The following is a 54,211-nucleotide window of genomic DNA, read 5'->3' as shown; positions in this document are numbered from 1 at the left end:
GCAGGCTCAGGCCGAGCACCGCCCCCATGCCGAGCCAGAAGGTGAAGCCCGCCACGATGGTGAGGGCCGCGATCCGCCCCGGGCTGAGGCCCTGGCCGGAATAGATCCAGTAGCGGATGGTGCCGGCGGTGAGCAGCGGGAAGCCCAGGTTGAAGCTCACCGCGTAGCTCGTGAACGAGGCGAGCGCCGTGGTCCGGTAGGGCACCCGGATGGCGAGCTGGCGCAGCGCCAGCGCATCGTAGCAGGTGAGGAACAGGTAGCTGACGCAGACGAGCAGGATCGCGAGGCTGACCTGCTCGACCGTTGCCGCCGTGAAGGCGGAGCGCAGCTCCGACCACGTCACCGTCGAGACGAGTTCGTACAGGACCCCCAGCGAGATCAGGAAGAGCACCGCGCTCGCCGCGGTGCCGATCCAGGCGTAGCGCCGCCGGCGGCGGCCGGACCTGTCGCCGGGCTCGGCGCCGACGGGCGGATCGCCCGGATCCTGTCCGGCCGGATCGGCGTCGCGCGGCGGCGCGGTCGGCGCGGCCCGGGCGAGATGCTTGTCCTGCGTGGCGAAATTCATGTCGTCGGCGTCCGACTCCGCTGGCCGCCGGCCGCGCTCCCGTCGAGGACGGTGTGCGCCGCCGGCACCTTCGGCGGCACTCCGACCGAGCCCCGCTTGAGACCGCCATTTAGGCGCTCCCGGACGCGATGGCCAGACGGACGGGAGGGCAAGGCGCCGCGGCGAGGCGGCGGGCGGCCTCGGTGAGGCCGGCGCGGATACGCGCGGGCACGGTCGGACTGGTGCAGACGTAGGTCGGGCTCGGATGCGGCACGCCGATGACGGCCACGCGCGGGCGCGCGGCAGCCAGCACCGGCGCGAGCGTCTGCGCGACGCGGCCGGCGAGCACCGCGACGGCGAGGTGCGGCATCAGGTCGAGGAGCGGGACGAGGTAGGGGACGGCCTGCCGGATCTCGCCGGGGCGCGGCGCGCGGTTGCGGGCGCCGGGGGCGTGGATGACCCAGGGCACCGCGTTCCAGATCAGCGTCTCGGCGCGCGCGATGCCGGCCTCGGCGAGGAAGCCGAAGAGGTTGGCGGCGGTGCCGGTGGGATTGTCGCGGGAGACGAAGGCCGTGCGGGCGATGCCGGGGCCGGGGGTTTCGAGGAGCAGCAGCAGCCGCGCCGCAATGCCCCCGTCGAGGGGATCGGGCTCGGGGACCGGCGCCTCGCGCTCGGCCCGGATGCGCTCGGCCAGGGCGCGCAAGGGGGCGAGGTGGGGCGCTTCGAGGAGCGCGCGGCGCGCCGCGACGGCCGCCGGATCGGCGAGGGCTTTGGGGCGGGCGGGCGGATCGGTGCCGACGAGCGGCGGGAGGGCGGCCGGCTCACGCATGGGCCGGTGCTGCGCCGCGCCCGCGCTTCTCCTCGATCGGTCCGCGCCCCTTCGCCCGCCTGCCGGTCATCGCGCCCTCCCGCGCCGAACCGGGCCAACGGCCGCGCACCGGCCCCGGTTTCACCGCGAGCGTGTCAGGGCGAGAACCGCGCCCCCAGGCTGTAGGCGTCGCCCCGGAAAGTCTGGCGCACGTAGGTGAGGGTCTCCGGACCCCGCCAGGTGCGACGCTCGACCGACAGGCAGGCGCCGCCGGCGGGAAGGCCGAGGGCGCGGGCGAGGCGCGGGGCGGCGTTGACGGCGGTGATGCGGTGCTCGGCCTGGGTCCAGGGCACGTGCTGCAGCAGCCACGTGCCGGGCGGCACCGCCGTGAAATCCGCCTGCGCGGCGGCGGGCACGGCCGCGAGGCTGATCAGCCTCTCCTCGTAGGCGAAGGGGCGCCCGTCCGCGAGGTGGCGGCAGGTGAGGTCGAGAAGGGCGAGGCCCGGCATCAGCCCCGCGGCCGGGGGCTCGTGGGCGCCGGATTCCCGCGTGCGCCGGTCGATCAGCTCGAACGCATAGGCCTCGCCGCGGCCCTGGATCTCAGCCGGAATGTCGGGGATGCGCAGCACCGCCGATTGCAGCGCGGGCTGGGCCACGAAGGAGCCCGCGCGGCGGCGGCGCTCGATCAGTCCCGCCTCGGCGAGACCGGCCAGCACCTTGTTCACGGTCATGCGCGAGCAGCCGTAGAGGGCCGACAGCTCGGATTCGAAGGGGATGCGGTGCCCCGGCGGCCACTCGCCGGAGAGGATCCGGGTCTCGATCTCGCCGCGGATGCGCTCGCCCAGCGTCGCGGCCCGGCTCATGCGGCGAGCCTCGCGAGCGTCGCCCGGAAGCGCGCCGCCACCGCCTCGCGGGCCACGTGGCGCCCGTCCGCGACCACGCGGCGCCCCGCGCGCCAGACCTGCTCCACCCCTCCCTCGCGCGCGGCGAAGATCCAGCCGTCGAGCCACGCATCCCGGCTGCGCGCCGCGAGCGCCGGATGGTCCGGGTCGAGGGCGATGATGTCGGCGGAGTGCCCGACGGCGAGGCCGCCCGGCGCGCCGAGCGCCTGGCCCCCGCCCGCGAGGCAGGCCTCGATCAGCGCCCGCCCGGTCGACGGATGCGCGGGCGTCGCCGCGACCGCGCGGGCCTGCCCGGTGAGGCGCTGGGCGTATTCGAGGAGCCGCAGTTCCGCGGCGGCCGAGATCAGCACGTTCGAGTCGCTGCCGATCCCAACCAATCCCCCCTCCCCCGCGAAGGCGGCGAGCGGAAACACGCCGTCGCCGAGATTGGCCTCGGTGATCGGGCAGAGACCCGCCACCGCCCCGCTCGCCGCGAACCGGCGCCGCTCCGCCGCCGTCATGTGCGTGGCGTGGATCAGGCACCAGCGCCGGTCGACGCCGGCCCGGTCGAGCAGCAGCTCCACCGGGCGGGCGCCGGTCGCGGCCAGGCATTCCTCGACCTCCCGCACCTGCTCGGCCGCGTGGATGTGGACCGGTCCGCCCTCGGCCAGCGGCAGGATCGCCGCGATGTCGTCCAGGGTCGCGGCGCGCAGGCTGTGGGGGGCGATCCCCACCACCGCATCGGGAAGCTCCGCCACCGCCCGGCGGCTGTCGCGCATCAGCGCGGCGAACCCGTCGCGGTCCGACAGGAAGCGGCGCTGGCCGGGGCTCGGCGGGGCGGGCGGGGCGCCCCGCCCCGGCCCGAAGCCGCCATGGGCGTAGAACACCGGCAGCAGGGTGAGGCCGATCCCGGTGGATTGCGCGGCGGCGGCGATCCGGGCGGCCATCTCGGCGCGATCGGCATAGGGCGCCCCGGCCGGATCGTGGTGCAGGTAGTGGAACTCGCCGACACGGGTGAAGCCCGCCTCCAGCATCTCGACATAGGCCTGGGCGGCGATGGCCTCGGCATCGTCCGGGTCCATGCGGTCGACGAAGCGGTACATCACCTCGCGCCAGGTCCAGAACGAATCCGGGCCCGGACCCCGGGTCTCGGCGAGGCCCGCCATGCCGCGCTGGAAGGCGTGGCTGTGCAGGTTGGTCAAGCCCGGCAGGCCGATCTCTGCCCTCTCGTCGCCCGCCGCCGCCGGCACGCCGCGCGCGACGGCGGCGATGCGCCCGTCCGCGATGGCGAGGGCGACCCCCTCGGCCCACCCGTCGGGGAGCAGGGCGGAGCGGAACCAGAGCCGTGCCATCGATCGCCCTCCGGTGCGCGCTGGACAAGGCTTCGCGCGGCCGATTATGTCTATACATACTCGACGCACGAAGCCACCGGGCCGAAGGGGTGACCCCATGCAGTGCGACCGCATCTGGCGCGGAGCCCGTCTGGCGACCCTGGCGGCGGACCGGCCCGGCCTCGGGATCGTCGAGGACGGGGTGGTGGCGGCCCGCGACGGCCGCATCCTCTATGCCGGGCCGGCCGCGGAGGCCCCGCCGCTCGATGCCCCCGAGATCGTGGCCTGCGAGGGCCGCTGGATCACGCCGGGCCTGATCGACTGCCACACCCATCTGGTGTTCGGGGGCGACCGGGCGCAGGAATTCGAGGCGCGGCTCGCGGGGGCGACCTACGAGGAGATCGCGCGGGCGGGCGGGGGCATCGTCTCGACGGTGCGGGCGACCCGCGCGGCGGCGCCCGCCGATCTCGTGGGAAGCGCGCTGCCGCGCCTCGACGCGCTCCTCGCCGAGGGCGTGACGACGGTCGAGATCAAGTCGGGCTACGGGCTGTCGCAGGAGGCGGAGGCCGCGAGCCTGCGGGCGGCGCGCGCGCTGGGCGAGGCCCGCCCCGTCGCGGTGACGACGACGTTCCTCGGCGCCCACGCGCTGCCGCCGGAGGAGGGCGACAAGGACCGCTACATCGCACGCGTCTGCGACGCGATGCTGCCCGCGATGGCGCGGGACGGGCTCGCCGACGCGGTGGACGCCTTCTGCGAGGGCATCGCCTTCTCGCCCGAGCAGACGGCCCGGGTGTTCACGGCGGCGCAGGCGCTGGGGCTGCCGGTGAAGCTCCACGCCGACCAGCTCTCGAACCTCGGCGGCGCGGCGCTCGCGGCCCGGTTCGGGGCGCTCTCGGCCGACCATCTCGAATACGCGGACGAGGCGGGCGCCGCCGCGATGGCCCGCGCCGGCACGGTGGCGGTGCTCCTGCCGGGCGCCTTCTACTTCATCCGCGAGACCAAGGTGCCGCCGGTCGACCTCTTCCGCCGCCACGGCACCCGGATGGCGCTCGCCACCGACTGCAACCCCGGCACCTCGCCGCTGACCTCGCTGCTCCTCGTCCTCAACATGGGCGCGACGCTGTTTCGTCTCACGGTCGAGGAATGCCTCGCGGGCGTCACCCGCGAGGCGGCGCGCGCGCTGGGGCGCCTGCCCGAGACCGGCACGCTGGAGGCCGGCAAGTGGTGCGACCTCGCGATCTGGGACATCGCGCGGCCGGCCGAGCTCGTCTACCGGATGGGCTTCAACCCGCTGCACGCCCGCGTGTGGAGGGGCCGGTGAGCGCGGTCGTCCTCACCCCCGGCGCGGTGCCGCTCGCCGCCTGGCGGGCGATCCTGGCGGGCGCTCCGCTGCGGCTCGACCCGGCCTGCGCGCCGGTGATCGCGCGCGGCGCCGAGGCCGTGGCGGCGATCGTCGCGCGGGGCGAACCCGTCTACGGGATCAACACCGGCTTCGGGAAGCTCGCCAGCGTGCGGATCGCGGCGGGCGACCTCGCCACGCTCCAGCGCAACATCGTGCTCTCCCACGCCGCCGGGGTCGGCGCGCCGATGCCGGTGCCGGTGGCCCGGCTGATGATGGCGCTCAAGCTCGCGAGCCTCGCCCAGGGCGCCTCCGGGGTGTCGCCCGACACCGTCGCGCTCCTCGACGCGATGCTGGCGCGGGGCGTGACGCCGATCGTGCCGGAGCAGGGGTCGGTCGGCGCCTCGGGCGACCTCGCGCCCCTCGCCCACATGACCGCCGCGATGATCGGGGTCGGCGAATGCGAGCACGAGGGCGTGCGCCTCCCGGCCGGCGAGGCGCTGGCGCGGGCGGGCCTCGCGCCCGCCGAGCTCGGGCCGAAGGAGGGGCTCGCCCTCCTCAACGGCACGCAGTTCTCCACCGCCTACGCGCTCGCGGGCCTGTTCGGGGCGGAGGACCTGCTGCGCGCCGCGCTGGTGGCGGGGGCTCTCTCGGTCGACGCGGCGCGGGGGTCGGACACGCCGTTCGATCCGCGCATCCATGCCCTGCGCCGCCATCGCGGGCAGATCGAGGCGGCGGCCGCCCTGCGCAGCCTGCTCGCCGGCTCGCCCATCCGTGCCTCCCATCTCGTCGGCGACGAGCGGGTGCAGGACCCGTACTGCCTGCGCTGCCAGCCGCAGGTGATGGGCGCCGCCCTCGACCTGCTGCGGCAGGCGGCCGCCACCCTGGAGACGGAGGCCAACGGGGTCTCGGACAACCCGCTGATCTTCCCCGAGACGGGCGAGGCCCTGTCGGGCGGCAACTTCCACGCCGAGCCCGTGGCCTTCGCGGCCGACATGATCGCGCTCGCCGTGTGCGAGATCGGCTCGCTCTCGGAGCGGCGCATCGCGCTCCTCGTCGATCCGGCCCTCTCCTCCGGGCTGCCGGCCTTCCTCACCCCCCGGCCCGGCCTGAACTCCGGCTTCATGATCCCGCAGGTGACGGCGGCCGCCCTCGTCTCCGAGAACAAGCAGCGCGCCCATCCGGCGAGCGTCGACTCGATCCCGACCTCGGCGAACCAGGAGGACCACGTCTCTATGGCCGCGCACGGGGCGCGGCGCCTGCTGCCGATGGTCGAGAACGCCGTCGCGGTGGTGGGGATCGAGCTGCTCGCCGCCGCGCAGGGCTGCGACTTCCTCGCCCCGCTGACGTCGAGCGCGGCCCTGGAGCGGGTGCGCGCGCTGGTGCGGCGGGCCGTGCCGCATCTCGACGAGGACCGCTACGTCCATCCCGACATCGCGGCGGCGGCCGACCTCGTGCGCAGCGGCGCGGTGGCGAGAGCGGCGGGGGGTGGGCTGCCGACGGTCGGCCTGGGATCGAGCGCATGACACCCCCCTGGCTCACCCTCCGGCAGGGCACGGCGCCCCTCGTCGTCAGCCTGCCCCATACCGGCACCGAGATCCCGGCGGAGATCGAAGCCGGCCTCGTCTCGCCCTGGCTCGCCCGCAAGGACGCCGACTGGTTCGTCGACCGGCTCTATGATTTCGCCGACGATCTCGACGCCACGATCGTCCGCACGGCGATCTCCCGCACGGTCATCGACGTGAACCGGGACCCGTCCGGGGCCTCGCTCTATCCGGGGCAGGCGACGACGGAGCTGTGTCCGACCACCACCTTCGACGGCGAGGCGCTGTACCGGGACGGGCAGGCGCCAGAGGCCGGCCGGCGGCGCGCGACGTGGTTCGACCCCTACCATGCGGCGCTCCAGGCCGAGATCGCCCGGCTGCGGCGGATGCACCCCCGCATCGTCCTGTACGACGCGCACTCGATCCGCTCGGAGATCCCGCGGCTGTTCCCGGGCCTGCTGCCCCATTTCAACATCGGCACCAACGGCGGCGCGAGCTGCGATCCCGGGCTGCAGGCCGGGATCGAGGCGATCTGCGACGCGACCGGCCTGTCGTGGGTAAGCAACGGGCGCTTCCGCGGCGGCTACATCACCCGCGCCTACGGCCGGCCCGGCGACGGGGTGCACGCGGTGCAGATGGAACTCGCCTGCCGGGCCTACCTCGCCGAGCCGGTGGGACCGGTCGGCCCCGGGACGTGGCCGCCCGCCTACGATCCCGCCTACGCCGCGCCGGTCGCGGCGGCCCTGGCACGCGTCCTCTCCGCCTGCCTCGCCTTCGGAGCCCGCGCGCCATGAGCCCCAGCGACACGCCCCGCATCGACAACGCCCGCATCGTCCGCGCCCCCCGCGGGACCGACCTCAGCGCCAGGAGCTGGCTCACCGAGGCTCCGCTGCGGATGCTGATGAACAACCTCGATCCGGACGTGGCCGAGCGCCCGGGTGACCTCGTGGTCTATGGCGGGATCGGCCGGGCGGCCCGGGACTGGGCGAGCTTCGACCGGATCGTCGCGGCCCTGCGCGACCTCCACGAGGACCAGACGCTGCTGGTGCAGTCGGGCAAGCCGGTGGGCGTCTTCCGCACCCATCCGGACGCCCCGCGGGTGCTGATCGCCAATTCCAACCTCGTGCCGCACTGGGCGACCTGGGAGCATTTCCACGAGCTCGATCGCAAGGGCCTGATGATGTACGGCCAGATGACGGCCGGCTCCTGGATCTACATCGGCAGCCAGGGCATCGTGCAGGGCACCTACGAGACCTTCGTGGAGATGGGCCGGCGCCATTACGGCGGCGACCTCGGCGGACGCTGGATCCTGACCGCAGGTCTGGGCGGCATGGGCGGCGCGCAGCCGCTCGCCGCCACGATGGCCGGCGCCTCCTGCCTCGCCGTCGAGTGCCGGGCCTCCAGCATCGAGTTCCGCCTGCGCACCGGCTACGTGGACGTGCAGGCCTGCGACCTCGACGAGGCGCTGGCGCTGGTGGCCGAGTCCGCCCAGGCGCGCACCCCGCGCTCGGTGGCGCTGCTGGGCAACGCCGCCGAGGTCTTCGCCGAGATCCGGCGCCGGGGCGTGCGGCCGGATTGCGTCACCGACCAGACCTCGGCGCACGACCCCGTCAACGGCTACCTTCCGGCGGGCTGGAGCGTGGCCGAATGGGAGGCGCGGCGCGAGAGCGACCCCGCCGGCGTCGCGGCCGCCGCCAGGCGCTCGATGGCCGAGCAGGTGCGGGTGATGCTCGGCTTCCACCGGGACGGCGTGCCCACCGTCGATTACGGCAACAACATCCGCCAGATGGCCCTGGAGGAGGGCGTCGCCGACGCCTTCGCCTTCCCGGGCTTCGTGCCGGCCTACATCCGCCCGCTCTTCTGCCGCGGCATCGGGCCGTTCCGCTGGTGCGCGCTCTCGGGCGACCCGGAGGACATCTATCGCACCGACGCCAAGGTGAAGGAGCTGATGCCGGACGACGCGCATCTCCACCGCTGGCTCGACATGGCCCGGGACAAGATCCGGTTCCAGGGCCTGCCGGCCCGGATCTGCTGGGTCGGCCTCGGCGACCGGCACCGGCTCGGCCTCGCCTTCAACGCGATGGTGCGGAGCGGCGAGCTGAAGGCGCCGATCGTCATCGGTCGCGATCATCTCGATTCCGGCTCCGTCGCCTCGCCGAACCGCGAGACCGAAGCCATGCGGGACGGCTCCGACGCCGTCTCGGACTGGCCGCTCCTGAACGCCCTGCTCAACACCGCCTCGGGGGCGACCTGGGTGTCGCTGCATCACGGCGGCGGCGTCGGCATGGGCTTCTCGCAGCATGCCGGCATGGTGATCGTCTGCGACGGCAGCGAGGCCGCCGACCGCCGCCTGGAACGGGTGCTCTGGAACGACCCGGCCACCGGCGTGATGCGCCACGCCGATGCGGGCTACGAGGAGGCCCGGGATTGCGCCCGCGCGCACGGGCTCGCGCTGCCGAGCCTCGGCTGAGGCAGCGGCGGACGCAAAGGCCGACGCCCGGGCCGGGAGGAGCACCGGACCTGCGCCGGTCGGCGTGCGGCATGGCGGGCGTGCGAGGATCGCGCCTGATCGTCATCCGCCCGCCGCGGTCCGATGGGCGGCCTGACTTCGGTAAGGACGATTCGCCCGGAGCCTCCGGGGTCGGCGTCCGGCGCCCTCGACGTGCGTCAATTGCGCCTGCCTCACCCAAGGGTTTCGACTTTAGCGAGCCGATCCACACGCGATACGGCGTCAGAGTTTCTGAGTTATGCGAGTGTTAACTTGGCTTGTGCCAGAACTTCTCTCCCCGACCCTTCGTCAGGCGGCCCGACCAGCCATGAAATTTGGTATCCGCTCCCACCTCTATGCCGGCTTCGGCTGCCTCTCATTGATCACGGCGGGCCTCGGCGGCTTCGCGCATCATCAGCTCGGCTCCGTCGCCGACCAGTACACGGAGCGAAGCCGCCTCGAAGGCATCGCGCGCGATATCCTGGCGATCAACGGGCTGGCTGCCCGCCTCGCCGCACAGGCCGAGGAGTATCGCGCCACCACCAAGCCCGCCGGGCTCGCGGCGCTCGGCGAGACGCGGCAAGCGATCGAGACCCTCGCCGATCGCCTCGTCCGTGAGGCCGTGTCCCCAGAGCGGCGCACCCTCTACGAGCGCCTGCGCGGCACGGCCGCGGAGCTGAAGGGCGATGTGCAGCGCCTCGGAGCCGCCGGGACGGCGAGCGTCGAGTGGCGGGAGAAGCTGGTGAAGGGCGGCGAAGCGCTGACGCAGGCGACGAACGCGCTCCTCGCCGAGGTGCGCCAGCGGGGCAACGACGCGCAGGAGGTCCAGGCGGCGACCCTGGAGAACACGATGCTGCTCGTACGCATCTCCAACTGGCGCTTCCTCGCCACGCGCGATCCGTCGGGACCGGCGGCCTTCAAGACCAACGTAGCCCGCGCCGAGGCTGAGCTCGGGACGATGCGCAGCCTCGATTCTAGAAACTTCTTCGGGCCGAGCCTGACGGCCGTCGAGCAGGCGCTCGCGGCCTACGTCGTCGCTTTCCAAGCCACCGACCGCGCCATGAGCGAGAGCCGGTCGATCGACGACACGGCCATCAAGCCGCGGGCCGCGGCGGTCGAGCAGGAGGTGTCGGCCGTGCGCGCCCATATCGAGGCGGCCGTCGCGGAGATCATCGCCCGGACCACCGCGGAGGTCGAGCGTGCCCGCGGGATCCAGCTCGGGCTGATCGGCGCCCTGCTCCTGCTCGGCGTGGGGCTCGCCGCCGTGATCGCCCGCAGCATCCTGCGACCCATCGCCGGCATGACCATCGCGATGAAGCGCCTCGCCGAAGGCGACACCGCCGTGGCCGTGCCCTCGCGGGAGGCGCGGGACGAGATCGGCGAGATGGCTCAGGCCGTCGAGGTGTTCCGTCAGAACGCGATCGCCCGCCTCGACCTCGAAGCCGCGCAGGCCGCCGAGCAATCGGCCCGCCAGCGCCGCGCCGACCGCGTGGACGCGCTCGTGCGGAGCTTCCAGCAGAGCGTCGCCGCCTCCCTCGAGGTCGTGACCTCGGCGGCGACCGAACTCGACGCCACCGCCCGCAGCATGACGGCGGTGGCCGACGGCACCAGCCGGCAGGCCCTCGCCTCCAGCACCGCGGCCGAGGAGACGGCGGTCAACGTGCAGACGGTGGCCGCCTCCGCCGAGGAGATGGTGGCTTCGCTCCAGGAGATCGAGCGGCAGGTGCTGCGCTCGAACGAGGTGGCGGGCGACGCCGCCCGGGAGGCACAGGCCACCGACGCGGCGATGGCAGGGCTCGGCGAGGCCGCCGAGCGGATCGGCGCGGCGGTGACGATGATCTCGTCCATCGCCGGCCAGACGAATCTGCTGGCGCTCAACGCCACGATCGAGGCGGCGCGGGCCGGGGAGGCCGGCCGCGGCTTCGCGGTGGTGGCCGCCGAGGTCAAGGAACTCGCCACCCAGACCGCGCGCGCCACGGAGGAGATCGGCGGCCAGATCGCCGCGATCCAGGCGGCCACCGGTCAGGCGGCGGGCGCGATCCGGCAGATCGGGCGCACCATCCTGTCGATCAACAAAATCACCGGCACGATCGCCTCCACGGTGGTCGAGCAGACGGCCGCCACGAACGAGATCTCGCGCAGCGCCACGCAGGCGGCGCAATGCACCCAGGCCGTCTCGGCCACCATGGCCAAGGTGCTGGCCGCCTCGGACGAGACCGGCAGCGCCGCCGGGCAGGTGCTGTCGGCAGCGGCGGACCTCGCGACGCAGTCGCTCGCGGTGAAGCGGGAGGTCGACCGCTTCCTCGGGGCCATCCAGGCGGCGTGAGCGCGGCCCGAAGGCCGGGTGTCCCGGGCGGCCGCGCCGTCCGGGGTCAGTCCCTCTTCGGCTTCGCGCCGGCCACCGCGGCCTGCGGCTTCGCGTCCGCCTTGGGCTGCGGCTTGGCGGGCCTGCCCGCCGCGGCCTTGGGGCCGGCCGGCTTCTGGGCCGCCGCCTTGGGTGCAGGCGCCTTGGATTCAGGCGCCCTGGGAGCGGCGGTCCTCGCAGCAATGGGCTTGGCGGCCGGCGTCTTCCTGGCTTCGGCGATGACCTGGCTGTGCGGCGCCGCCGCGTAGGCGGAGGCCGGCGCGGGCGGCGTGGGGCGGGTGCGGGCGAGGAGCTTCGGCTGGGGCACCGTGGCGCCGGTGGCCGCGATGGCGCGGCTCGGGGCGGGCTTGAGCTTGGCGGCCTTGGCACGCGGCGCCCGGGCGGGGGTCTCGGTGTCGGGCTCGTCGGTGGCCGCGACCGCGCTCTCCGCCGGATCGCGGCCGGTCCAGACCAGCACCGGCTGGAGGGGAGCCCGGGGCGGCAGCGCCCGGCCGCGCAGCTGGGCGCTGTTCATGGTGGCGAAGGCGAGCGCCGCGGCCGGCGGCGAACTCGCGGCCATGAGCTGGGCGTTGGCGTTGTCGCCGGCCGTGCCGGCGGTGAGCGCCGAGGAATCGGCGTCCGTCGGCATCGGCTTGCTCTTGTCGCAGATGTAGGGCCGCATGTCGGGCGGCGCGGCGGCCTGGGAGGGCGGCAGGTCGGTGAGGCCCGGGCCGCCCCAGCCGCTCTGGCCGAAGCCGTAATCGAACAGATCGGCGGCCTTCAGGTCGCGCTCCCGGGCCTTCGGCTGTCCCATCACGACCGTGATGATACGCCGCCCGTTGCGGGTCGCGCTCGCCACCACGTTGAAGCCGCTCGAACAGATGAAGCCGGTCTTCATGCCGTCGACGCCCGCGTAGCGTCCGAGCAACCCGTTGTGGTTGGCCATCACCCGCCGGCCGAACTGGATCGCCGAGATCGAGAACAGCTCGCGGTGCTCGGGAAAGTCGCGCAGGAGCGCCCGCCCGAGAATCGCCATGTCGCGGGCGCTGGTCCATTGCCGGGGATCCGGCAGGCCGTTCGGGTTGAACCAGCGGCTCTCGCGCATGCCGAGCCGCTGCGAGGCCTCGTTCATCAGGGCGGCGAAGCCCTCGACCGAGCCGGCCAGCCCCTCGGCGATCGCCCAGGACACGTCGTTGGCCGACTTGACCATGATGATCTTGAGGGCGTTGTCGAGGGTGATCTGCGTGCCGGGCTTGAAGCCCATCTTGGAGGGCGGCTCGGCGGCGGCCTCGGGCGTGACGGTCAGGAGCTGGTCCATCGAGGCCCGGCGCTGGCGCACGAGGTCGAGGGCCACGTAGGCCGTCATCAGCTTGGTGACCGAGGCCGGGTACCACGGGTCCGTGCCGGCCTGGTTGTAGATCACCTTGCCGGTCTCGACATCGACCACGAGCATCGGCTGGGTCACGGCCCCGGCCGCTCCCGCGGCCAGGAGGCCGGCGAGCCCGAGCAAGGACCCGAGCAAGGGCCCGGTCAGCCGCGCGAGCGGGGCAGGTTTCGTCATGCGTCGCATCCCCGTCGGGCTCCGGTTCCACACGGCGCCCGGCGCGCTCCGGCCCGTCGGGCTCCGGATTGCGCGCCGCCACGGCGGCACCGTACGGCCGTCCGACCGCAAGTGTAGGGCAATGGCGACGCTTTTGACAGCATCGCCGCACCACGCTTCAACGCGCGATCCGTGGCGGGAGCATGGCGGCGTGCCGCCGCGCACCTGCGCCGCACACAGGCCGCGGCGGGATGCGGTTGCGCGCGAGGCTCCCCATCTGGCAGGGCAGGACGTTCCCGGATCAGGCCCCGGGCCGGAGACCCGATGAGCTACGCCGTCAAGGAGATCTTCCACACCCTGCAGGGCGAGGGCGCCCAGGCGGGCCGATCCGCCGTGTTCTGCCGCTTTACCGGCTGCAACCTGTGGAGCGGGCGCGAAGCTGACCGGGCCGAGGCGGTCTGCCGCTTCTGCGACACCGATTTCGTGGGCACCGACGGCCCCGGCGGCGGCCGCTTCGCGCAGGCCGAGGCGCTGGCAGAGGCCATCGCGGCGGCCTGGGGCGGCGGCGCGAGCGGGCGCTACGTGGTGTTCACCGGGGGCGAGCCGCTGCTGCAGCTCGACGCCCCCCTGCTCGCCGCGGTGCGCGCGCGCGGGTTCGAGACCGCCGTCGAGACCAACGGCACCCAGGAGGCGCCCGAGGGCATCGACTGGATCTGCGTCAGCCCCAAGGCGGGCGCTCCCTTGCGGCTCACCCGCGGGCACGAGCTGAAGCTCGTCTACCCCCAGGCCGGGCTCTCGCCCGAGGACGTGGCGGGGCTCGACTTCCGGCATTTCTGGCTCCAGCCGATGGACGGGCCGGACCGGGCCGCGCACACCCGGGCCGCGGTCGCCCATTGCCTGCGCGACGCCCGCTGGCGGCTGAGCCTCCAGACCCACAAGATGATCGGCATTCCCTGAGCGCGGTTTCGGCCGGCGCGGGGGTGATGCTATGGGGCTCCCGACCGCGCGGGGACCGCGCCCCACCGACGACATCGGCCCATGAAGATCACCCAGGCCTTCACGTTCGAGGCCGCCCACCGGCTGCCGAACGTGCCCGAGACCCACCGCTGCCACCGGATGCACGGCCATTCCTACCGGGTGGAGCTGCAGCTCGACGGGCCGGTCGACCCGCACACCGGCTGGGTGGTCGACTTCTTCGACGTCGAGAGCGCCTTCGCGCCGCTCCTCGCCCGGCTCGACCACCATTGCCTCAACGAGGTGCCGGGGCTGGAGAATCCCACGGCCGAGCACATCGCCATCTGGATCTGGGACCGCGCCCGCCCTGCCCTGCCGGCGCTGTCCTCCGTCAAGGTGTTCGAGACGCCGATGTCGTGGGCGGAGTATACCGGGGCGTGAGGCCGAAGCGGCCGGCATCCGGCTTGCTGGACGAGGGGATCCGGCCGGCGCCGCCGTGACGGACCCTGCGAGCCGCCGCGCCGGGAGCCCGGGCCGAACCCCCGTGTCGGGAGAGGGACGATGGACGACACCGAGGGCGCGCTGGTGCTCTTCTCCGGCGGGCAGGATTCGGCGACCTGCCTCGCCTGGGCGCTCGACCGCTTCGCGCGCGTCGAGACGCTCGGCTTCGATTACGGCCAGCGCCACCGGATCGAACTCGACTGCCGGGAGCGGCTGCGGGCGGGGCTTGCCGATCTCGATCCGGATTGGGCGGCGCGGCTCGGGCCGGACCATACCCTGCCGCTCGGGGTGCTGGGCGACATCTCCGAGACCGCGCTCACCCGCGACGGCGCCATCGCGTTCGCGGTGAACGGGCTGCCCAACACCTTCGTGCCCGGCCGCAACCTCGTCTTCCTCACCTTCGCGGCGGCGCTCGCCTACCGGCGGGGCCTGCGGCATCTCGTGGGGGGCATGTGCGAGACGGATTATTCGGGCTATCCCGACTGCCGCGACGACACCATCAAGGCGCTGCAGGTCGCCCTCAACCTCGGCATGGAGCGCCGCTTCGTGCTGCACACGCCGCTGATGTGGCTCGACAAGGCGCAGACATGGCGCCTGGCGCAGGATCTCGGCGGGGCGGCGCTGGTCGATCTCATCGTGGAGGAGAGCCACACCTGCTACCTCGGCGAGCGGGGCCAGCGCCACGCCTGGGGCCACGGCTGCGGCACCTGCCCGGCCTGCACGCTGCGCGCCCAGGGCTACGCGCGGTTCAGGGCTGCCTGAGGCGCGCTTGTGCCGGGGGGCGCCCTCGCGCAAAAGGAACCCAAGCACGCGCAGCGGCCGCGAGAGGCCGCCGGGAGGAGACCGCGCCATGACCGCCTGCATCGTCGGCTGGAGCCACACGCCGTTCGGCAAGCACGACGCCGAGACCGTCGAGAGCCTCGTGGTGCGCGTGGCCGGAGAGGCCCTGGCGCATGCGGGGATCGGGGCCTCGGACGTCGACGAGATCGTGCTCGGGCACTTCAATGCCGGCTTCTCGCCCCAGGACTTCACCGCCTCGCTGGTGCTGCAGGCCGATGACGGCTTCCGCTTCAAGCCCGCGACGCGCGTCGAGAATGCCTGCGCCACCGGCTCGGCGGCGGTCCACCAGGGCATCAAGACCATCGAGGCCAAGCGCGCCCGGGTGGTGCTGGTGGTCGGCGTCGAGCAGATGACGCGCACGCCGGGTCCGCAGATCGGCGCGAACCTCCTCAAGGCCTCCTACCTGCCGGAGGACGGCGACACGCCGGCGGGCTTCGCGGGCGTGTTCGGCGGCATCGCGGCCCGCTACTTCCAGCGCCACGGCGACCAGTCCGACGCGCTGGCGATGATCGCGGCCAAGAACCACCAGAACGGCGTCGCCAATCCCTACGCGCAGATGCGCAAGGACCTCGGCTTCGACTTCTGCCGCACGGAATCCGAGAAGAACCCCTTCGTCGCCGGCCCCCTGAAGCGCACCGACTGCTCGCTCGTGTCGGACGGCGCCGCCGCGCTGGTGCTCGCCGACACCGAGACGGCCCTGCGCATGCGCCGCGCCGTCGCCTTCCGGTCGACTGCCCACGCGCAGGACTTCCTGCCGATGTCGAAGCGCGACGTGCTGCGCTTCGAGGGCTGCGCGGCGGCCTGGGCGCAGGCCCTCGGGCGCGCCGGGATCACCCTCGACGATCTCTCGCTGGTCGAGACGCACGATTGCTTCACGGTGGCCGAACTCATCGAGTACGAGGCGATGGGCCTCACGCCCGAGGGCCGCGGCGCCGATGCGATCCGCGAGGGCTGGACCCGCAAGGACGGCAAGCTGCCGGTGAACGCCTCCGGCGGGCTCAAGGCCAAGGGCCACCCGATCGGCGCCACCGGCGTGTCGATGCACGCGCTCTCGGCGATGCAGCTCTGCGACGAGGCCGGCGGGATGCAGATCCCGGGCGCGACGCTGGCCGGGGTGTTCAACATGGGCGGCGTCGCGGTGGCGAACTACGTCAGCGTGCTGGAGCGCATCAAGTAGGCCCATCCGGAGGCCGGGCGCGCCGCCCGGCACGCCGGCCGTGACGGCCTTCCTCCTCCTGCTCCTCGCCTACACGATCAGCCAGTTCGACCGCGGGTTCCTGGCCATGGTCGCGCCCGATCTCGGGCACGACCTCGGCCTCTCGGCCTCGGACCTCGCGCTCCTCTCCGCCGCGTGGTTCCTGGCCTTCGCGCTGGGCCAGGTGCCGAGCGGGCTGTGGCTCGACCGGTTCGGGCCGCGCCGCACGGTGGCGGGGCTCTTGATGCTGGCGGCCTGCGGCACGGCGCTGCTCTGCGTCGCGCAGGGCTTCGCGGCCGGCCTGACCGCGATGGCGCTGATCGGGTTCGGCTGCGCGCCCGCCCTGATGGGCAGCCTCTACCTGTTCGGGCGGCTCTACCCGCCCGAGCGCTTCGCCATGCTGTCCTCCCTGATGATCGGGCTCGGCACGGCGGGGGACCTGCTCGGCTCGACGCCGCTCGCGCTCGCCACGCAGGCGTTCGGCTGGCGGCCGATCCTCGCCGGGCTCGCCGGGGTCACGGCGCTGAGCGCGCTGCTGATCCTGGGGCTGATCCGCGACCCGCCGCGCCTCGCCGAGCCCGGGCGGACCTCGTTCCTGCGCGGCTATCTCACCGTCGCGGCGATGCGCCCGCTCTGGCCGATCTTCCCGGTGGTGTTCGTCAGCTACGCGGTGGTGATCGCCACGCGCTCGCTCTGGGTCGGGTCGTATCTCGGCAGCGTGCACGGCTTCGACGCGCTGGCGCGCGGGCACGGCGCGCTGGCGATGAGCGCCGCCATGGCGCTCGGGGGCATCGCCTACGGGCCGCTGGAGCGGCTGGTGCGCGACCCCAAGGCGACGGCGCTCGCCGGCTGCCTCGTCACGGCGCTGGCCTTCCTGGCGCTCGGCCTCCTCGGCGGCGCCTCGGCGCCGCTCGCGGTGGCGCTCCTCGCGCTGATCGGCGGGGCGGGCCTGAGCTACGCCATCCTGATGGCGCATGCCCGGCGCTTCCTGCCGGCGCACCTGCTCGGGCGCGGCGTCTCGTTCATGAACATCCTGTTCATGGGAGGCGCCAGCGCCGCGCAGGCGCTCTCGGCCGCCTTCGTGCTCAACGCCGAGGCCCTCGACCCGGCGAGCCTGTACGGGCGCCTCTTCCTCGCCTTCGGGCTCGCGCTGCTGGCCGCGAGCGCCGTCTACGTCCGGGCGCCGCGGGCGCCCGCCCTGGGAAGCCTCACCCCGGATCCCGGCCCGCCTCCGCCGGCGTCCGCGCCCGGAGCGCCAGGGCGTGCAGGCCGCGCGTGAAGGCCTCGGCCAGGAGCGCGTTGACGATCCGGTGACGCTCGACGCGGCTCTTTCCTTCGAAGGCCGCCGACACCACATCCAGTCGGAAATGGGTCTCCCCGCCCTCCCGCCAGCCGGCATGCCCGGCATGCTGGTGGGATTCGTCCACCACGCTGAGCGCGGTCGGCCGCAAGCCGTCCTCCAGCGTCGTCCTGATCCAGTTGCTCAATGCCATCCGGATTCGTCCTCTCCCGGGGACCGGATCCCGCGAGCGCCGACGGCGCCCGTGTCAATCCGTTCCGTCCGGCCTGCGGCATCAGGCCCGACGCCCTTGTGCCCCGGCCGAGCCCCCTCATAATCGCCTGACCATGGATCTCAACTCGCCCCTGTTCGACCGCATCCGCATCAAGCCGACCTGCGAGGACGCCGCGGGGTCGACCGGACCCGCCTGCGAGCGGCCGGGCTGCACGCAGCCGGGGCTCCACCGCGCCCCGAAGGGCCGCCGGCAGGAGGGCCAGTACTGGCGCTTCTGCATGGAGCACGTGCGCGAGTACAACGCCTCCTACAATTACTTCGCGGGCATGAACGACGCGGCCGTGCAGGCCTTCCAGAAGGACGCGGTGATCGGCCACCGGCCGACCTGGGCGATGGGCGTGAACGGCGCCGCGCGCGAGGCCGCGAGCCCGGGCGCCAAGCCCGCCGCGGGGAACCGCGACTGGGACTACGTCGATCCCCTGGGCATCCTGCGCGCGGCCGGCGTCGCGCCCGACCGCCCCGGGGCAAAGCGGGCGGAGCCGCCGCGCCCGCGCCACTCGGCGCCGGTGCGCAAGGCCCTCGACGTGATGGGGCTCGACGAGAGCGCGGACGCGGCCGCCATCAAGGCGCAGTACAAGGTGCTGGTGAAGCGCTTCCACCCGGACGCCAACGGCGGCGACCGCTCCTTCGAGGACCGGCTGCGCGACATCATCCGGGCGCACGACACGCTGCGCGCCGCCGGCCTGTGCTGAGGCACGCCGCCAGGCACGGAACTCGCATCGGCCCTGCGGCGGCGGGGGTCGAAAAGGATTGCCGGTATCCTATATCGGGGTCGTTGGCACGTTTGCGCCGGCTCCCCCAGAACGATAAGGAAGGCGGCGCCAGCCGGCACCTCCGCGCCGTCGCGACATCCGCAGTGGGCCGCCTCCGTGGCCCCTGCCCCGACGAGGCCCCGTATGCTCTCTGAAGACAGACCAGCCGCCCTTCCGGACATGAAGGTGTCCGTGCGCCAAGTGTTCGGGATCGACTCGAACCTCGAAGTGCCCGCCTTCTCGGAGACCGACGAGCACGTTCCCGACCTCGATCCGGACTACATCTTCGACCGCGACACCACGCTCGCCATCCTGGCCGGCTTCGCCAGGAACCGCCGGGTGATGATCACCGGCTATCACGGCACCGGCAAGTCGACCCATGTCGAGCAGGTGGCGGCGCGCCTCAACTGGCCGTGCGTGCGCATCAACCTCGACAGCCACGTCTCCCGCATCGACCTTGTCGGCAAGGACGCCATCGTCCTCAAGGAGGGCAAGCAGGTCACGGCCTTCCAGGACGGCATCCTGCCCTGGGCGCTGCAGAACAACGTGGCGCTGGTGTTCGACGAGTACGACGCGGGCCGCCCCGACGTGATGTTCGTGATCCAGCGCGTGCTGGAGGTCTCCGGCCGCTTGACGCTCCTCGACCAGAAGCGCGTGATCCGGCCCCATCCGGGCTTCCGCCTCTTCGCTACCGCGAACACCGTGGGCCTGGGGGACACCTCCGGTCTCTATCACGGCACGCAGCAGATCAACCAGGGCCAGATGGACCGCTGGTCGATCGTCACCACGCTCAACTACCTGCCGCACGACCGCGAGGTCGACATCGTCCTGTCCAAGGCGACGCATTACCGGACCGAGGGCGGGCGCGACATCGTCAACAAGATGGTCCGCGTCGCCGACCTCACCCGCAACGCCTTCATCAACGGCGACCTCTCGACCGTGATGAGCCCGCGCACGGTGATCACCTGGGCGGAGAACGCCGACATCTTCAACGACATCGGCTTCGCCTTCCGGGTCACCTTCCTCAACAAGTGCGACGAGCTGGAGCGCGCGCTGGTGGCCGAGTTCTACCAGCGCTCCTTCGGCAAGGAGTTGCCGGAGAGCGCGGTCAACGTCGCGCTGAGCTGACCGAGGTGCCCCGATGGCGGATCCGGTCCTGAAGGAGAGGCGCGACGAGGCCGATCCCGCCGGGGATCGGGCCGTCTACGAGCGGGACACCTACCGGTGGGCGCTGGAGCAGGCGGCGCTGATCCGCGCCCGGCACTTCGAGGATGTCGACGCGGAGAACGTCGCCGAGGAGCTTGAGAGCTTGGGCAAGAGCCAGCTCGCGAAGCTGCACAGCATCCTGCGGGTGCTGGTCATGCACATGCTGAAGTGGGACCAGCAGCCCGAACACCGCACGCCGAGCTGGATCTACTCGATCCGCGAGCAGCGTCGGCGCTTCGCCCGCCTGATCGAGGACAATCCCAGCCTGAAGCCCCGCCGCGAGGCCGCCCTCGCGGAAGCCTACGAGGAAGCGCGCCTCTGGGCCGCCGACGAGACCCATCTCCAGCCGGAGGATTTTCCGGACGGCTGCCCCTACACCTGGGACGACCTGCTGGAGCGTCCCTTCGACCTCGATTCCGTGAAGAAGTAGCCGGATGGCCATCTCCAACCGCAAGCCCGGCGAGAAGCGCGAGCCGGCCGCCGAGCCGCTGAAGCGCTCGCTCGCCGGAACGCTCCGGGCGATCGCCCGCAAGCCCGAGATCGAGGTCACCTTCGCCTCCGACCGGCCGGCCCTGACCGCCGACAAGGCGCGGCTGCCCGAGCCGCCGCGCAAGCTCGGCGCCCAGGAGGTGGCCATCCTGCGCGGCCACGCCGACTCGATGGCGCTGCGCCTCGCCTGCCACGACGCCGCGGTCCACCGCCGCCTCGCCCCCGAGGGCGCCCCGGCCCGGGCGGTGTTCGACGCCGTGGAGCAGGCCCGCGTCGAGGCGATCGGCTCGCGCCGCATGGCGGGCGTGGCCTCCAACCTCACGGCGATGCTGGAGGACCGCTACCACCGCGGCGGCAAGTACGAGGACATCACCGACCGGGCCGACGCGCCGCTCGAAGACGCGGTCGCCCTGATGGTGCGCGAGCGCCTCACGGGCCAGAAGCCGCCGGAGGCCGCGACCCGCGTCGTGGCGCTGTGGCGCGACTTCATCGAGCAGAGGGCGGGGCGCAACCTCGACGGGCTGCTGGGCAGCATCGAGAACCAGCGCGCCTTCGCCCGCTCGGTGCGCGACCTCCTCTCCTCCCTCGACATGGCGGACGACGCGCCCCTCGATCCCGAGGACGACGAGAGCGAGGACGAGAACGAGGCGCAGGAGAACGAGCAGCAGGCCGGCGAGGGCGAGGCCGAGCAGCAGTCGCAGGGCGACCGCGCCGAGGTCGAGGTCTCGGACGAGGCCTCGGACGACCTCGACGAGGGCGCCACCGAGGCCGCCGACGCGCCTTCGGGCGAGCTGCCGGACGATGCCGAGGACGCGGATTCCGAAGAGGCCTCCGAATCCTGGCGCCCGCCGCCCCAGCGCGTGAACGAGCCCAAGGGGCCGGATTACCGGGTCTACACCGCGAAGTTCGACGAGGTGATCCACGCCGAGGATCTGTGCGACGCCGAGGAGCTGACGCGCCTGCGCTCCTACCTCGACAAGCAGCTCGCCCACCTGCAGGGCGTGGTCGGGCGGCTCGCCAACCGGCTGCAGCGGCGCCTGCTCGCCCAGCAGAACCGGGCCTGGGAGTTCGACCTGGAGGAGGGCCAGCTCGACCCGGCCCGCCTGCCACGCATCGTCATCGACCCGTTTCAGCCCCTCTCCTTCAAGCAGGAGAAGGACACGAATTTCCGCGACACGGTCGTCACGCTGCTGCTCGACAATTCGGGCTCGATGCGCGGGCGCCCGATCACCGTGGCGGCGACCTGCGCCGACATCCTCGCCCGCACGCTGGAGCGCTGCGGCGTCAAGGTCGAGATCCTCGGCTTCACGACGCGGGCCTGGAAGGGCGGGCAATCGCGCGAATCCTGGCTGCAATCCGGCAAGCCCCCTGCTCCGGGGCGCCTCAACGACCTGCGCCACATCGTCTACAAGGCCGCGGACGCCCCCTGGCGGCGGGCGCGCAAGAACCTCGGCCTGATGATGCGCGAGGGCCTGCTCAAGGAGAACATCGACGGCGAGGCGCTCGATTGGGCGCACAAGCGCCTGCTCGGCCGTCCCGAGCAGCGCCGCATCCTGATGGTGATCTCGGACGGTGCGCCGGTCGACGATTCCACCCTCTCGGTCAATCCGGGCAACTACCTGGAGCGCCACCTGCGCTGGGTCATCGAGGACATCGAGACCCGCTCGCCGGTGGAGCTGCTGGCCATCGGCATCGGCCACGACGTCACCCGCTACTACCGCCGCGCGGTCACGATCATCGACGCGGAGGAACTCGGCGGGGTGATGACCGAGAAGCTCGCGGAGCTGTTCGACGAGGGCGGGGCGGGCGAGCCGATGCCGCGCCGGGCCGCCGGCGGGCGCCGCTGAGCGGCGGCCGGGCCCGCCGCGCTCCCGGCAGGTCCGGCCCGCGGCGTGTCCTTGACGTTGCCGGCAATCCTCAGTAGACGCGGCGGGTTCGCGGGGCTCGTTTCGGGCCCCGCGGCTTTTTCAGCGCACCCGCGAACGGCCAACGGCCGGTCTGTCGTCCCGCGAGGGAAGAGGAGGGCGCGTTCCTCGCACGATCGTTCCCGAGAGGACACGCGATGTCAAAACGAGTTCAGGCGAAGCACAAGCTCGATCGCCGCATGGGCCAGAACATCTGGGGCCGCCCGAAGAGCCCCGTCAACCGGCGCGAGTACGGCCCGGGCCAGCACGGACAGCGCCGCAAGGGCAAGATGTCCGACTTCGGCACGCAGCTGCGCGCCAAGCAGAAGCTCAAGGGCTACTACGCCAACATCACCGAGAAGCAGTTCCGCCGCTACTACGCCGAGGCGATCCGCCTGCGCGGCGACTCGGGCGAGAACCTGATCGGCCTGCTGGAGCGCCGCCTCGACGCGGTCGTGTACCGGTCGAAGTTCGTGGCGACCCCCTTCGCGGCCCGCCAGTTCGTGAACCACGGCCACATCAAGGTGAACGGGCGCCGGGTGAACATCCCGAGCTACCTCGTGAAGCCGGGCGACGTGATCGAGGTGAAGGAAGCCTCCAAGCAGCTGGAGGTCGTGGTCGTGGCCTCGCAGCTCGCCGAGCGCGACGTGCCCGACTACATCGAGGTCGATCACGGCAAGATGACCGCGCGCCTGACCCGGATCCCGGGCCTCTCCGAGGTGCCCTATCCGGTGCACATGGAGCCGAACCAGGTCATCGAGTTCTACTCGCGCTGATCGGCCCCAGCGGGTCTGTTCGAGGGCGGGTGCTCCCGGCGGGGCGCCCGCCCTTTTTCGTGCCTCTCGTCCGGCCCGGCCGTCAGCGCAGCGCCGCGAGGACGTCGGTGCGCACGGCGGCCGGGAGCGCGACGAGTTCGCCGTGGATCGGCTCGCGCCGGTTGTAGGCGGGTGGGCGCCCGGCGAGGTCGAGGATCGCGCCCCCGGCCTCCCGCAGGATCAGGTCCGCGCCGGCGAGGTCCCAGTCGCGGGCATCCGACGAGATCAGGCCGAGATCGACATCCCCCTCGGCGACCCGCGCCACCCGCAGCGCCAGCGAGGGAATGCGCTTCACCCGCACCAGCGCATCGGCCGTCCCACCGAGGCCGAGGCCGCGTTCCAGCTGGTCGACCATCGGCTTGGGACCGGCCACCCGCGCCCTGGCGAGCCCGGCCATGTCCGAGACCCGGATCGCCTCCCCGTTGCGGAAGGCCCCCTGCCCCGCCGCCGCCTCGTAGACGAGGTCCGGCACCGGCGCGGCCACGAGGCCCAGCACCGGCTCGCCGTGGGCCAGCAGCGCCACCGCGATCGACCAGTCGGGATCGCCCGACAGGAAGGCCCGGGTGCCGTCGATGGGATCGACGATCCACACGAGGTCGTGCTCCAGCCGCACGGGATCGTCGCGGGTCTCCTCCGAGAGCCACGCGGCGCGCGGCGCGATCTCGCTCAGGCGGACCTTCAGGAAGGCATCGACCTCGACATCGGCCTCGGTGACCGGCGATCCTCCGGCCTTGTTCCAGATCCGGGCGCTGGTGTGGGCACCGGGCCGGAAGAACGGCAGCGCGAGGCGCGCCGCTTCCCGGACCGTGGTCCGGACCTGGGCGAGCAGGGCGCGCACGTCGTCGGTGGGGGACATGTCGGGTCGCAGGTTTCGAGAGAGACGGTGACGGCCCACGGCGACGGTCCGGGCTGGTCCGGACGGCCGTGCGCAGAGCGGCGTCCGTTGTAGGCCGCCCGCCGCGCCGCCACAAGGACGCGACGATGCGTCATCTCGGGATGAATGGAAAATGGCCCGCGCCCGGACAAGGAAATATTGAGCATCCGGAGCGGGACCGGCCCGCCAACCATCGCTTAACGCTGCCTTTTAAGGCGTTCTGAGCCGACAGACGGCACATTGGCCTCAACCGCGGACGGTCCGTCAGAGACCGCCGCCTCACGCATACAGGGCGTCGAGCAGAATCATGGTCACGAGACTCCCCGTCCCCCACCGGCAGGCCGTCGCGCAGAGCAGGCGCGACGGCCTGCCCAGCCTCCACCGCGGCCCGGTCCAGGTCGAGCCCTCGCCCCTGCCGGTCATCGGCCGCCTGCCGGGCGCGGGCGTGGCCGCGAGCGTCGCCCTCTGCCTCGACAACGAGGCCAGCGATGCGGCGGGCGAGGATCGCTTCGCGATCCTGCTGCTCGACAAGGGCGGCGATCCGCTGATGCGGCTCGGCACCCACGGCGATGCGGACGTGGTGGCGGTGTGGCGCCGTCTCGGTGCCGAGACCGGCCTGCCCCTGCTGGTGATCCAGGAGGACGGCACGACCACGGCGATGGGCGAGCAGGTCGGGCGCGTGAAGCTCGGGGCGGTGCGCATCCGCCGCCGGCACGGGCTCCTGAGCGGGCGGCGTCCGCGCTTCCTCTGCCGCCGCAAGACCGGCCGCCTGCCCCTGAACCCCGCCGTGCACCGCAACGAGGACCGGCTCACCGACGCCCGCGTCTGACCGGTCTCAGGCGAGGCCCTGCCAGATCGCGTCGAGGGCGAGCCCCGCGAACAGGATCAGCCCGGCGTCGCGGTTCGACCGGAACAGCCGCAGTGCCCGCGCGCCGTCGCGCGGATCGAGGCGCCAGACCTGCCAGGCGAGGTGGGCGCCGAAGGCCAGCACCCCGAGGAGGCCGAGCAGGCCGATGCCGGCAAGGAAGAGCGCGATCCCGATTCCGGTCAGCGCGAGGCCGAAGCAGGCCGCCACCGCCTCCCGGACCCGGGAGCCGAAGAAGCGCGCCGAGGACTTGATGCCGGCGATCTCGTCGTCCTCGATGTCCTGCACGGCGTAGATCGTGTCGTAGCCGACCACCCAGGCGATCGTCCCCGCATAGAGCCACAGGGCCGCGGGATCGAGGCGCCCCGTGAGCGCCACCCAGCCCATCAGCGCCCCCCAGGCAAAGGCGAGGCCGAGCACGAGCTGGGGCACCGGCATCACCCGCTTCATGAACGGGTAGATCGCCACCGGGGCGAGCGAGGCCAAGCCGACCACGATGGCGGTACCGTTGAACTGCAGCAGCACCGCGAGGCCGACCAGCGCCTGGAGCACCAGGAACGCGAGGGCGTGGCGCACCCGCAGCCGCCCCGAGGGGAGCGGGCGCAGCCGCGTGCGCTCGACGCGCGCATCGAGGTCGCGGTCGGCGATGTCGTTGTAGGTGGAGCCGGCGCCGCGCATGGCGACGGCACCGATCAGGAACAGCACGAGGTGCCAGGGATCCGGACCCGGCCGCCCCACCGCCACCGCCGCGAGCGCCGCCGACCACCAGCAGGGCAGGAGCAGCAGCCACCAGCCGATCGGGCGCTCGATCCGGGCGAGGCGGAGATAGGGCCGCAGGGCTTCCGGCGCGTGCCGGTCGACCCAATGGCCGCGCACCGCATCGGCGACCGGCCTGTCCGGCCGGCGGGGAGGACCGTCCGTCGTGGGCAGGCCGAGCCTCACAGGGCTCCCTGCGGCAGCTTATAGCTGCCCGACAGGCCCGGACCGCCCAGCAGGCCCCCGCCGCTGTTGTTCTGCGCCTGCTCGCGGGCGCGCTTCTCCATCACAGCCTGCTGCTGGGCCGCGTTGCAGATCTTGCTGCGCAGGCCGGTCACCTTGGTGTGGTCGGCCTTGAAGCCCTCCGCGAACGAATCCGGGATCGAGCACCAATCCTTGTTGGCGGTGATCCACTTGAGGCCCGTGGCGCCGTTCGCCTGGAGCTTGGTGAACATGCTGCAGGCCTGGGCCGGGGTCATCCGGTTCTTGGCCTGCGAGGAGGCGTTGACCTTGGCGACGATCTCCTTGCGCTCGAGCAGGGTCTTCTGGATCTCGGCGCAATCGGCGCTCTGGGCGCGCGCGCCTCCCCCGAACCCCGCTGCGAGCAGGCTGCCGGCCAGCAGCGCCATGGCTCCCCGGAACATGCGATCCATCCTCATTCCCCTCGTCGGCCCCTATCACGGCGGTCCGGGCTGCGCGAAGCGCCGCAGCCGGCCCGGCGCCGGTCGTCCCCAAACGGATTCTTGCTGCGCCCGGCTAACGTGCCGGTTCTGCACAGGATTGTGGCGGCTTTGGCGCGGAGCGCCGCACCGAAGCCCGGCGGGCCGCCGATTGACAGGCCAGCCCCGCTCGGCGAGCAGGGCGCATGGCGGCCTATGATTTTGACGCGCCCCGGCTCTACCTCGACGTGCCGATGCGGGCGGGCGTACAGCACAGCCTCGACCGCGCCCAGGCGAACTATCTTCTCGGCGTCCTGCGCCGGGCGCAGGGCGACCGGGTGCTGGTGTTCAACGGACGCGACGGCGAGTGGGTGGCGGAGATCCGGCCCACCGGCCGCAAGGCCGGCGATCTCGTGCTGCGCGAGCAGGCCCGTCCCCAGACCCAGGCGGGCGACCTGCACTACCTGTTCGCGCCCCTCAAGGCCGCCCGGCTGGACTACGTGGCGCAGAAGGCGGTGGAGATGGGCGCGAGCCTGATCCAGCCGGTGATCACCCGCCGCACCCAGGGCGACCGGATCAAGCACGAGCGCCTGGCCGCCAACGCGATCGAGGCCGCGGAGCAATGCGGCATCCTGACGATCCCGGAGATCCGGGAGGCCATCCCGCTGCCGGCCGCCCTCGCGGCCCTGACGCCCGAGCGCCTGCTGGTCTTTTGCGACGAGGACGCCCCCATCGTCGATCCCGTCGCGGCCCTGCGGCATGCGGCTGCGGAGCAGGGCGGGAACGGCGGTCCTCCGCTCGCCGTTGTGATCGGACCCGAGGGGGGTTTCACGCCGGAGGAGCGCGCCCTCGTTCTCGATCGCCCCAACACCGTGCGCCTCTCGCTCGGTCCGCGCATCCTGCGGGCCGACACGGCGGCTGTCGCCGTGATGGCGCTGGTGCAGGCCGTGCTGGGAGACGGCCGCGGCGGCTGAGATCGCCCGCAGGATCGCCGCTCAGCCGCCCCGGCCCATCGACGATGGCGCCTGAAACCAGCAGCGGCGCCGGGTTCGAGCCCGGCGCCCCGCTCCGTTCCGTGTCCGGAGGTGATCGCGCATGCATGCGGAGTTCGCGTTCTGCATCGAGGAGGACGCCTTTCTCAACGACGCGGAGAAGCGCGATGCGGCCCGGTCCCGGGTGCGGGACTTCCTCGCCCGCTGCCGGCGCGACTTCCCGACCGCGCGCCACGACCTGATCGAGCCGCGCGTGATGTGGGCGACGCCGCCGCTCGCGGATTTCGGGGAGGCGCGACGCCGTCTCGGGGCGTTGCGCGGCGGCATCGGCGCGCTCGCGGCGGAGCGCGGCCTTGCCGTGATGGCCGCCGGCACCCATCCGATCGCCCTGTGGAGCCGGGTGCGCCCGCGCCAGCAGGGCGTGCAGGACCGGGTGCAGCGCGACCTGCAGATGGTCGGCCACCGCACGGTGGTGTGCGGCCTGTTGGTGCGCATCGCGCTGCCGGAGGGCATCTCGCGGCTGGGTGTGATGAACCGCCTCCAGCCCTTCCTGCCGCTGCTGCTCGCCCTCTCCACCTCCTCGCCGTTCTGGCAGGCGCAGCGCACCGGCCTGATGGGCTACCGCCTCGCGGCGGCGCGGGAGATGCCGCGCAGCGGCCTGCCGCCCTATTTCGCGGACGAGGCCGATTACGCGCGCTACCTCGACGTGCTGATGCGGGCGGGCGCCATCGACGACCTCGCCCATGTCTGGTGGGTGATCCGGCCGGCGCCGGACGCGCTGTCGCTCGATCTGCGGATCGCCGACAGCTGCACGCGGCTCGACGACACCCTCGCCATCGCGGCGCTGGCCCGCTGCCTCGTGCGGCGGCTCGTGCGCGACCCGGACCTCAACCGCGATCTCTCCGGCGCCACGCACGCGATCACCGCGGAGAATTGCTGGCGGGCGCAGCGCTACGGCATCCACGGCAGCTTCCTCGGCGAGGGCGAGACCGCCGCCCGGCCGGTCAAGGCGGTGCTGGCCGAGGTGCTCGCGCTGGTCGCCGAGGACGGCGCGGCGCTCGGCTGCACGGCGGAACTCGACCTCGCCCGCTGGATCGTGGCCCGCGGCACCAGCGCCGACCGCCAGCTCGCCCTCTACACGGAGGCGCAGGGGCGCGGCCTGTCCCAGCGCGAGGCGCTGATGGCCGTGGTCGACTGGCTCGCGGCCGAGACGACCGGCACGGCGCCGACGCGGCATTGAGTCCGATCCCGGCGGCCCGCGGTCGGGATCGCCCGTCGGGCGACGTCCGCGGCGGTCCGCCCTTGCCGAAGCCGCCTCACGCGGCCGGCTCGGCGAGCCCCACCGCCGCCAGCGCGAAGGCGTAGATCAGCGCCACCTCCTCCAGGCGGTCGAAGCGGCCGGCCGCGCCGCCGTGGCCGGCCTCCATGTTGATGCGCAGCAGGACGGGGCCGCCGCCCGTCATCGTCGCGCGCAGCCGCGCCACCCACTTCGCCGGCTCCCAGTAGGTCACCCGCGGATCGGTGAGCCCGCCGAGCGCCAGGATCGCCGGATAGGCGCTCGCCCGCACATTGTCGTAGGGCGAGTAGGACAGGATGGTGTCAAAGGCCGCCGGGTCGGCGCCCGGGTTGCCCCATTCGGGCCATTCGGGCGGGGTGAGCGGCAGGTCGCCGTCGAGCATCGTGTTGAGCACGTCCACGAAGGGCACGTCGGCGACGATGCCGGCGAAGAGGTCGGGCGCGAGATTCGCCACCGCCCCCATCAGCATGCCGCCCGCGCTGCCGCCATGCGCGACGATGCGCCCGGCGCTGGTGTAGCGGGCCTCGGCCAGGGCCCGCCCGCAGGCCACGAAATCCGTGAAGGTGTTGGGCTTCTTCTCGCGCTTGCCGTCCATGTACCAGCGCCAGCCCTTCTCGGTGCCGCCGCGGATATGCGCGATGGCGTAGACGAAGCCGCGATCGACCAGCGAGAGCGGGTTCGTGCGGAAGGCGGCCGACATCAGGCTGCCGTACGAGCCGTAGCCGTAGAGCAGGAGCGGGGCCGAGCCGTCGAGCGGCGTGTCGCGGCGGTGCAGGAGCGAGATCGGCACGCTCTCGCCGTCCGGCGCCGTGGCGAACAGGCGGCGGGTGACGTAGGCGGCCGGGTCGTGGCCGCTCGGCACGTCCTGGCGCTTGCGCAGCCGGCGCGCCCGCGTCGTGACATCGTAATCGTAGGTCTCGGCCGGCGTCGTCATCGACGAGTAGACGAAGCGGATCTCGTCGGTGTCGAAGGCGTGGCCGGGCAGGAGGCCGAGCGAATAGGCCTCCTCCGCGAAGGCGACCGCGTGCTCGGCCCCGCTGAGCGCATCGCGCACGATCAGGCGCGGGCGGGCATTCTCCAGTTCGAGCCGCACGAGGTGGCGCGCCAGCACGTGCTGGAAGCGGATCATCACGCCGGGACGATGCGGGACGAGGTCGCGCCACTGCGACCGGCCGGGGACGGCGAGCGGAGCGACCATGAGCTTGAAATCCTCCGCCCCGTCGGCGTTGGTGAGGATGAACAGCTCGTCGCCCCGGTGCTCGACCGAGTAGATCAGGTTCGCGGTGCGCGGCTCGACCGTGCGGGAGGCGGTGCCCGGTCGGGCGCGGTCGATGAGATGGACCTCCGCCGTCTCGTGGTCGTTGGCCGTGATGGTCAGGAAGGCGCCGGACTGCGTCTGGTCGATGCTGACGAAGAAGCCGGAATCCGGCTCCTCGTAGACCGTCTCGTCGTCGCTCTGGGGCGTGCCGAGGCGGTGGAGCATCACCTTGGCGGGGCGGTGGTTCTCGTCCACCGCCACGTACCAGAAGCCCTGCCCGTCCGCGCTCCACACCGCGTCGCCGGTGGTGGCGATGATCTGGTCCTCGCGGTCGGTCCCCGTGGCGAGGTCGCGCACCCGGATGGTGTAGAGTTCCGAGCCCTTGGTGTCGGCGCTCCAGGCCATCAGCGCGTGGTCGTCGGAATGGGCCGCGTCGGCGAGGTCGAAGAAGGCGAGGCCCTCGCCCTCGCGGTCGCCGTCGATCAGGATCTCCTCGCCCGGGCCGCCGAGCCGGTCGACCGGCAGGTCGGCGATGCCGGCGCTCGGGCGGCGGCAGACCAGCGGGTGCTGCCCGCCCTCGCGGTGGCGCGTGTAATAGGCGAACGGCCCGTCGACGTCCGGCACGCCGCCGTCATCCTCGCGGATCCGCCCGCGCATCTCGGCCACCAGCGTCTTGCGCAGGGCGGCCGTGCCCTCCAGGGCTTGCGCCGCGTAGGCGTTCTCGGCCTCGAGATAGGCGCGGATGTCGGCCGGCAGGGCGCCGGGATCCTTCAGCACCTCGCGCCAGTTCTCCGCCTTCAGCCACGCGTAAGGGTCGACGACCGTGCGGCCGTGCACCGTGAACGTGTGCGGGCGGGCGGGTGCGATCGGCGGGGAGGCGGCGGGGCGGAGGGAGGTCGTCATGCGGGGCACCGGCGGAACAAAGGATCCCTGCCATGTGCCGCCGCGGCCCGGCCGGGGCAACCCTTCCCGGGCGCTCCAAGCGCGCCAAGCGCGCATCGCCGCGGGAGACGGGCCTCAGGCCGCCTCGGAGACCCGGGCGGCGTCCTGGCGGATGCGCTCCATCATCGCGCGCGCGCCGTTCGAGCGCTGGGCGGTGAGATGCTCCGAGAGGCCGAGCCTCTGGAACAGGCCGAGGGCATCGGCCTTGGCGGCGTCCTCGGCCGTGCGCCCGTCGAAGAAGGCGATCAGCACCGCGACCACGCCCTTGGTGATGTGGGCGTCGCTGTCGCCCCGGAAGTGCAGGCGCGGCGCGCCGTCCCGGCGGTCGACCGAGGTGTCCAGCCAGACCTGGCTCACGCAGCCGCGCACCTTGTTGGCCTCGGTGCGCGCCTCCTCGGGCAGGGGCGGGAGCTTGCGGCCGAGTTCCATCAGGTACTGGTGGCGGTCCTCCCACTCCTCCAGGAACGCGAAGTTATCGACGATCTCGGCGATGGGGGGCAGCATGGGCGGGGCGGTTTCCTGAGGTTCCGCCGGGATATAGGCACGCGGCGGGCCGGCCGCCAGCGCCGTCAGCGGACGGGCGGCAGGACGAGGGTCAGGGGTGCGGCGGTCGTGGCCTCGCCGGAGACCGCGATCTCGGCCTGCGCCGCATAGGCCGCGATGAGACGCGGGCCGAGCTTGGGCGGCGCGGCGGGCCCCGATCCGGCCCCGAGGCCACTGGCGACGATGGACACGCGCAGCGGCTCGTCCGCCGCCCCGGCCGGGACCGTGACCGCGGTGTGGCAGGTCGTGCCCTCGGCCGTGGCGTCGAGCCCTTCGGCCACCACTTCGGCGAGGATCATGCCGAGCGCGTTGGCGGTGCGCGGCTGGAGCAGCGCGCTCCGCTCCGCCTGTACCGCGATGGCGATGCGGCCGGGGCGGCGCAGCTGCATCAGCCCCTGGGCGAGCCGCGTCAGGTAATCGCCGAGGTCGATGCTGGCGATGTGGGGTGCCTCGTGCAGGTGCTGCTGCACCAGGGCGATGGCGCGCACGCGCTGGCCCAGGGCGTCGAAGGCCGGGCGGCACTCGCCGGGCGCGGCGCGGCCGTAGAGGCCGATCAGGCTCACCATCACCTGCAGGTTGTTGCGCACTCGATGGTAGACTTCGGCGAGCAGCGCCTCCTTCTCGGCAGCGGCCTGGGCGGCGTGCTCCTCGGCCCGGCGCCGGTCGGTGATGTCGAAGCAGGCGCCGCAGAAGCCCTGGAAGGTCCCCTCCTCGAACAGCGGCGTGCCCTGGCCGAGCATCCAGCGGAAGAGGCCATCGTGGCGGCGCAGGCGGTACTCCGCCGTGAAGCTCGCGGCGTTCGCATGCGCGGCCGCCAGAACGGCATCGTGATCGGCGCGGTCCTCGGGATGCACGCCGTCGCGCCAGCCGTATCCGCCCTCGACGTCGGCGGTGCGGCCCCGGAAGGCGATCCAGGCGGGATTGACGTAGATGCAGTAGCCGCGCGGGTCGGTTCGCCAGATCGGAAGCGAGGCTCCCTCGGCGAACGAGCGGAAGGCCGCGCTCACCCTGGAGCCGGCGCTGCCCGTCCCCTCCGGTGATGGCGTTTCGACGGCCATGCGCGTCCCACTCGTTCCTGCCCGCTCCACCACGGGAGCGCGGTCAACGTGCCGAAACGGTCCCCGTTCCGCAGGGAAGGGCGGCCCGTCAGCGCTGATTCAGGGCGAACCGGCCCGGACCGACGGCGGCGATCATCAGGAGGGCGCCGATGATCGAGACGTTCTTCATCGCCTGGATCTGGTTCATGCGCACGGCATCGCCGGTCATCGCCCAGAAGTTGTGGAAGTAGACGATCGTGGCGGCCGTGAACAGCGCGAGCAGCACGGCCGCGCTGCGGGCGAAGAAGCCGAGGGCGATGAGCAGGCCAAGGCCGAGTTCGGCCGCGATCGTCAGGTAGGCGAGGATCTCCGGATAGGGCAGGCCCTTGCCGGAGATGGCGCCCGCGACGCCTGCCGGGTTCATGATCTTGCCGAAACCGGACCAGAGGAAGATCGCCACGACGAGGATGCGGGCAACGGCGAGGATGAGGTTCGACATGGTCCCTCCGGGTGCGTCGCCCCGGAGTGGATCGGCACGGTCGAACGGTCAAGCCGGAAGCGACGCATCATGGGGGAAACGCCACGGCAGCGGCATCACGCGCCGCACCGGCCCCGTCGGCGGTCGGCGCCCTAGCGGGCGCCGGTCCAGTCCGAGGGATTGCCGCGGATGCTGCGGGCCTGCATCGGCTCACCCGGGTTGTAGCGGGTCAGGTCGGCGGCGCGGGCGGAGATCCAGTCGGCGTGCTGGCCGATCGGCGTGACGGCGGTGAAGCCGCCGCAGGCGGTGCGCACCCGTCCCTGCTGGGCGGCGCCGCTCGACCAGCTCACCACGCCGACGAGTTGATAGCTGCCCGGGCCACCGCGCAGAATCGGGCCGCCGGAATCGCCGAGACAGGCGCCCGCCCCCGCCGTCTCGGCGAGGCTGCGCTTGTCGGCCACGACCGTGACGGTGTTGGCGACCTGCAATTCGCCGAGGGAGACGAGCCGGGCCTGCCGCAGCACCCGCGCGGTGCTGCGCTTGTTCTCGGCGACGACGCCGTAGCCCGCGATCGCCACCGGCTCGCCCGCCGCGATGCCGCCGCCCGAGCGGGCGGCGAGGGGCTGGAACTCGGGGCCGAGCCGCTCGCTGAGCTTGAGGATCGCGAGGTCGGTGCCGGGCTGGTCCTCCGGCGTGGTGCCGGCCACGAAGTCCGGATGCATCGCCGCCGCAATGGCGCGCAGGCGGCGCGAGCGGAACGAGCGGTCGGTGACCACCACCCAGTAGCCGGCCTTGTGCATGACGCAATGCGCGGCCGTGAGCACCAGATCGGGGCCGATCAGCGAGCCGGAGCACATCTCGCCGGTGGTGCTCTCGATGCGCACCACGGAGCTGCGCAGCCCGTCCGGGTCGCGCGTGATCTCGCCCTGCACGACGGCCCGGGCAGCGCCCGGCCAGAGCAGGGGGACGAGGCCGATCGCGGCGGTGGCGAGGAGGGAACGGAGGCAGATGACGGCAGCGCGCATGGGAGAAAGTGTGGAGCCTTTGGCTACGCTCGACAAGGGAAGTCTCGCGCAACGGCCTCGGTTCCGCGATCTTCCGCACACAGCGTCAACGAACCACTTCACGATCCGGTCATCGCTGGAGGAGCCCGTCTTTCCGGGAGTCAGGCCGCTCCGGCGTCACTCCCAGCGCGCGGCGGCCCCCCAACCGGCCAGGATACGGTCGATCCAGGCCCGCTGTGGCCCCACGAGCACGCCTTGCGAGAAACCACCGCAGCCCTTGGCGCCGCTCGTCCAGGTGGTCACCGCGACGACCCGTCCGCCCTCCCCGATCGGCCCGCCCGAATCGCCCTCGCAGGCGCCGACGCGGCCGTCCCCGGCCCTGAGCCAGACCAGGATCCGGCTCGGCCCGTAGGGCTCGACCACCGGCAGGTCCGCCGTCCGGAAGGTGCCGCTGCTGCGCGCGTCGCCGGGCCGGGCGACGCCGTAGCCCCCGAGCGACAGGCTCGCGCCCGCCCGCGGCGGCGTCTCGCCGAGGACGGCCGCCGAGAAGCGCGCCGGCAGCGGCGTCGCCGGCCGCATGAGCGCGAGATCGATGGAGCGCCGCCGCCCGCTGATCGCGCCCGCGTCGTAGCCCGGATGCACGCTCACCCCCGCGAGCGGCACCAGGACGGGCGCGCCCGCCTCGTCGCGAAAATGCACCCGGTGCTCCGCCGGCCCGGCCGCGCAATGGGCGGCCGTCAGCACCGCGTCGCGGGCGAGGACGACGGCGCTGCAGACCCCGCCGCGCGAGGACAGCACCATCACGCTCGCGCCCGCGAGCGGACTGGCCGGGTCCTCGCGCCCGCCCGTGACGGCACGGGCCTCGGTCGCCGCGGCCAAGACCAGCAGCGCGGCCGTCAGATGTCTCGCGACCATTCCCATCCCTGCGACGACGGCCTCACGGTCCGTGCCGGGCGGACGCCCGGGCGCTGCCGCGCGTACTCGGCTGCCATACCGTCCTCGTCAAGGACGAGCGACCCGAGCGCGAGACCGCGCTCCGACATCTCGCACCAGTCGCCCCGGGGGCATCGCATCACTGGGCGCGTCGCCTCAGGGGTGAACGGCGAGCACGTCCAGAACGGCCGCCTCCGAGGCGAGGCAACCGGTGCAGACGGAGGCGATCGCCCGGCGCGCCCGGGCGGTGACCCGCGCCTCGAAGGCCTCGCGGGCCGCGACGGCGCGCCGGGCGGCCTCCTCTGCCGTGTCCTCGTCGAGTGCCAGGGTCGCCCCGCGCGGCTGGATGCGCAGGACGAGGGGCGTCTCGGCCTCCTGCGCGACGGCCTTCTGCGCGACGGCCTTCTGCGCGACGGCCGCGGCGCAGCCGAGAAGGATCAGGAGACCGAGGGCGGGGCCGCGACGCGCTCTCATCCGGACGGACCCCTCCCCTTCTCGCCTCGCGGCGAATCACCCCAAACCGACGCCCCCACCGTCCGGCCGCAGGGTTAGCCGATCCCTAACCCGCGGCGCCCCGGTCAGTACCCCAGCGCGCTGCCGTCCTTGCGCGGGTCGGAGCCGGCGGCGAGTACGCCCGTGTCGTGGTCGATCCAGATCACCTGCCCGCCGCCGAGCGGACCCGACGGGATGACGCGGTGGCCGCGGGCTTCGAGGGCGGCCGCCAGGGCGGGCGAGACACCGTCCTCCAGTTCCACGCCGCCGCCATAGGCGAAGCTGCGGGGGGCATCGAGCGCCTCCTGCACGTCCAGGCCGCGGTCGATCAGGCCGGTGAGCAGTTCGACGTGCCCCATCGCCTGGTAATGCCCGCCCATGACGCCGAAGGGCGCGACCGCGCGGCCGTCCCGCATCAGCAGGCCGGGGATGATGGTGTGCATCGGGCGCTTGCGCGGGTGGATGGTGTTCGGGTGGCCGGGCTCGACCCGGAACGAGAAGCCGCGGTTGTGCAGCAGCACCCCGCTCTCGGGCGCCAGGATGCCGCTGCCGAAGCCCTGGAAGATCGAGTTGATGAGCGAGATCGCGTTGCCGTCCCGGTCCACCACGCAGAGATAGACGGTGTCCTTGTGGGCCGTCTCGGGCCAGAGCACGGGTTCGGCGGCGCGGCCCATGTCGATGGCGCCTCTCGCCCGCGCGCCCCAGGCCTCCGAGAGCAGGTGCTCCACCGGCACGCGCGCCACGACCGGATCCGCGAACAGCGCGTCGCGGTGATGGTAGGCCTGCTTGCAGACCTCGGCGAAGAGGTGGACGCGGTCGATCTCGGACAGGCTCCCGACGTCGAAGCCGGAGAGCACGTTGAGCATCATCAGGGCGGCGAGGCCCTGCCCGCTCGGGGGGCATTCGAAGACGTCGTAGCCGCGATAGCGCGTGGCGATCGGCACCACCTCCTCGGGAGCGGCCTCGGCGAAGTCGTCGAGGGTGTGCAGGCCGCCGAGCGCCCGCAGGCGCCCGACGATGTCCTCGGCCACCGGTCCTTCGTAGAAGCCGCGCGGCCCCTCGGCGGCGATGCGCCGCAAGGTGCGGGCGAGCGCCGGGTGGCGCATGATCGTGCCGGCCCGCGGCGCCCGCCCGTCCAGCAGATAGGCGGCGGCGGCGTGCGTGTCGGAGGCGACGCGCTCCACGTTGCGCGCCCAATCCCAGGCGACGCGGGACTGCACCGGGTAGCCGTCCTGCGCGTAGGCGATGGCGGGCGCGAGCAGGTCGCCGAGGGAGCGGGTGCCGTAGCGCTCCAGCAGCCACGCCCAGGCGCCGACGGCGCCCGGCACCGTGACGGCGTGGGGCGAGGTCGGGGTGATCGAGAGCCCCCGCTCCAGGTACCACGCGTCGTGCGCGGCGGCCGGGCTGCGGCCCGACCCGTTGAGGGCGACCGGGCGCGCCGCCCCCTTCGGCAGGTAGAGGGCGAAGCAGTCGCCGCCGATGCCGGTCATCAGCGGATCGACCACGCCCTGGACCGCGACGGCCGCGATGGCCGCGTCCACGGCGTTGCCGCCCGCGCGCAGCACCTCGATCGCGGCGAGCGTCGAGAGCGGATGGGAGGTCGCGACGGCGGCGTTGGCGGCGTAGACGGGCGACCGGCCCGGACGCGAGAAATTCCTCATCGGCGGTTCCTCATGGACGAATCCTCATGGGCGCACAGTCCTCGTCTTGTGGTTCACGGCGTCCGGGCCTCCGACCCGGATCGCGCCCCGCGCGAGGCCGGGGCCGGTCCTTCCGGCCTCAATCGAACTCGCGGGCGCGCTCGGCCATCATGGCGCGGAAGGCCGGTCGCGCCTGGCAGGCGTCGAGCCAGCGGGCGACCGCCGGGTGCCCCGCGAACAGAGACGCCTGCCCCTGCGCGTAGCGGAAGACTTCCGCGAGGTTGAGGTCCGCCACCGTGAAGCGCCCGCCCACCACGTGGCCGCCGCCCTCGTCGAGCGCCGCCGCCAGCACCGCGAAGGCGCCGCCCACGGCCTCCACCGCGTCGGCCACCGCGGCGCGGTCGCGCGCGCTCGTCCCTTCCCCGTGCAGGAGGATCGGCAGCGTGTGGGGCTCGCATTCGGTCGCCGCCCACAGCGTCCACATGGTCATCAGGCCGTCCTCGCGCAGATCGGCGGGCGCGAGCGGACCGCCGTGGCGCTTGGCGAGGTAGAGGTTGATGGCGAGCGACTCGCACAGGGTCACGTCCCCGTCCGTCACCGCCGGGATGCGCCCGTTCGGGTTGATCGCCCGGAAGGCCGGCGAGGCGGTGTTGAGGGGTGTGTCGGGCGCGTCCGGATCGGACAGGCGGTAGGCCTGGATCACCGGCACGCGCTCGTAGGCGAGGCCGAGTTCCCGGGCGAGCCAGTCGGTGCGGGAGGCGCGGGAGCGCAGGACGCCGTAGATCGTCAGCACGGTCTTCCTCCTGTCCGGCCCTCGACGCGCCGGCCCTGCCTTCTCGCATCCGGCCCCGCTCAAGGCCAGCGCGGGTTTGACCCGGATGCGCCCTCGGCCCAGTCTGACGGGCAGGGAGGGACGAGGCATGCCGGTGTGGATCGAGGCAGCCCTCAACGGGCCGTGGACGCGGGCGCGCCAGCCGCGCATGCCCCTCACCGTCGCGGAACTCGTCGCCGACGGCATCGCCTGCGCCCGGGCCGGGGCGGCGATCATCCACCTCCACGCCTACGATCCGGCGACGGGCCTGCAGAACGACGATCCCGACAGCTACGCGGCGATCATCGAGGGCATCCGCGCGGTGGAGGACGTGATCGTCTATCCCACCCTCCCCTTCGTGCAATCGGCCGACGCCTTCCGGCCCGGGGCCGTCGAGGCGCGCTACGCCGCGGTCGAGGCGCTCGGCCGGCGCGGCCTCCTCGAATGGGGCGTGGTCGATCCGGGCTCGATCAATCTCGTGACCCTCGCGGAGGCGGCGCAGGCGCAGGCGGGCTCGGTCTACCTCAATCCCGGGGAGCACATCCTGCGCGGCCTCCACCTCGCGGCCGAGCACGGCTTCGTGCCGAGCTACGCCATCTACGAGCCGGGCTTCCTCCGGCTCGGCGCCGCGCTCGCCCGCGCCGTGCCCGGCTGCCCGGCCCCCGTCTACCGCTTCATGTTCTCGGACGCCTTCACGTTCGGCTATCCGCCTCGGCCCTACGCGCTCGACGCCCAGTTGCGGCTGCTCGCCGACGCGGCGCCGGGCAGCCCCTGGATGGTGGCCGGCCTCGGGGTCGACATCCGCCCCCTCGTGGCGGAGGCGGTGGCGCGCGGCGGCCACGTGCGGGTCGGGCTCGAGGACGCGCCCTTCGGCACCGAGACCCCCAACCCCGCGCTGGTCGCGGAGGCGGTCGCCCTGGTGCAGCAGGCCGGCGGGCGCCCCGCCACGGCCGCGGAGGTCCGGCAGGCGCACCCGGCCGCCCGTCCGCCCCGCTGAGCGCGCTCAGCCGCCCGGCAGCAGCGTACGCCGGGCCCGCCTCTTCTGGAGCCACAGGAAGGTCGAGAAGGCGAGGGCGATCACCAGCAGCGACACGCCGGTGGTGAGGGTGCCGAGCGCGTAGATCTCGGGCGTCGTCACGGTGGTGGTGAGGCCCTGGAGTTCGAGTGGCAGGGTGTTGCGCCCGCCGATCGCCTGGCTGGTGCGGGCCAGTTCGTCCCAGGAGAGCGTGAAGCCGAACAGCGCGACGCCGACGAGGGAGGGCAGGATGATCGGCACCACCACGTGGACGAGCGTGCGCGGCCCGTCCGCGCCGAGGTCGCGGGCCGCCTCCTCGTAGGCGCGGTCGAAGCGGTTGAACACCGCGAACATGATCAGCAGCCCGAACGGCAGGGTCCAGGTCAGGTGCGCGCCCAAGCCCGAGCTGAACAGCCCCATCACGGTGCCGTGGTCCTGCAGGAGGCTCCAGCCCGTGGCGGCGGCGAGGGCCTTGATGGCCTCGTCGAGGAGCCGGAATTCGAGGCCGATGCCCAGGGAGACCACGATCGAGGGCACGATCAGGCTGGCCACCGCGGTGTAGAACAGCAGCCCCTGGCCGCGGAACCCCTTGCGGAAGGCGAGCCCGGCGAAGAAGGCCAGCGTGACGGTGAGGACCATCACCACGAGGCCGAGCGCGACGGAGCGCCGGAACGCCGCCCAGATGTCGACCACGCCGAGCCCCGCCCACAGGCGCGAGAACCAGTGGGTCGAAACGCCGTTGAGCGGGAAGGTCAGCCCGCCCTGCGGCCCCTGGAAGCTCAGGACCAGGATGGTCAGAGTCGGCCCGTAGAGGAACAGCACGAACAGCGCGAAGAACGCCGCCAGCCCGTAGAACGAGAGGGAGCGGGGACCGTCGCGCCGCATCACAATTCCCGCCGCAGGTCGATCAGCCGGGTCAGGCCGGCGATCACCAGGGTCACGGCGCCGAGCAGCACCACGGCGTTCGCGGCGGCGGCCGGAAACTGCAGGTAGCTCATCTGCACCTGGATGACCTTGCCCACCGAGGCGATCTGCTGGCCGCCCATGACGCCCACCGTGACGAAGTCGCCCATCACCAGGGTCAGGACGAAGATCGACCCGATGGCGATGCCGGGCTTGCACAGCGGCACGATCACGGTCCAGAGGGTCTGCCAGTCCGAGGCCCCGGCATCCCGCGCCGCCTCCAGGAGCGAGCGGTCGATGCGCATCATCGAGTTGAAGATCGGCACGATCATGAACACGGTGTTGAGGTGCACGAAGGCCAGCACCACCGCGAAGTCGGAATAGAGTAGCCCGTCGATCGGCGCGCGCGTGAGCCCCAGCGCCATCAGCCCGTCGTTGACGAGGCCGTTGCGGCCGAGCAGCGGGATCCAGGCGATCATCCGGATCACGTTCGAGGTCCAGAACGGGATGGTGCAGAGCAGGAACAGCACCGTCTGCATCGCGCTGGAGCGCACGTGGAAGGCCACGAAATACGCCACCGTGAAGCCGATGCCGAGGGTGAAGGCCCAGGCCAGCAGGCAGAACTTCAGCGTCGACAGGTAGGTGCGGAACGTGGTGCAGAGATCCCCGCCCGAGAAGCAGCCCTCGAACACGTCGGCGTAGTTCTGCAGGGTGAAGGACGGGATGATCTCGTACTCGTTGTACTCCCAGAAGCTCACCATCAGGGTGAGGGCGAGCGGCACCGCGAAGAAGGCCAGGAAGACGAGCGCCAGGGGCGCCGCCTGCCAGTAGGCGAGGCGCCGCTGGCGCCGCGCCTGCGCGGCGAGCCCGGGCGCCGCGGCGGGGCGCGCCGCCGCGGCCGCGGGCACCGGCATCGCGCGCTCGGAGGCGAGGCTCATGCGGCGATGAACTCGTTCCACTTGCGGATCATGTAGGTGTTCTCGTCCATGACCGAGTTCCAGCAGGCGACCGCGCCCATCCGCTGCTCGAAGGAGCCGCCGTCGCGCAGCGACCCGGCCTTCTCCATCACGGTGCCGTCCGGCGCCTTGATGTCCTGAGCAGCAGGCTTGCCCTCCATCCAGTAGGCCCACTCGTAGGGCTCCATCTGGGCCTTGGCGGTCTCCAGCACCGCCGAATAGTAGCCCTGGCGGTTGAGGTAGGCACCGGCCCAGCCCGACAGGAACCAGTTGATGAAGTCGTAGGCCGCGTCGAGCTTGCGGCCCGAGAGCGTCTTGGGCAGGCCGAAGCCCGTCGCCCAGGCGCGGTAGCCCTCCTTGAGCGGCTGATAGGTGCAGGCCACGCCCTGCGAGCGCACCTTGGTGACGGCGGGCGACCACATCGACTGGATCACCGTCTCACCGGACGCCATCAGGTTCACGGATTCGTTGAAGTCCTGCCAGAAGGCCCGGAACTGGCCGGCGCGCTTGGCCTCGATCAGCACCTTCATGGTGCGGTCGATCTCCGCCTTCGTCATGTTGCCCTTGTCGGGATAAGTGTAGTCGCCCATCGCCTCCACCACCATGGCGGCATCCATGATGCCGATCGACGGGATGTTGAGGATCGAGGCCCGGCCCTTGAATTCGGGATTCAGCAGTTCCTTCCACGAGCTGATCGGCCGCTTGATCAGGTCGGGCCGGATGCCCAGCGTGTCGGCGTTGTAGGTGGTGGGGATCAGGGTGACCCACTCGGTGGGCGAGGTCGCAAACTTGGTGGAATTCTGCCCTTCCAGGTAGAACACCTTCTTGGGCGCGGTGCCCTGGTCGCCGATCTTCTTGCCGTTGACCTCACCCTTGGTGAAGACCGGGGTGATCTTGTCGGCGTTCTTGATCCGGCGCGCGTCCATGCCGACGAGGTTGCCCGACGGCATCAGCTTCTTGAGGCTGAAATACTCGGAATCGACGATGTCGAAGGAGTTCGGCTGAGTGACGACGCGCTTCGAGACCTCGTCGGTGACGACCGGGATGTACTCGATCGTGATGCCGAGGTCCTCCTTCACCTTGCGGGCGATGTCGCCGCTCTGGTTCACGGCGGTGCCGAGGTAGCGCAGCGTCACGGGCTCGGCGGCGAGGATTGCCGGAAAGCCGGTGATCGCTTGGCTGCCCGCGGCGCCCGCGGCGCCCGCGAGCAGGGAGCGGCGGGTGAGGCCGGCTTGGGTGCGTGAATCGGTCATGGTCCCTCCCTCTGGTGTCGGTTCAGGCGTCGAGCCGGTGGGCCTCGCCGGGCTGCCAGCCGAGCCGCACCGTGTCGCCGGGCCGCAGCGGCCGGGCCGCGAAGGCGCGGTCGCTGAGGATGGCGGTGAGCGGCGTGCCCGCATCGGTGACGAGGTCCGGCGCGGTGAGGCCGAGATGCACGGCGCTGCCCTGGTACTCGACCGCGACGACCTGGGCCGCCACGGCCTCGGGTCCGGCCTCCGGCCCGAGCAGCATGCGGTCGGCGCGCACGGCCACGCGCCGGTCGGGCAGCGTGATCACGTTGTGGCCGCCGATGAAGCGGGCGACGAAGGCGGTGGCCGGCCGCTCGAACACGGTGCGCGGGTCCGCCGCCTGCTCGATGCGGCCGGCATTCATCACCACCACGAGATCGGAGAGCGCCATCGCCTCCTCCTGGCTGTGGGTGACGTGCACGAAGGTAATGCCGAGTTCGCCCTGCAGCCGCTTCAGCTCCGTCCGCATGCGCACGCGCAGGAAGGGGTCGAGCGCCGAGAGCGGCTCGTCGAGGAGCAGCACCTTGGGGCTGGTGACGAGGGCGCGCGCGAGCGCCACGCGCTGCTGCTGGCCGCCCGAGAGCTGCGCCGGGAGCCGCTCGGCGAGGGCCTCCATCTGCACGAGGCGCAGCATCGCCTCGGCGCGACGGTGCCGCTCGGCCTTGGCCACGCCGCGCATGCGCAGCCCGAACGCGACGTTGTCGCGGCAGGTGAGGTGGGGAAACAGCGCGTAGCTCTGGAACATCATGGCGGTGCCGCGCTCGGCCGGCGCGAGGTCGCCGACCGCGCGCGGCCCGATCACCACGTCGCCGGCGCTCACCGTCTCGTGGCCGGCGATCATCCGCAGCGTCGTGGTCTTGCCGCAGCCCGAGGGGCCGAGCAGGCAGCAATAGGAGCCGGAGCGGATCTTCAGGTCGATGCCGTCCACCGCCGTGGTGGCGCCGTAGCGCTTGGTGAGCCCGGCGAGTTCGATGTCCATGCGCGCTCTCCCTCCGCCCGGCCGAATAGCAAGGCTCAGGCCACGACCGGCGTGGCCCCCGCGCCGCAGCCCGCCGATTTGCCGCGGCGCCCCGATTGCAATGCCGGCGGCGATCCGCTAATGCCCCTCGCGTGTTCGGCGCACCCGCCGCGGTTCCTCCGCGCCGGCGTCCGAACCCGGTTCGCCGTTGTAGCTCAGTGGTAGAGCGCGTCATTGGTAATGACGAGGTCGGGAGTTCAATCCTCCCCAGCGGCACCATTCCAGCCAGATGCTGAACCGAAGCGCTGCCCGTCAGGACATCCCCTGCGGGATCAACCGGCTTGTGGACCTGTCCACCGCGGGGTTCTGCACGCCTGGGGCGCACCCGCTTGTGCCGCGCAGGCCACGCTCCTGCGAGCGGGGAGGCGGCAGAGACCCTTGCGGCCTGGCACGCCCACCCGTCGTGTCCGCGGGCGGTGCAGGCTCGGCCCTTGATCCTCTCACGGTCGGGTGAGTGCCCCTGGCAGCGGGCTTCCGTTAGACCTTGAGATCGACGAGCCGGCCCTGGCCGGCGGGAGGCGGGGGCGAGGCGGAGGCCGCGACCATCCCGGCGACCGCCTTCCCGGCGTCGATCTGCTGACGCGCGACGGCGATGCCCACCTGTTGCGAGAACGAGGCGGCCAGCATCTGGACGGACTGCGCGGCGATGGTGCTCATGCGTCACCGTAGCGAGCACCCGGTGAAGGAGACGTGACCGCGGCGCCTCGCTCCGGACCGGAATCCGCCTCATGGCCGTGGGCGGCCGCGTGGCACCCCGGAGGGGCCGCCAGGACGCCACCACGCTGCCATCGGATCCCGCTCCAGGTCTCCGATGGCTCCGCATCGTCGTCGACGAACCGGTATCCACCTCGTCGGACGATGCCTTATGCCGAAGGGGTCCGCGCCGAAGAGGTCCCGCACATGCCCGCCCCCAAGCCCGCCGTGCTCTTCGTCTGCCTGGGCAACATCTGCCGCTCGCCGCTCGCCGAGGCGGCGTTCCGGCAGGAAGCCGCGCGGGCCGGGCTCGAGGCACATGCCGATTCCGCCGGCACCGGGGATTGGCATGCCGGCGAGCCGCCCGACCGGCGCGCGCAGGCGGTGGCGCGGCGCCACGGCATCGACATCGCGTCCCTGCGCGCCCGGCAGGTGGAGGCGGCCGACTTCGCGCGTTTCACCCACATCGTGGCGCTCGACCACGACAACCTGGCGCGGCTCGAACGGATGCGCCCGCCGGGCGGCGCCGCGGTCTCGCTCCTCCTCGACCACGTGCCGGGCCGCGCCGGCGAGGCGGTCGCCGACCCGTATTACGGCGCGCAGGCCGGGTTCGACGCGACCTGGGCCGATGTCACTGCGGGCGCCCGCGCCCTGGTGGCCAAGCTGCGGCGATGAGCGCGCTCGCCGCAGCCGCGGCCGCCCGGCTCGGGCGGCGGCTCGTGGACTGCGCGCCGCTCGGCGGGGGCGAGCTGTCGCGCCTCGTGAGGATCCGGCTCGACGACGGGCGCGAAGCGGTGGTGAAGGACGGCCCGGACCCGCCCGCCGAGGCCGCGATGCTCGACGCCATCCGGCGCGCCGGGGCGCCGGCGCCCGCCGTGCTCGCCGCGGAGGCGGCGTTCCTGGTCATCGAGTGCCTGCCCGCGGACGGCCGTGAGGCCGATGCCGATCTCGGCCGCGCCGTGGCGCGCCTGCACGCCGCCACCGGCCCAGCCTACGGCTGGGCGCAGGACTACGCCTTCGGCCCGGTGGCGATCGGCAACGGCTGGAGCGAGGACTGGCCGGTCTTCTGGGGGGAGCGGCGCCTGCTCTGCCACGGCCCGCATCTCGATCCCGCGCTGGCGCGGCGGGTCGAGGCGCTCGCCGCCGCCCTGCCCGACCGGCTTCCCGCCCGCCCGCGCCCGGCCCTGCTCCACGGCGACCTCTGGGCCGGCAACGTGCTCTGCGCGGGCGGGCGGGTGAGCGGCCTGATCGATCCGGCCTGCGCCTACGGCCACGCCGAGGCGGATCTCGCCATGCTGGCCCTGTTCGGCCGCCCGGGCCCGGCCTTCCACGCCGCCTACGGCGAGGCCGAGCCCGGCTTCGCCGAGCGTCGGCCCATCTATCAGCTCTGGCCGGCGCTGGTGCATCTGCGGCTGTTCGGAGCGGGCTATCGCGGCCTGGTCGAGGGGCTGCTCGCCGCCGCGGGCGCGTGAAATCGGCGCGCGGCCCCGCTATCACGGGGCGGGGAGCCGTCTGCGTCCCGGCCGCGGGCCCGGGCGACGGACGGCCACGCGGAGGACACGCCATGCCGCAGTTCATCAACGCGCGCGACACGGTCGTCACGGACGCCATCGAGGGCCTGCTCGCGGCGAGCGGCGGGCGCCTCGCGCGGCTCGACGGCTTTCCCGACATCCGCGTGGTGCTGCGGGCCGATCCGGAGCCGGACCGGGTGGCGGTGGTGTCGGGCGGCGGCTCGGGGCACGAGCCGGCCCATGCGAGCCTCGTCGGGCCGGGCCTGCTGAGCGCGGCGGTGTGCGGCGACGTCTTCGCCTCGCCGTCCGTCGATGCGGTGCTGGCCGGCATCCTGGCGGTGACCGGGCCGGCGGGGTGCCTGCTCGTCGTCAAGAATTACGCCGGCGACCGGCTGAATTTCGGCCTCGCGGCCGAGCGCGCCCGGGCGGCGGGCCTGCGGGTCGAGACCGTGCTCGTCGCCGACGACGTGGCGCTGCCCCAGGCCACGCAGCCGCGCGGCATCGCCGGCACGCTGTTCGTCCACAAGGTGGCGGGCCACGCCGCGGCGTCGGGCGCGCCCCTGGAGGCGGTGGCGGATCTCGCCCGCCGCACGGCCGGGGCCGCGCGCTCGCTCGGCATCGCGGTCTCCACCGCCACCCTGCCGGGCAGCGAGCCGAGCCGGCGCCTCGCCGGGGGCGAGGCGGAACTCGGGCTCGGCATCCACGGCGAGCCCGGCATCGAGCGCATCACGCTGCCGCCCGCCCGGGACCTCGCCCGGCTGATGGCCGAGCGGCTCGCGCCCGCGCTCGGCGGGGCGGAGCGGCTGGCGCTCCTCGTCAACAATCTCGGCGCGGCCACCGCGCTCGAGATGCAGGTGCTCACCCGCGCGGTGCTCGACACGGATCTGGGCCGGCGCGTGCGCCTGCTGCTCGGGCCGGGCCCGGCCATGACGGCGCTCGACATGCACGGCGCCTCGCTCTCGTTCCTGCCGCTCGACGACGCGCGGGAGGCCGCCCTCCTGGCGCCGGTCGCGGTGCCGGCTTGGCCGCGCGCGGAGGTCGTCGCGCCGGCCGATGTCCGGCCGCTGCCCGCGGGGCTGTCCGGCGAGACCTTCGCGCCCTCCCGCGACCCGGCGGTGGCGGGCCGGATCGCGGCCGCCGCCCGGGCGCTCGTCGCGGCCGAGGAGGCGCTCAACGCGCTCGACGCGCGGGTGGGGGACGGCGACACCGGCACCACCTTCGCGGGGGCGGCCCGCGCGGTGCTGGCCGGCCTCGACGGGCTGCCGCAGGCCGAGGCGCCCGCCCTCGCCCGGGCGCTCGCGTGGCGGATCGGGCGCGCGGCGGGCGGATCGAGCGGCGTCCTCGCCTCGATCTTCTTCTCGGCGGCCGGCCGCGCGCTCGCGGCGGGCGCGGACTGGCCGGCGGCGCTGGCCGAGGGCGTGGCGCGGGTGCGGGCCTACGGGGGCGCCGCACCCGGCGACCGCACGCTCCTCGACGCCCTGGTGCCGGCCGTGGCGGCGCTGCGCACGGACGGGCTCGCGGCGGCGGCCCGGGCCGCCCGCGAGGGCGCCCGCGCCACCGCCACCATGCGCCGCGCCGCCACCGGGCGGTCGAGCTACCTCGCGGAGGAGGATCTCGCGGGCGTGGAGGATCCGGGCGCCGCGGGGGTGGCGGAGGTCTTCGCCGCGCTGGCGGCCGAGGCGGAGCGGGCGCCGTCGGGAGCCTGACGGCGCCCGCTCAGTTCACCTCCACCTGCACCACCCCCGGCACCGCGCGGAGCGCGCCCGCGATCTGCGGGGTGGCCTGGTAGCGGTCCCTCAGGCGGATCTCCACCTCGCGCTCGCCCTCGTCGAGGATCAGGATCAGCGAGACCTCGCCCTCGCCGCGCATGGTCAGGCGCTGCTGCACGCTCGGGATCGGGCGCTCGTCGCGCAGATAGATGCGCATGCCCTTCTGGTGGCGGGCCACCGCCTGGTCGAGGGGCTCGCAGGTCTGGATGCGCGCGCGCACGTCCTCGCCCTCGGCGCTGGCCTGGAGCTGCAGGGCGAGCGCCCGGCCGGGCTCCAGCAGCTCGCGGTAATGCTGCAGCCCCTCCGAGAACACGATGGCCTCGAAGTGGCCGGTCTGGTCCGAGAGGTTGACGATGCCGATCTTGTTGCCGGTCTTGGTGCGCCGCTCCGAGCGGTCGAGGACGGTGGCGGCGACGCGCCCGACCGTGTTCCCCGCCCGCACCGAGCGGCAGAACTCGGCCCAGGTCTGCACGCGCAGCTTCTTCAGGAGGTCGCCGTACTCGTCGAGCGGGTGGCCCGAGAGGAAGAAGCCGACCGCCTCGTACTCCTTCTTCAGCCGGTCGGCCGCCGGCCAGGGATCGTAGGCGGGGATGCGCAGGTCGACGCAGGCCGCCGCGACGCCGCCGAACATGTCGGTCATGCCGACGCTCTCGGCCTCGACCAGCCCCTGCGCGAGGCGCAGCATCGGCTCGATCGCCGCGAAGGCGCGCGCCCGGTCGGGCTCGATCTCGTCGAGGGCGCCCGCACCGACGAGGCTCTCCAGCGTGCGCTTGTTGACGAGCCGCGGGTTGAGCCGGCGGGCGAAGTCGCCGAGGTCGCGGAACGGGCGGTCGCCGCGCGCCTGCACGATCGCCTCGACGGCGGCGCGGCCCACCCCCTTGATGGCCGCGAGCGCGTAGCGGATCGTGCCGTCATGCACCTCGAAGGTGACGCCCGAGCGGTTCACCGAGGGGGGCTCGACCTTGATGTCGAGGCGCTGGGCGTCCTGGCGCAGCTCGGCGAGCTTGTCGGTGTCGTCGAGATCCTGGGACATCGACGCCGCCAGGAACTCCACCGGGTAGTTCGCCTTCAGGTAGGCGGTCTGGTAGGTGATCAGCGCGTAGGCGGCGGCGTGCGACTTGTTGAAGCCGTAATCCGCGAACTTGGCCAGCAGATCGAAGATCTCGTTCGCCTTGCCCTTGTCGAGGCCGCGCTCGGTCGCTCCTTTGAGGAAGCGGTCGCGCTGGGCGTCCATCTCGGCCTTGATCTTCTTGCCCATGGCGCGGCGCAGGAGGTCGGCGTCGCCAAGCGAGTAGCCGGCCAGGACCTTCGCCACCTCCATCACCTGTTCCTGGTAGACGATGATGCCGAAGGTCTCGGCCAGGATCGGCTCCAGCTTGGCGTGCGGGTACCACGCGGCCTCGTTGCCGGCGTCGCGCCCGAGCTTGCGCTCGCAATAGACCGGGATGTTGGCCATCGGGCCCGGCCGGTAGAGGGCGACCAGCGCGATCAGGTCCTCGAAGCGGTCGGCGCACATCTCGACGAGCGCCTTGCGCATGCCCGCCGATTCCACTTGGAACACCCCCACCACCTCGCCCTTGCGCAGGCGCTCGTAGGTGCGTTCGTCGTCGATGGGCAGCGCCGCGAGGTCGATGGTGATGCCGCGCTTGGCGATGAGGTCGGTGGCGCCGCGCAGCACCGTCAGGGTCTTGAGGCCCAGGAAGTCGAACTTCACGAGACCCGCCTGCTCCACCCACTTCATGTTGAACTGGGTGACGCGCATGCCCGTCTTGGGGTCGCGGTAGAGCGGGACGAGCTGTTCCAGCGGCCGGTCGCCGATGACGACGCCCGCCGCATGGGTCGAGGCGTGGCGGTGCAGGCCTTCCAGCTTGCGGGCGATCGCCATCAGCCGGGCGACGACCGGCTCCTCCTCCATCGCGCTCTGGAGCCGCGGCTCGCCCTCGATCGCCTGGGCGAGGGTGACGGGATTGGCCGGGTTCTGCGGCACGAGCTTGGTGAGCTTGTCGACCTGCCCATAGGGCATCTCCAGCACGCGGCCGACGTCGCGCAGCACGCCGCGGGCGAGCAGCGTGCCGAAGGTGATGATCTGCGCGACCTGGGGCTCGCCGTAGCGCTCCTGCACGTACTGGATCACGCGCTCGCGGCCCTCGACGCAGAAGTCGATGTCGAAGTCCGGCATCGAGACGCGCTCGGGGTTGAGGAAGCGCTCGAACAGCAGGCCGAACTTGAGCGGATCGAGGTCGGTGATGAGGAGTGACCACGCGACCAGCGAGCCCGCGCCGGAGCCGCGGCCCGGCCCGACCGGGATGTCGTTGGCCTTGGCCCACTTGATGAAGTCCGAGACGATCAGGAAGTAGCCCGGGAACTTCATCTTGGTGATGACGTCGATCTCGTAGGCGAGGCGGTCCCGGTAGACCTGCGCGGTCAGCCCCTCGGCCGGCCCGGCCGCGGCGAGGCGGCGCTCCAGGCCCTCCTCGGCCTGCCGCTTCAGCTCGCCCGCCTCGTCCACGAAGGCCGCCGCCTCCGCAGGGGCGTGGCCGGCGGGCAGCCCGAAGCTCGGCAGGATGGGCTTGCGCGTGCGCACCCGGTAGGCGCAGCGCATCGCGATCTCGACGGTGGCCTGGAGCGCATCGGGCAGGTCGCGGAACAGCTCCGCCATCGCCGCGCGGGTCTTGAAGTCGTGGCGGGGCGTGAGCCGGCGACGCTTCTCGTCCGAGACGAGGCGGCCCTCCGCGATGGCGAGCAGGGCGTCGTGGGCCTCGTAATCGTCGGGCTTGGCGAAGAACGGCTCGTTGGTGGCGACGAGCGGAAGGCCGCAGCGGTCGGCCAGCGCGATCAGCTCGGCCTCCACCGCCCGCTCGTCGGGCAGGCCGTGGCGCTGGATCTCGACGTAGAGATGGTCGCCGAAGGCGTCGGCGAGGAGCGCGAGGCGCTCGGCCGCATGCTCCGCCCGGCCCGCCCGCAGGCAGGTGTCGAGCGGCCCGGTGAGGCCGCCGGTGAGCGCGATCAGGCCCGGGGCGCGGTCCTTCAGGGCGCTCGCCGCAACCCGCGGCGCCTCGCCGAGCGGCCCGTCGAAATAGGCGCGGCTGGCGAGGTCGAGGAGGTGCCCGTAGCCCTCCTCGTCCTTGGCGAGCAGCACGAGGTTCGGGGCCGGCGCCGGTCCGCCGCGCTGGCCGGGCTCGGGCGCCTCGAACGCCACCGAGAGCTGGATGCCGGCGATCGGCTGGATGCCGAGCCCCGCCGCCTTCTCGGAGAATTCCAGCGCTCCGAACAGGTTGTTGGTGTCGGTGAGCGCCAGCGCCGGCTGCCGGTCCGCCGCCGCCGCCTTGGCGAGATCGGCGATCTTCAGCGCCCCCTCCAGCAGGGAGTAGGACGAGTGGGTGTGCAGGTGAACGAAGCCGACGTCCTTGAGAACCCGCACCGGCGATGCTCCGCGAATCGAGGCCGGGGCACGCCCGGCCGGAGCCGCCAAGGTTCGCAGGTGCGAGAGCGGGAGTCATCCGGGCGGCCGGCCACAGCCGATCGGAATTCACAGCCCATGATCCCGGCCGCCCGGCGGGGCGCCGCACGGCGTGCCCAGCAAAAATTGCTGCCGAATGCGGAACCCGGCCGGACGGCTCGCGTTTCGCCCGCGCGAGGCTCCCCGGAGCTCGCACGGTCGGGTGCCGGAGGCGCTCTCCGGCACCCCTCATTCTCGCATTGCTCAACCAAGAGGATGTGATCATGAGGACCTTCGACGTATCTCCCCTGTATCGCTCCACGGTCGGCTTCGACCGTCTCTTCGAGTTGCTGGATCAGACGGCCCGCGTGGAGCCGCTCGCGAACTGGCCGCCCTACAACATCGAGAAGACCGGCGACGACCAGTACCGCATCACCATGGCGGTGGCGGGGTTCGCCGCGGACGAGATCGATCTCACGCAGCACGACACGACCCTCACGGTCGCCGGCCGCAAGCGCGACGGCGAGGGCGAGCGCCAGTACCTGCACCGGGGCATCGCCGGGCGCACCTTCCGCCAGACCTTCAGCCTCGCGGACCACGTGAAGGTCACGGGCGCGACCCTGGAGCACGGGCTGCTCGCGATCGAGCTGGTGCGCGAGGTGCCCGAGGCGCTCAAGCCGCGCCGCATCGCGATCGCGGCCGGCACGACCCGGCTCGGACAGGACAATGCCCCGGCCCAGATCGAAGGGCAGGTCAGGGCGGCGTGACCGGAGCCGGCGCCGGGGCGGGGCCCCCCCGGCGCCCCGACCGGCGAGAGGGAGGTGATCCATGCAACAGGTCATGCCGGCCTCGGGCCGGACCGGGCCGATCGAGGCGGCCGGGACGCCGCCCTCCGTCATCGAGGGCTGGACGGACCTTGACGAGCCCGGCGACGTCTTCCGGCATCCCCGCGACGTCCTCGCGCATCCGGGACTGAAGGCGGAGGAGAAGCGGGCGGTGCTGGCGGCCTGGGCTTCCGACGTCCACGCGGTCGAGACGGCCCCGGCGCTGCGCCGCCTGCCCGGGCGCCTTGCGGTGACGGTGTCGGTGGACGAGGTGCTGGCGGCCCTGCGGGTGCTCGACGGCGCGGACCGGGAGGAGGCGACCACGCTGCGCCCGCCGGGCCGCGTCGCACGCCTTCGCCGGCTCCGGAGCCGGCCGGCGCGAATGCCAGACTGGCCGGCACGGTTCGAGATGCGGCGGGACGCCCTGCTGCGGGCCTATGTCGAACCGCCGGGGCCGGGGGCGGGGCCGCCCTGGCGCCTGTACGGTCCGGAGACGCCGCTGCGGCCGTGAGCCGGTGGGAGGCGATGCGGGTAAGTGCTTCGCTCCGGCGTGCGGAGCCGAGGCTCCGCCGCGCGGCCGGACGAGACCGGTTCCGGAAGGAATTGTTCGGGAGCGCTCTCAGCCGATATAGGGCCACGCCCGCAGCGGGCAGCTCGTCTCCGGCACGGGGGCGGGCTCGGCCGCTTCAGCCGGGCGGACCGCCGGCTCCGCGGCGGAGAGCACGGGCGCGAGCTGGCTCCAGCCGATCAAGACGGCGGCGGCGGCGATAATCCGGATGATGTTGAGCACGACCTCTATCCCGTGCGCGATCGCTGGTGACCGATGAAGGGCCGAGCTTAGGCCGGACTGGTTGCCAAGAGATTGGCCGGAGATCGGCCGAGCGATGGCGCCTCGCACACGGCACGCGGGAGGTGCAGAATCGCCACGGTGCGACTCGCCGGGCGGCCGCGTGCCGCTATGTCCTCTCGCCTCGACGGAGGAGACGCAACATGGCGACCAAAGCACGGCGGCGACCATCGTGGAAGAAGCACACGCGCCGGCCGAAGCCCGAGGCGAAGCCGCTCACCCGGAAGATCGCCGATGCGGCGGCGGACGTCGCCGGCAAGGCCCGGGATGCGATCCGCAGCACGGTGGAGAAGGTGACGGGCTAACCCGGGGCGGTCACACCCCGTAGGTCACGCCGGTGAGGTCCTCGGACAGGTCCCACAGCCTCCGGGCGGCGTCCCGGTCGCCGGCCTGGGGCGCGATCCTGGCGATGCCGGGCGCGCCCCGCGCCTCCCAGACCCCGTCCGGGCCGTAATAGCGCCCGCCCTCGGCCTCCGGCGCGGTCGCGGCGAAGAGGAGCGGCAGGGCGCCCTGCGCGGCGCTCTGGCCGATGAGGCCGAAGATGGCGTGGCCGGCCATGCGCGCGAGCGCGCCGGCCCGGTCGCCACGCCGGACGATGTCGGTGCGGGCGATGCCGGGATGGGCCGGCACCGACCGGATCGGCGAGCCGGCCCCGCGCAGCCTGCGGTCGAGTTCGAGCCCGAACATCAGCATGGCGAGCTTCGATTGCCGATAGGCGCCCTGGGCCGAGTAGGCATGGCGCAGCTGCAAGTCGTCGAAGTGGAGGCGGGCCGAGCGGTGGGCGATGCTCGCCACCGGCACGATCCGGGTGGCGGCGGATTGCACCAGCGCGGGCAGCAGCAGGCCGGTCAGGGCGAAATGGCCGAGATAGTTGGTGGCGAGCTGCCGCTCGAACCCGTCCGCGCTCTCCTCGCGGCGCGGCACCGAGGCGATGCCGGCGTTGAGCAGCAGCACGTCGACCGGCCGGCGCTTCTCGTGCCAGCGCGCCGCGAACTCCCGGACCGAGGCGAGGCGCGCGGTGTCGAGGGCGCGGAACTCCACCGCGGCGGCCGGATGCGCCTGGCGGATCGCCGCCATCGCGCGGTCGGCCCGGGCGGCATCGCGGGCGGCCAGCACGACCCGGGCGCCCGCCCGCGCGAGCGCCAGCGCCGCCTCGTAGCCGAGGCCGCTCGTGGCGCCGGTGACGATGGCGAGCCGGCCGGCCTGCGGCGGGATCCGGTCGGTGGTCCATGCGGAGGCGGGCATGGGCGAACAAACCCGCAGGCCCGCGGGGCGTTCCCGGCGCGGCGCACCCGGCCTCAGATCTCGTACATCAGGCCCGGCTCACCGACGGCCGGAGCCGGCCGGCGGACGAACAGGTCGGGCCGGTGGCGCGGCCCGGACGGGCAGATGACGCAACGGCGCGTCATGCGGTCGTAGAGACGCTTCACCGTCGCGCTGGCGGTGGCCACGAACAGGAACGGCAGCAGGGCGTGCACGAAGGCCGCCAGGGCCGCGCCGAGCAGCGGCACCGCGTAGCTCAGCGAGGCGCGCATGTGCTGCGTGTAGGTCTCGCCGAGCGAGGCGGGATGCTCGGTGAAGAGGTGCGTGAGCCGCATGGTCGATTCTCCGCAGTCCAGCTTGGATTCATCATCGGTGAAGCGAATACAAGGCCAATTTGGCTCATGCGGTGTGAAATCTTACGCCGCCGGGAGCACGCGGCCCGGCACCGCGGCGCGGTGGCGGGCCGGCGCATCGGCAGGAGTCTCAGCCCCGCTGCACCTTGGCGAAGCGCTTGAGCAGCCGCTCGCGCCGCAGGCGCGACAGGCGGTCGGTCCAGAACACGCCATCGAGCTGGTCGATCTCGTGCTGCAGGCAGGCGGCGAGGAAGCCGCCCGCCTCGGTCTCCCGGGCCGAGCCGTCGAGATCCTGGTAGCGCACCCGCACCCGGGCGGGCCGCTCCACCTCCTCGTCCACGCCCGGCATCGCCACGCTGCCCTCGCGGTGGCGGGCGGTCTCGGGCGACGCCCAGACCACCTCCGGGTTGAGGTAGGTCACCGGCGCCGCGTCCAGCGCCGGGTGGATCACCGCGAGGCGGATCGCCCGGCCGACATGGGGGCCGGTGAGGCCGATGGCCTGGACGGCGGTGAGGGTCTCGTGCAGATCGCGGGCGAACTCCGCCGTCGCGGCGTCGGCGGCCGAGGGCGGCACCGGCCGGTGCAGGCGCGGATCGGGGTAGCGCAGGAGGGCGAGCGCCGGCACCGCCCGCCTCAGCGCGTGCGCCAGTCGGACGGCCACATCCCGGACCGCTCGACCCCGACCACGAGGATCACCACGGCGAG

The 54,211-nt window shown here is 73.1% G+C and carries 54 protein-coding genes and 1 tRNA gene (2 of these 55 running past the window's edge); 26 read left to right on the top strand and 29 right to left on the bottom strand.

Annotated elements, in window-relative coordinates; translation table 11 throughout:
• The 4 genes from MFF61_RS18755 to MFF61_RS18740 all read right to left on the bottom strand — a co-directional run.
• A protein-coding gene (locus MFF61_RS18755) for a lysylphosphatidylglycerol synthase domain-containing protein (RefSeq protein ID WP_238236949.1) crosses the window boundary here: on the bottom strand, nt 1-565 show its 5' portion. It extends 545 nt beyond the left edge of the window; the window shows 565 of its 1,110 coding nt (coding positions 1-565); it begins with the start codon at nt 563-565; its stop codon lies beyond the left edge, outside the window.
• A gap of 109 nt (nt 566-674) precedes the next feature.
• Entirely contained in the window at nt 675-1,373 is a 699-nt protein-coding gene (locus MFF61_RS18750; protein ID WP_238236941.1) for a uracil-DNA glycosylase, read from the bottom strand.
• Nucleotides 1,374-1,507: 134 nt separating this feature from the next.
• A complete protein-coding gene (gene hutC / locus MFF61_RS18745) occupies nt 1,508-2,215 on the bottom strand; it encodes a histidine utilization transcriptional repressor HutC (protein ID WP_238236940.1) in 708 nt (235 codons plus the stop codon).
• Nucleotides 2,212-3,585: a formimidoylglutamate deiminase gene (locus tag MFF61_RS18740; protein WP_238236939.1), complete on the bottom strand. Its 1,374-nt coding sequence runs from the start codon at nt 3,583-3,585 to the stop codon at nt 2,212-2,214. The genes hutC and MFF61_RS18740 overlap by 4 nt, the downstream gene beginning before the upstream one ends.
• Nucleotides 3,586-3,682: 97 nt before the next feature.
• Between MFF61_RS18740 and hutI the strand changes: the two genes are divergently transcribed.
• From hutI to MFF61_RS18715, 5 genes are all read left to right on the top strand, one after another.
• Nucleotides 3,683-4,885 carry an imidazolonepropionase gene (gene hutI, locus MFF61_RS18735; RefSeq protein WP_238236938.1) on the top strand — a complete coding sequence of 401 codons (1,203 nt, stop codon included), beginning with the start codon at nt 3,683-3,685 and terminating at the stop codon, nt 4,883-4,885.
• Complete coding sequence (hutH, locus tag MFF61_RS18730) at nt 4,882-6,429, top strand: histidine ammonia-lyase (RefSeq protein ID WP_238236937.1); 1,548 nt, start codon at nt 4,882-4,884, stop codon at nt 6,427-6,429. Before hutI ends, hutH begins: the two co-directional genes overlap by 4 nt.
• A complete protein-coding gene (hutG, locus tag MFF61_RS18725; protein ID WP_238236936.1) occupies nt 6,426-7,241 on the top strand; it encodes an N-formylglutamate deformylase in 816 nt (271 codons plus the stop codon). The genes hutH and hutG overlap by 4 nt, the downstream gene beginning before the upstream one ends.
• Nucleotides 7,238-8,917: a urocanate hydratase gene (gene hutU, locus MFF61_RS18720; protein ID WP_238236935.1), complete on the top strand. Its 1,680-nt coding sequence runs from the start codon at nt 7,238-7,240 to the stop codon at nt 8,915-8,917. Before hutG ends, hutU begins: the two co-directional genes overlap by 4 nt.
• A 346-nt stretch (nt 8,918-9,263) precedes the next feature.
• Nucleotides 9,264-11,261 (top strand): methyl-accepting chemotaxis protein, encoded by a 1,998-nt coding sequence (locus MFF61_RS18715; protein ID WP_238236933.1) that lies wholly within the window; start codon nt 9,264-9,266, stop codon nt 11,259-11,261.
• Nucleotides 11,262-11,307: 46 nt separating this feature from the next.
• Here MFF61_RS18715 and MFF61_RS18710 read toward each other — a convergent pair whose 3' ends face one another.
• Nucleotides 11,308-12,840, bottom strand: a complete 1,533-nt coding sequence (locus MFF61_RS18710) for a D-alanyl-D-alanine carboxypeptidase family protein (protein ID WP_238236931.1) — start codon at nt 12,838-12,840, stop codon at nt 11,308-11,310.
• 303 nt (nt 12,841-13,143) lie between these two features.
• On the opposite strand from MFF61_RS18710, the gene queE reads away from it, so the two are divergent.
• The 5 genes from queE (at nt 13,144) to MFF61_RS18685 (ending at nt 17,588) form a co-directional block, all read left to right on the top strand.
• Nucleotides 13,144-13,776: a 7-carboxy-7-deazaguanine synthase gene (gene queE / locus MFF61_RS18705; protein ID WP_238236930.1), complete on the top strand. Its 633-nt coding sequence runs from the start codon at nt 13,144-13,146 to the stop codon at nt 13,774-13,776.
• Nucleotides 13,777-13,857: 81 nt separating this feature from the next.
• Nucleotides 13,858-14,214 (top strand): 6-carboxytetrahydropterin synthase QueD, encoded by a 357-nt coding sequence (gene queD / locus MFF61_RS18700; protein WP_238236929.1) that lies wholly within the window; start codon nt 13,858-13,860, stop codon nt 14,212-14,214.
• A 120-nt stretch (nt 14,215-14,334) separates the two neighbouring features.
• Nucleotides 14,335-15,036 carry a 7-cyano-7-deazaguanine synthase QueC gene (queC, locus tag MFF61_RS18695; RefSeq protein WP_238236928.1) on the top strand — a complete coding sequence of 234 codons (702 nt, stop codon included), beginning with the start codon at nt 14,335-14,337 and terminating at the stop codon, nt 15,034-15,036.
• An 88-nt stretch (nt 15,037-15,124) separates the two neighbouring features.
• Complete coding sequence (locus MFF61_RS18690; protein ID WP_238236926.1) at nt 15,125-16,291, top strand: acetyl-CoA acetyltransferase; 1,167 nt, start codon at nt 15,125-15,127, stop codon at nt 16,289-16,291.
• Nucleotides 16,292-16,331: 40 nt separating this feature from the next.
• A complete protein-coding gene (locus tag MFF61_RS18685) occupies nt 16,332-17,588 on the top strand; it encodes an MFS transporter (protein WP_238236925.1) in 1,257 nt (418 codons plus the stop codon).
• On the opposite strand, the gene MFF61_RS18680 is transcribed toward MFF61_RS18685, so the two are convergent.
• Nucleotides 17,518-17,802: a BolA family protein gene (locus MFF61_RS18680; RefSeq protein WP_238236924.1), complete on the bottom strand. Its 285-nt coding sequence runs from the start codon at nt 17,800-17,802 to the stop codon at nt 17,518-17,520. The two genes, MFF61_RS18685 and MFF61_RS18680, sit on opposite strands and share 71 nt — an antisense overlap.
• 133 nt (nt 17,803-17,935) lie before the next feature.
• On the opposite strand from MFF61_RS18680, the gene MFF61_RS18675 reads away from it, so the two are divergent.
• The 5 genes from MFF61_RS18675 (at nt 17,936) to rpsD (ending at nt 23,009) form a co-directional block, all read left to right on the top strand.
• Nucleotides 17,936-18,574: a J domain-containing protein gene (locus MFF61_RS18675; RefSeq protein WP_238236923.1), complete on the top strand. Its 639-nt coding sequence runs from the start codon at nt 17,936-17,938 to the stop codon at nt 18,572-18,574.
• 204 nt (nt 18,575-18,778) lie between these two features.
• The gene (gene cobS, locus MFF61_RS18670; protein ID WP_238236922.1) at nt 18,779-19,762 is read left to right on the top strand and encodes a cobaltochelatase subunit CobS; all 984 of its coding nucleotides are present in this window, start codon (nt 18,779-18,781) and stop codon (nt 19,760-19,762) included.
• 13 nt (nt 19,763-19,775) lie between these two features.
• Nucleotides 19,776-20,270, top strand: a complete 495-nt coding sequence (locus tag MFF61_RS18665) for a DUF29 domain-containing protein (RefSeq protein ID WP_238236921.1) — start codon at nt 19,776-19,778, stop codon at nt 20,268-20,270.
• A gap of 4 nt (nt 20,271-20,274) precedes the next feature.
• Nucleotides 20,275-22,176 (top strand): cobaltochelatase subunit CobT, encoded by a 1,902-nt coding sequence (gene cobT / locus MFF61_RS18660; RefSeq protein WP_238236919.1) that lies wholly within the window; start codon nt 20,275-20,277, stop codon nt 22,174-22,176.
• Between the two features lie 215 nt (nt 22,177-22,391).
• Nucleotides 22,392-23,009, top strand: coding sequence for a 30S ribosomal protein S4 (gene rpsD / locus MFF61_RS18655; RefSeq protein ID WP_238236915.1), 618 nt, complete (start codon nt 22,392-22,394; stop codon nt 23,007-23,009).
• 82 nt (nt 23,010-23,091) lie between these two features.
• Here rpsD and MFF61_RS18650 read toward each other — a convergent pair whose 3' ends face one another.
• Complete coding sequence (locus tag MFF61_RS18650; protein ID WP_238236913.1) at nt 23,092-23,904, bottom strand: inositol monophosphatase family protein; 813 nt, start codon at nt 23,902-23,904, stop codon at nt 23,092-23,094.
• Between the two features lie 325 nt (nt 23,905-24,229).
• Here MFF61_RS18650 and MFF61_RS18645 point away from each other — a divergent pair, with 325 nt between their 5' ends.
• Nucleotides 24,230-24,751 carry a DUF6101 family protein gene (locus MFF61_RS18645; protein ID WP_238236912.1) on the top strand — a complete coding sequence of 174 codons (522 nt, stop codon included), beginning with the start codon at nt 24,230-24,232 and terminating at the stop codon, nt 24,749-24,751.
• A 6-nt stretch (nt 24,752-24,757) separates the two neighbouring features.
• Here MFF61_RS18645 and ubiA read toward each other — a convergent pair whose 3' ends face one another.
• Together ubiA and MFF61_RS18635 are read right to left on the bottom strand one after the other, a co-directional pair.
• Nucleotides 24,758-25,729, bottom strand: coding sequence for a 4-hydroxybenzoate octaprenyltransferase (gene ubiA / locus MFF61_RS18640; RefSeq protein WP_238236911.1), 972 nt, complete (start codon nt 25,727-25,729; stop codon nt 24,758-24,760).
• Nucleotides 25,726-26,187 carry a hypothetical protein gene (locus MFF61_RS18635; RefSeq protein WP_238236909.1) on the bottom strand — a complete coding sequence of 154 codons (462 nt, stop codon included), beginning with the start codon at nt 26,185-26,187 and terminating at the stop codon, nt 25,726-25,728. The genes ubiA and MFF61_RS18635 overlap by 4 nt, the downstream gene beginning before the upstream one ends.
• Before the next feature lie 221 nt (nt 26,188-26,408).
• Between MFF61_RS18635 and MFF61_RS18630 the strand changes: the two genes are divergently transcribed.
• A complete protein-coding gene (locus MFF61_RS18630; RefSeq protein WP_238236907.1) occupies nt 26,409-27,176 on the top strand; it encodes a 16S rRNA (uracil(1498)-N(3))-methyltransferase in 768 nt (255 codons plus the stop codon).
• A 121-nt stretch (nt 27,177-27,297) separates the two neighbouring features.
• The gene (locus tag MFF61_RS18625) at nt 27,298-28,434 is read left to right on the top strand and encodes a YbdK family carboxylate-amine ligase (protein WP_238236903.1); all 1,137 of its coding nucleotides are present in this window, start codon (nt 27,298-27,300) and stop codon (nt 28,432-28,434) included.
• A gap of 76 nt (nt 28,435-28,510) precedes the next feature.
• Here MFF61_RS18625 and MFF61_RS18620 read toward each other — a convergent pair whose 3' ends face one another.
• From MFF61_RS18620 to MFF61_RS18580, 9 genes are all read right to left on the bottom strand, one after another.
• Nucleotides 28,511-30,652 (bottom strand): S9 family peptidase, encoded by a 2,142-nt coding sequence (locus MFF61_RS18620; protein ID WP_238236902.1) that lies wholly within the window; start codon nt 30,650-30,652, stop codon nt 28,511-28,513.
• A 114-nt stretch (nt 30,653-30,766) separates the two neighbouring features.
• Nucleotides 30,767-31,195: a SufE family protein gene (locus tag MFF61_RS18615; protein WP_238236899.1), complete on the bottom strand. Its 429-nt coding sequence runs from the start codon at nt 31,193-31,195 to the stop codon at nt 30,767-30,769.
• 65 nt (nt 31,196-31,260) lie between these two features.
• A complete protein-coding gene (locus MFF61_RS18610; protein ID WP_238236897.1) occupies nt 31,261-32,292 on the bottom strand; it encodes a histidine kinase dimerization/phosphoacceptor domain -containing protein in 1,032 nt (343 codons plus the stop codon).
• A gap of 88 nt (nt 32,293-32,380) precedes the next feature.
• Nucleotides 32,381-32,770, bottom strand: coding sequence for a DoxX family protein (locus tag MFF61_RS18605; protein ID WP_238236895.1), 390 nt, complete (start codon nt 32,768-32,770; stop codon nt 32,381-32,383).
• Between the two features lie 131 nt (nt 32,771-32,901).
• Nucleotides 32,902-33,774, bottom strand: a complete 873-nt coding sequence (locus MFF61_RS18600; protein WP_238236893.1) for a S1 family peptidase — start codon at nt 33,772-33,774, stop codon at nt 32,902-32,904.
• Nucleotides 33,775-33,930: 156 nt separating this feature from the next.
• Complete coding sequence (locus MFF61_RS18595) at nt 33,931-34,674, bottom strand: S1 family peptidase (RefSeq protein ID WP_238236882.1); 744 nt, start codon at nt 34,672-34,674, stop codon at nt 33,931-33,933.
• A 168-nt stretch (nt 34,675-34,842) separates the two neighbouring features.
• Complete coding sequence (locus MFF61_RS18590; RefSeq protein WP_238236879.1) at nt 34,843-35,160, bottom strand: hypothetical protein; 318 nt, start codon at nt 35,158-35,160, stop codon at nt 34,843-34,845.
• A gap of 104 nt (nt 35,161-35,264) precedes the next feature.
• Nucleotides 35,265-36,839, bottom strand: coding sequence for a gamma-glutamyltransferase family protein (locus tag MFF61_RS18585; protein WP_238236875.1), 1,575 nt, complete (start codon nt 36,837-36,839; stop codon nt 35,265-35,267).
• A gap of 118 nt (nt 36,840-36,957) precedes the next feature.
• Nucleotides 36,958-37,611 carry a glutathione S-transferase family protein gene (locus tag MFF61_RS18580; RefSeq protein WP_238236874.1) on the bottom strand — a complete coding sequence of 218 codons (654 nt, stop codon included), beginning with the start codon at nt 37,609-37,611 and terminating at the stop codon, nt 36,958-36,960.
• A gap of 127 nt (nt 37,612-37,738) precedes the next feature.
• Between MFF61_RS18580 and MFF61_RS18575 the strand changes: the two genes are divergently transcribed.
• On the top strand, nt 37,739-38,626 hold the full coding sequence (locus tag MFF61_RS18575) for a beta-keto acid cleavage family enzyme (protein ID WP_238236873.1): 888 nt from the start codon (nt 37,739-37,741) through the stop codon (nt 38,624-38,626).
• Nucleotides 38,627-38,632: 6 nt separating this feature from the next.
• On the opposite strand, the gene MFF61_RS18570 is transcribed toward MFF61_RS18575, so the two are convergent.
• The 4 genes from MFF61_RS18570 to MFF61_RS18555 are packed head-to-tail and all read right to left on the bottom strand — an operon-like array spanning nt 38,633 to nt 42,768.
• Nucleotides 38,633-39,529: an ABC transporter permease gene (locus tag MFF61_RS18570; protein ID WP_238236872.1), complete on the bottom strand. Its 897-nt coding sequence runs from the start codon at nt 39,527-39,529 to the stop codon at nt 38,633-38,635.
• On the bottom strand, nt 39,529-40,485 hold the full coding sequence (locus MFF61_RS18565) for an ABC transporter permease (protein WP_238236871.1): 957 nt from the start codon (nt 40,483-40,485) through the stop codon (nt 39,529-39,531). The genes MFF61_RS18570 and MFF61_RS18565 overlap by 1 nt, the downstream gene beginning before the upstream one ends.
• On the bottom strand, nt 40,482-41,756 hold the full coding sequence (locus MFF61_RS18560) for an ABC transporter substrate-binding protein (RefSeq protein ID WP_238236870.1): 1,275 nt from the start codon (nt 41,754-41,756) through the stop codon (nt 40,482-40,484). The genes MFF61_RS18565 and MFF61_RS18560 overlap by 4 nt, the downstream gene beginning before the upstream one ends.
• 22 nt (nt 41,757-41,778) lie before the next feature.
• Nucleotides 41,779-42,768: an ABC transporter ATP-binding protein gene (locus MFF61_RS18555; protein WP_238236869.1), complete on the bottom strand. Its 990-nt coding sequence runs from the start codon at nt 42,766-42,768 to the stop codon at nt 41,779-41,781.
• A gap of 183 nt (nt 42,769-42,951) precedes the next feature.
• On the opposite strand from MFF61_RS18555, the gene MFF61_RS18550 reads away from it, so the two are divergent.
• A tRNA-Thr gene (locus MFF61_RS18550) sits at nt 42,952-43,026 on the top strand.
• A 258-nt stretch (nt 43,027-43,284) separates the two neighbouring features.
• Here the strand turns inward: MFF61_RS18550 and MFF61_RS18545 are convergent.
• Complete coding sequence (locus tag MFF61_RS18545) at nt 43,285-43,464, bottom strand: putative motility protein (protein ID WP_238236868.1); 180 nt, start codon at nt 43,462-43,464, stop codon at nt 43,285-43,287.
• 243 nt (nt 43,465-43,707) lie between these two features.
• Between MFF61_RS18545 and MFF61_RS18540 the strand changes: the two genes are divergently transcribed.
• The 3 genes from MFF61_RS18540 to MFF61_RS18530 all read left to right on the top strand — a co-directional run bounded on the left by MFF61_RS18540 (nt 43,708) and on the right by MFF61_RS18530 (nt 46,717).
• The gene (locus MFF61_RS18540) at nt 43,708-44,175 is read left to right on the top strand and encodes a low molecular weight protein-tyrosine-phosphatase (RefSeq protein WP_238236865.1); all 468 of its coding nucleotides are present in this window, start codon (nt 43,708-43,710) and stop codon (nt 44,173-44,175) included.
• Nucleotides 44,172-44,972 carry a fructosamine kinase family protein gene (locus MFF61_RS18535; RefSeq protein WP_238236864.1) on the top strand — a complete coding sequence of 267 codons (801 nt, stop codon included), beginning with the start codon at nt 44,172-44,174 and terminating at the stop codon, nt 44,970-44,972. Before MFF61_RS18540 ends, MFF61_RS18535 begins: the two co-directional genes overlap by 4 nt.
• Before the next feature lie 92 nt (nt 44,973-45,064).
• Nucleotides 45,065-46,717 carry a dihydroxyacetone kinase subunit DhaK gene (locus tag MFF61_RS18530; protein WP_238236862.1) on the top strand — a complete coding sequence of 551 codons (1,653 nt, stop codon included), beginning with the start codon at nt 45,065-45,067 and terminating at the stop codon, nt 46,715-46,717.
• Nucleotides 46,718-46,727: 10 nt separating this feature from the next.
• Here MFF61_RS18530 and dnaE read toward each other — a convergent pair whose 3' ends face one another.
• The gene (gene dnaE, locus MFF61_RS18525) at nt 46,728-50,201 is read right to left on the bottom strand and encodes a DNA polymerase III subunit alpha (RefSeq protein WP_238236860.1); all 3,474 of its coding nucleotides are present in this window, start codon (nt 50,199-50,201) and stop codon (nt 46,728-46,730) included.
• A gap of 302 nt (nt 50,202-50,503) precedes the next feature.
• Here dnaE and MFF61_RS18520 point away from each other — a divergent pair, with 302 nt between their 5' ends.
• Together MFF61_RS18520 and MFF61_RS18515 are read left to right on the top strand one after the other, a co-directional pair.
• Complete coding sequence (locus MFF61_RS18520) at nt 50,504-50,986, top strand: Hsp20 family protein (protein WP_238236858.1); 483 nt, start codon at nt 50,504-50,506, stop codon at nt 50,984-50,986.
• 61 nt (nt 50,987-51,047) lie between these two features.
• Nucleotides 51,048-51,554: a hypothetical protein gene (locus MFF61_RS18515; protein ID WP_238236857.1), complete on the top strand. Its 507-nt coding sequence runs from the start codon at nt 51,048-51,050 to the stop codon at nt 51,552-51,554.
• 108 nt (nt 51,555-51,662) lie between these two features.
• On the opposite strand, the gene MFF61_RS18510 is transcribed toward MFF61_RS18515, so the two are convergent.
• Nucleotides 51,663-51,833: a hypothetical protein gene (locus tag MFF61_RS18510; protein ID WP_238236856.1), complete on the bottom strand. Its 171-nt coding sequence runs from the start codon at nt 51,831-51,833 to the stop codon at nt 51,663-51,665.
• A gap of 200 nt (nt 51,834-52,033) precedes the next feature.
• Between MFF61_RS18510 and MFF61_RS18505 the strand changes: the two genes are divergently transcribed.
• Nucleotides 52,034-52,195: a hypothetical protein gene (locus tag MFF61_RS18505; RefSeq protein ID WP_238236855.1), complete on the top strand. Its 162-nt coding sequence runs from the start codon at nt 52,034-52,036 to the stop codon at nt 52,193-52,195.
• A gap of 10 nt (nt 52,196-52,205) precedes the next feature.
• On the opposite strand, the gene MFF61_RS18500 is transcribed toward MFF61_RS18505, so the two are convergent.
• From MFF61_RS18500 to MFF61_RS18485, 4 genes are all read right to left on the bottom strand, one after another.
• Nucleotides 52,206-53,135, bottom strand: coding sequence for an oxidoreductase (locus MFF61_RS18500; RefSeq protein ID WP_238236854.1), 930 nt, complete (start codon nt 53,133-53,135; stop codon nt 52,206-52,208).
• Between the two features lie 53 nt (nt 53,136-53,188).
• Nucleotides 53,189-53,488 carry a DUF6356 family protein gene (locus MFF61_RS18495; protein ID WP_238236853.1) on the bottom strand — a complete coding sequence of 100 codons (300 nt, stop codon included), beginning with the start codon at nt 53,486-53,488 and terminating at the stop codon, nt 53,189-53,191.
• A gap of 148 nt (nt 53,489-53,636) precedes the next feature.
• A complete protein-coding gene (locus MFF61_RS18490; protein ID WP_238236852.1) occupies nt 53,637-54,131 on the bottom strand; it encodes a peptide deformylase in 495 nt (164 codons plus the stop codon).
• An 8-nt stretch (nt 54,132-54,139) separates the two neighbouring features.
• A protein-coding gene (locus tag MFF61_RS18485; RefSeq protein ID WP_238236851.1) for a hypothetical protein crosses the window boundary here: on the bottom strand, nt 54,140-54,211 show its final stretch. It continues 99 nt past the right edge of the window; the window shows 72 of its 171 coding nt (coding positions 100-171); its start codon lies beyond the right edge, outside the window; its stop codon occupies nt 54,140-54,142.

Source organism: Methylobacterium isbiliense (genome assembly GCF_022179325.1).
Taxonomy (GTDB): domain Bacteria; phylum Pseudomonadota; class Alphaproteobacteria; order Rhizobiales; family Beijerinckiaceae; genus Methylobacterium; species Methylobacterium isbiliense.
Note: the sequence above shows the minus strand (reverse complement) of the source record. Positions and strands in the feature narration are given on the sequence as shown.

What these genes read in the sequence shown, in the direction of transcription:
- MFF61_RS18750 (WP_238236941.1), bottom strand. Translation starts at nt 1,373, where the DNA reads ATGCGTGAGCCGGCCGCCCTCCCGCCGCTCGTCGGCACCGATCCGCCC.
- hutC (WP_238236940.1), bottom strand. Translation starts at nt 2,215, where the DNA reads ATGAGCCGGGCCGCGACGCTGGGCGAGCGCATCCGCGGCGAGATCGAG.
- MFF61_RS18740 (WP_238236939.1), bottom strand. Translation starts at nt 3,585, where the DNA reads ATGGCACGGCTCTGGTTCCGCTCCGCCCTGCTCCCCGACGGGTGGGCC.
- hutI (WP_238236938.1), top strand. Translation starts at nt 3,683, where the DNA reads ATGCAGTGCGACCGCATCTGGCGCGGAGCCCGTCTGGCGACCCTGGCG.
- hutG (WP_238236936.1), top strand. Translation starts at nt 6,426, where the DNA reads ATGACACCCCCCTGGCTCACCCTCCGGCAGGGCACGGCGCCCCTCGTC.
- hutU (WP_238236935.1), top strand. Translation starts at nt 7,238, where the DNA reads ATGAGCCCCAGCGACACGCCCCGCATCGACAACGCCCGCATCGTCCGC.
- MFF61_RS18715 (WP_238236933.1), top strand. Translation starts at nt 9,264, where the DNA reads ATGAAATTTGGTATCCGCTCCCACCTCTATGCCGGCTTCGGCTGCCTC.
- MFF61_RS18710 (WP_238236931.1), bottom strand. Translation starts at nt 12,840, where the DNA reads ATGACGAAACCTGCCCCGCTCGCGCGGCTGACCGGGCCCTTGCTCGGG.
- queE (WP_238236930.1), top strand. Translation starts at nt 13,144, where the DNA reads ATGAGCTACGCCGTCAAGGAGATCTTCCACACCCTGCAGGGCGAGGGC.
- queD (WP_238236929.1), top strand. Translation starts at nt 13,858, where the DNA reads ATGAAGATCACCCAGGCCTTCACGTTCGAGGCCGCCCACCGGCTGCCG.
- queC (WP_238236928.1), top strand. Translation starts at nt 14,335, where the DNA reads ATGGACGACACCGAGGGCGCGCTGGTGCTCTTCTCCGGCGGGCAGGAT.
- MFF61_RS18690 (WP_238236926.1), top strand. Translation starts at nt 15,125, where the DNA reads ATGACCGCCTGCATCGTCGGCTGGAGCCACACGCCGTTCGGCAAGCAC.
- MFF61_RS18680 (WP_238236924.1), bottom strand. Translation starts at nt 17,802, where the DNA reads ATGGCATTGAGCAACTGGATCAGGACGACGCTGGAGGACGGCTTGCGG.
- MFF61_RS18675 (WP_238236923.1), top strand. Translation starts at nt 17,936, where the DNA reads ATGGATCTCAACTCGCCCCTGTTCGACCGCATCCGCATCAAGCCGACC.
- cobS (WP_238236922.1), top strand. Translation starts at nt 18,779, where the DNA reads ATGCTCTCTGAAGACAGACCAGCCGCCCTTCCGGACATGAAGGTGTCC.
- MFF61_RS18665 (WP_238236921.1), top strand. Translation starts at nt 19,776, where the DNA reads ATGGCGGATCCGGTCCTGAAGGAGAGGCGCGACGAGGCCGATCCCGCC.
- cobT (WP_238236919.1), top strand. Translation starts at nt 20,275, where the DNA reads ATGGCCATCTCCAACCGCAAGCCCGGCGAGAAGCGCGAGCCGGCCGCC.
- rpsD (WP_238236915.1), top strand. Translation starts at nt 22,392, where the DNA reads ATGTCAAAACGAGTTCAGGCGAAGCACAAGCTCGATCGCCGCATGGGC.
- MFF61_RS18650 (WP_238236913.1), bottom strand. Translation starts at nt 23,904, where the DNA reads ATGTCCCCCACCGACGACGTGCGCGCCCTGCTCGCCCAGGTCCGGACC.
- MFF61_RS18645 (WP_238236912.1), top strand. Translation starts at nt 24,230, where the DNA reads ATGGTCACGAGACTCCCCGTCCCCCACCGGCAGGCCGTCGCGCAGAGC.
- MFF61_RS18635 (WP_238236909.1), bottom strand. Translation starts at nt 26,187, where the DNA reads ATGTTCCGGGGAGCCATGGCGCTGCTGGCCGGCAGCCTGCTCGCAGCG.
- MFF61_RS18630 (WP_238236907.1), top strand. Translation starts at nt 26,409, where the DNA reads ATGGCGGCCTATGATTTTGACGCGCCCCGGCTCTACCTCGACGTGCCG.
- MFF61_RS18625 (WP_238236903.1), top strand. Translation starts at nt 27,298, where the DNA reads ATGCATGCGGAGTTCGCGTTCTGCATCGAGGAGGACGCCTTTCTCAAC.
- MFF61_RS18620 (WP_238236902.1), bottom strand. Translation starts at nt 30,652, where the DNA reads ATGACGACCTCCCTCCGCCCCGCCGCCTCCCCGCCGATCGCACCCGCC.
- MFF61_RS18615 (WP_238236899.1), bottom strand. Translation starts at nt 31,195, where the DNA reads ATGCTGCCCCCCATCGCCGAGATCGTCGATAACTTCGCGTTCCTGGAG.
- MFF61_RS18610 (WP_238236897.1), bottom strand. Translation starts at nt 32,292, where the DNA reads ATGGCCGTCGAAACGCCATCACCGGAGGGGACGGGCAGCGCCGGCTCC.
- MFF61_RS18605 (WP_238236895.1), bottom strand. Translation starts at nt 32,770, where the DNA reads ATGTCGAACCTCATCCTCGCCGTTGCCCGCATCCTCGTCGTGGCGATC.
- MFF61_RS18600 (WP_238236893.1), bottom strand. Translation starts at nt 33,774, where the DNA reads ATGCGCGCTGCCGTCATCTGCCTCCGTTCCCTCCTCGCCACCGCCGCG.
- MFF61_RS18595 (WP_238236882.1), bottom strand. Translation starts at nt 34,674, where the DNA reads ATGGGAATGGTCGCGAGACATCTGACGGCCGCGCTGCTGGTCTTGGCC.
- MFF61_RS18590 (WP_238236879.1), bottom strand. Translation starts at nt 35,160, where the DNA reads ATGAGAGCGCGTCGCGGCCCCGCCCTCGGTCTCCTGATCCTTCTCGGC.
- MFF61_RS18585 (WP_238236875.1), bottom strand. Translation starts at nt 36,839, where the DNA reads ATGAGGAATTTCTCGCGTCCGGGCCGGTCGCCCGTCTACGCCGCCAAC.
- MFF61_RS18575 (WP_238236873.1), top strand. Translation starts at nt 37,739, where the DNA reads ATGCCGGTGTGGATCGAGGCAGCCCTCAACGGGCCGTGGACGCGGGCG.
- MFF61_RS18570 (WP_238236872.1), bottom strand. Translation starts at nt 39,529, where the DNA reads ATGCGGCGCGACGGTCCCCGCTCCCTCTCGTTCTACGGGCTGGCGGCG.
- MFF61_RS18565 (WP_238236871.1), bottom strand. Translation starts at nt 40,485, where the DNA reads ATGAGCCTCGCCTCCGAGCGCGCGATGCCGGTGCCCGCGGCCGCGGCG.
- MFF61_RS18560 (WP_238236870.1), bottom strand. Translation starts at nt 41,756, where the DNA reads ATGACCGATTCACGCACCCAAGCCGGCCTCACCCGCCGCTCCCTGCTC.
- MFF61_RS18555 (WP_238236869.1), bottom strand. Translation starts at nt 42,768, where the DNA reads ATGGACATCGAACTCGCCGGGCTCACCAAGCGCTACGGCGCCACCACG.
- MFF61_RS18545 (WP_238236868.1), bottom strand. Translation starts at nt 43,464, where the DNA reads ATGAGCACCATCGCCGCGCAGTCCGTCCAGATGCTGGCCGCCTCGTTC.
- MFF61_RS18540 (WP_238236865.1), top strand. Translation starts at nt 43,708, where the DNA reads ATGCCCGCCCCCAAGCCCGCCGTGCTCTTCGTCTGCCTGGGCAACATC.
- MFF61_RS18535 (WP_238236864.1), top strand. Translation starts at nt 44,172, where the DNA reads ATGAGCGCGCTCGCCGCAGCCGCGGCCGCCCGGCTCGGGCGGCGGCTC.
- MFF61_RS18530 (WP_238236862.1), top strand. Translation starts at nt 45,065, where the DNA reads ATGCCGCAGTTCATCAACGCGCGCGACACGGTCGTCACGGACGCCATC.
- MFF61_RS18520 (WP_238236858.1), top strand. Translation starts at nt 50,504, where the DNA reads ATGAGGACCTTCGACGTATCTCCCCTGTATCGCTCCACGGTCGGCTTC.
- MFF61_RS18515 (WP_238236857.1), top strand. Translation starts at nt 51,048, where the DNA reads ATGCAACAGGTCATGCCGGCCTCGGGCCGGACCGGGCCGATCGAGGCG.
- MFF61_RS18505 (WP_238236855.1), top strand. Translation starts at nt 52,034, where the DNA reads ATGGCGACCAAAGCACGGCGGCGACCATCGTGGAAGAAGCACACGCGC.
- MFF61_RS18500 (WP_238236854.1), bottom strand. Translation starts at nt 53,135, where the DNA reads ATGCCCGCCTCCGCATGGACCACCGACCGGATCCCGCCGCAGGCCGGC.
- MFF61_RS18495 (WP_238236853.1), bottom strand. Translation starts at nt 53,488, where the DNA reads ATGCGGCTCACGCACCTCTTCACCGAGCATCCCGCCTCGCTCGGCGAG.